58 protein-coding genes (2 of these 58 cut by a window edge) are annotated in these 55718 nt (G+C 69.1%); 20 read left to right on the top strand and 38 right to left on the bottom strand.

Going from position 1 to position 55718, the window contains the following annotated elements; all coding sequences use genetic code 11:
- Positions 1 to 41, bottom strand: the beginning of a protein-coding gene (locus FKR81_RS10335; RefSeq protein WP_146350743.1) for an alpha/beta fold hydrolase. The gene continues 1306 nt to the left of window position 1, outside the view; 41 of the gene's 1347 nt are visible here — the first part of the coding sequence; the start codon lies at positions 39 to 41; its stop codon lies off the left edge, out of view.
- 80 nt (positions 42 to 121) lie between these two features.
- Here FKR81_RS10335 and FKR81_RS10330 point away from each other — a divergent pair, with 80 nt between their 5' ends.
- Entirely contained in the window at positions 122 to 478 is a 357-nt protein-coding gene (locus tag FKR81_RS10330) for a VOC family protein (RefSeq protein WP_146350742.1), read from the top strand.
- 68 nt (positions 479 to 546) lie between these two features.
- Positions 547 to 1713, top strand: coding sequence for an FAD-dependent monooxygenase (locus FKR81_RS10325; RefSeq protein WP_146350741.1), 1167 nt, complete (start codon positions 547 to 549; stop codon positions 1711 to 1713).
- Here FKR81_RS10325 and FKR81_RS10320 read toward each other — a convergent pair.
- Positions 1695 to 3323, bottom strand: coding sequence for a DUF6461 domain-containing protein (locus FKR81_RS10320; protein WP_146350740.1), 1629 nt, complete (start codon positions 3321 to 3323; stop codon positions 1695 to 1697). The genes FKR81_RS10325 and FKR81_RS10320 overlap by 19 nt on opposite strands.
- 51 nt (positions 3324 to 3374) lie before the next feature.
- Between FKR81_RS10320 and FKR81_RS10315 the strand changes: the two genes are divergently transcribed.
- Positions 3375 to 4280, top strand: coding sequence for a phosphotransferase (locus FKR81_RS10315; RefSeq protein WP_146350739.1), 906 nt, complete (start codon positions 3375 to 3377; stop codon positions 4278 to 4280).
- Positions 4281 to 4346: 66 nt separating this feature from the next.
- Positions 4347 to 4859: a GAF domain-containing protein gene (locus FKR81_RS10310; protein WP_146350738.1), complete on the top strand. Its 513-nt coding sequence runs from the start codon at positions 4347 to 4349 to the stop codon at positions 4857 to 4859.
- Here FKR81_RS10310 and FKR81_RS10305 read toward each other — a convergent pair.
- Positions 4840 to 5205: a cupredoxin domain-containing protein gene (locus tag FKR81_RS10305; RefSeq protein ID WP_146350737.1), complete on the bottom strand. Its 366-nt coding sequence runs from the start codon at positions 5203 to 5205 to the stop codon at positions 4840 to 4842. The two genes, FKR81_RS10310 and FKR81_RS10305, sit on opposite strands and share 20 nt — an antisense overlap.
- A gap of 161 nt (positions 5206 to 5366) precedes the next feature.
- On the opposite strand from FKR81_RS10305, the gene FKR81_RS10300 reads away from it, so the two are divergent.
- Entirely contained in the window at positions 5367 to 7094 is a 1728-nt protein-coding gene (locus FKR81_RS10300) for a family 20 glycosylhydrolase (RefSeq protein WP_407936510.1), read from the top strand.
- 7 nt (positions 7095 to 7101) lie between these two features.
- On the opposite strand, the gene FKR81_RS10295 is transcribed toward FKR81_RS10300, so the two are convergent.
- The 10 genes from FKR81_RS10295 to FKR81_RS10250 form a co-directional block, all read right to left on the bottom strand.
- The gene (locus FKR81_RS10295; RefSeq protein WP_146350735.1) at positions 7102 to 7845 is read right to left on the bottom strand and encodes a hypothetical protein; all 744 of its coding nucleotides are present in this window, start codon (positions 7843 to 7845) and stop codon (positions 7102 to 7104) included.
- Complete coding sequence (locus tag FKR81_RS10290; RefSeq protein WP_146350734.1) at positions 7842 to 8651, bottom strand: ABC transporter ATP-binding protein; 810 nt, start codon at positions 8649 to 8651, stop codon at positions 7842 to 7844. Before FKR81_RS10290 ends, FKR81_RS10295 begins: the two co-directional genes overlap by 4 nt.
- A complete protein-coding gene (locus FKR81_RS10285) occupies positions 8648 to 9043 on the bottom strand; it encodes a GntR family transcriptional regulator (protein WP_146350733.1) in 396 nt (131 codons plus the stop codon). The genes FKR81_RS10290 and FKR81_RS10285 overlap by 4 nt, the downstream gene beginning before the upstream one ends.
- Positions 9044 to 9087: 44 nt before the next feature.
- Positions 9088 to 9474 carry a hypothetical protein gene (locus FKR81_RS10280; protein WP_146350732.1) on the bottom strand — a complete coding sequence of 129 codons (387 nt, stop codon included), beginning with the start codon at positions 9472 to 9474 and terminating at the stop codon, positions 9088 to 9090.
- A 116-nt stretch (positions 9475 to 9590) separates the two neighbouring features.
- Positions 9591 to 9917 (bottom strand): hypothetical protein, encoded by a 327-nt coding sequence (locus FKR81_RS10275; protein WP_146350731.1) that lies wholly within the window; start codon positions 9915 to 9917, stop codon positions 9591 to 9593.
- Between the two features lie 4 nt (positions 9918 to 9921).
- A complete protein-coding gene (locus FKR81_RS10270; RefSeq protein WP_186762891.1) occupies positions 9922 to 10335 on the bottom strand; it encodes a DUF5313 family protein in 414 nt (137 codons plus the stop codon).
- Positions 10332 to 10775 carry a MarR family winged helix-turn-helix transcriptional regulator gene (locus tag FKR81_RS10265; RefSeq protein WP_146350730.1) on the bottom strand — a complete coding sequence of 148 codons (444 nt, stop codon included), beginning with the start codon at positions 10773 to 10775 and terminating at the stop codon, positions 10332 to 10334. Before FKR81_RS10265 ends, FKR81_RS10270 begins: the two co-directional genes overlap by 4 nt.
- Positions 10776 to 11404: 629 nt before the next feature.
- Entirely contained in the window at positions 11405 to 12481 is a 1077-nt protein-coding gene (locus FKR81_RS10260) for an aminotransferase-like domain-containing protein (protein WP_146350729.1), read from the bottom strand.
- 30 nt (positions 12482 to 12511) lie between these two features.
- On the bottom strand, positions 12512 to 13711 hold the full coding sequence (locus tag FKR81_RS10255; protein WP_146350728.1) for a PI-PLC domain-containing protein: 1200 nt from the start codon (positions 13709 to 13711) through the stop codon (positions 12512 to 12514).
- Positions 13712 to 13947: 236 nt separating this feature from the next.
- Positions 13948 to 14151, bottom strand: a complete 204-nt coding sequence (locus tag FKR81_RS10250; protein WP_146350727.1) for a cold-shock protein — start codon at positions 14149 to 14151, stop codon at positions 13948 to 13950.
- Positions 14152 to 14337: 186 nt separating this feature from the next.
- On the opposite strand from FKR81_RS10250, the gene FKR81_RS10245 reads away from it, so the two are divergent.
- The 5 genes from FKR81_RS10245 to FKR81_RS10225 are packed head-to-tail and all read left to right on the top strand — an operon-like array spanning position 14338 to position 18251.
- Positions 14338 to 15444, top strand: coding sequence for an acyl-CoA dehydrogenase family protein (locus tag FKR81_RS10245; RefSeq protein ID WP_146350726.1), 1107 nt, complete (start codon positions 14338 to 14340; stop codon positions 15442 to 15444).
- On the top strand, positions 15444 to 16448 hold the full coding sequence (locus FKR81_RS10240) for a s-methyl-5-thioribose-1-phosphate isomerase (RefSeq protein WP_146350725.1): 1005 nt from the start codon (positions 15444 to 15446) through the stop codon (positions 16446 to 16448). Before FKR81_RS10245 ends, FKR81_RS10240 begins: the two co-directional genes overlap by 1 nt.
- Positions 16445 to 17095, top strand: coding sequence for an acireductone synthase (gene mtnC, locus FKR81_RS10235; protein WP_146350724.1), 651 nt, complete (start codon positions 16445 to 16447; stop codon positions 17093 to 17095). Before FKR81_RS10240 ends, mtnC begins: the two co-directional genes overlap by 4 nt.
- Positions 17092 to 17682, top strand: a complete 591-nt coding sequence (gene mtnB, locus FKR81_RS10230) for a methylthioribulose 1-phosphate dehydratase (RefSeq protein ID WP_146350723.1) — start codon at positions 17092 to 17094, stop codon at positions 17680 to 17682. Before mtnC ends, mtnB begins: the two co-directional genes overlap by 4 nt.
- On the top strand, positions 17679 to 18251 hold the full coding sequence (locus tag FKR81_RS10225; protein ID WP_146350722.1) for a 1,2-dihydroxy-3-keto-5-methylthiopentene dioxygenase: 573 nt from the start codon (positions 17679 to 17681) through the stop codon (positions 18249 to 18251). Before mtnB ends, FKR81_RS10225 begins: the two co-directional genes overlap by 4 nt.
- Here the strand turns inward: FKR81_RS10225 and FKR81_RS10220 are convergent.
- The gene (locus tag FKR81_RS10220; RefSeq protein WP_235921429.1) at positions 18226 to 19623 is read right to left on the bottom strand and encodes an MFS transporter; all 1398 of its coding nucleotides are present in this window, start codon (positions 19621 to 19623) and stop codon (positions 18226 to 18228) included. The genes FKR81_RS10225 and FKR81_RS10220 overlap by 26 nt on opposite strands.
- A complete protein-coding gene (locus tag FKR81_RS10215) occupies positions 19620 to 20930 on the bottom strand; it encodes an MFS transporter (protein ID WP_146350721.1) in 1311 nt (436 codons plus the stop codon). Before FKR81_RS10215 ends, FKR81_RS10220 begins: the two co-directional genes overlap by 4 nt.
- Before the next feature lie 72 nt (positions 20931 to 21002).
- On the opposite strand from FKR81_RS10215, the gene FKR81_RS10210 reads away from it, so the two are divergent.
- Together FKR81_RS10210 and FKR81_RS10205 are read left to right on the top strand one after the other, a co-directional pair.
- A complete protein-coding gene (locus FKR81_RS10210; RefSeq protein WP_456319411.1) occupies positions 21003 to 21938 on the top strand; it encodes an asparaginase in 936 nt (311 codons plus the stop codon).
- Positions 21935 to 22573 carry a GntR family transcriptional regulator gene (locus FKR81_RS10205; RefSeq protein ID WP_146350719.1) on the top strand — a complete coding sequence of 213 codons (639 nt, stop codon included), beginning with the start codon at positions 21935 to 21937 and terminating at the stop codon, positions 22571 to 22573. Before FKR81_RS10210 ends, FKR81_RS10205 begins: the two co-directional genes overlap by 4 nt.
- 34 nt (positions 22574 to 22607) lie before the next feature.
- Here FKR81_RS10205 and FKR81_RS10200 read toward each other — a convergent pair whose 3' ends face one another.
- The 18 genes from FKR81_RS10200 to FKR81_RS10115 form a co-directional block, all read right to left on the bottom strand.
- Positions 22608 to 23171: a radical SAM protein gene (locus FKR81_RS10200; protein WP_146350718.1), complete on the bottom strand. Its 564-nt coding sequence runs from the start codon at positions 23169 to 23171 to the stop codon at positions 22608 to 22610.
- Positions 23172 to 23249: 78 nt separating this feature from the next.
- Positions 23250 to 23894: a response regulator transcription factor gene (locus tag FKR81_RS10195; protein ID WP_146350717.1), complete on the bottom strand. Its 645-nt coding sequence runs from the start codon at positions 23892 to 23894 to the stop codon at positions 23250 to 23252.
- Entirely contained in the window at positions 23894 to 25834 is a 1941-nt protein-coding gene (locus FKR81_RS10190; RefSeq protein ID WP_186762890.1) for a sensor histidine kinase, read from the bottom strand. The genes FKR81_RS10195 and FKR81_RS10190 overlap by 1 nt, the downstream gene beginning before the upstream one ends.
- Complete coding sequence (locus tag FKR81_RS10185) at positions 25813 to 26067, bottom strand: hypothetical protein (RefSeq protein WP_146350715.1); 255 nt, start codon at positions 26065 to 26067, stop codon at positions 25813 to 25815. Before FKR81_RS10185 ends, FKR81_RS10190 begins: the two co-directional genes overlap by 22 nt.
- A gap of 81 nt (positions 26068 to 26148) precedes the next feature.
- On the bottom strand, positions 26149 to 27138 hold the full coding sequence (locus FKR81_RS10180; protein WP_146350714.1) for a zinc-dependent alcohol dehydrogenase family protein: 990 nt from the start codon (positions 27136 to 27138) through the stop codon (positions 26149 to 26151).
- A gap of 28 nt (positions 27139 to 27166) precedes the next feature.
- A complete protein-coding gene (locus tag FKR81_RS10175) occupies positions 27167 to 27976 on the bottom strand; it encodes a carbohydrate ABC transporter permease (RefSeq protein WP_146350713.1) in 810 nt (269 codons plus the stop codon).
- Entirely contained in the window at positions 27973 to 28902 is a 930-nt protein-coding gene (locus FKR81_RS10170) for a carbohydrate ABC transporter permease (RefSeq protein ID WP_146350712.1), read from the bottom strand. Before FKR81_RS10170 ends, FKR81_RS10175 begins: the two co-directional genes overlap by 4 nt.
- Before the next feature lies 1 nt (position 28903).
- Entirely contained in the window at positions 28904 to 30244 is a 1341-nt protein-coding gene (locus FKR81_RS10165; protein ID WP_146350711.1) for an ABC transporter substrate-binding protein, read from the bottom strand.
- 55 nt (positions 30245 to 30299) lie between these two features.
- Complete coding sequence (locus tag FKR81_RS10160) at positions 30300 to 31061, bottom strand: DeoR/GlpR family DNA-binding transcription regulator (protein WP_146350710.1); 762 nt, start codon at positions 31059 to 31061, stop codon at positions 30300 to 30302.
- Between the two features lie 226 nt (positions 31062 to 31287).
- The gene (locus FKR81_RS10155) at positions 31288 to 33477 is read right to left on the bottom strand and encodes a galactose-binding domain-containing protein (RefSeq protein ID WP_146350709.1); all 2190 of its coding nucleotides are present in this window, start codon (positions 33475 to 33477) and stop codon (positions 31288 to 31290) included.
- Positions 33474 to 35582: a discoidin domain-containing protein gene (locus FKR81_RS10150; RefSeq protein WP_235921428.1), complete on the bottom strand. Its 2109-nt coding sequence runs from the start codon at positions 35580 to 35582 to the stop codon at positions 33474 to 33476. Before FKR81_RS10150 ends, FKR81_RS10155 begins: the two co-directional genes overlap by 4 nt.
- 58 nt (positions 35583 to 35640) lie before the next feature.
- A complete protein-coding gene (locus tag FKR81_RS10145) occupies positions 35641 to 37134 on the bottom strand; it encodes a glycoside hydrolase family 13 protein (RefSeq protein WP_146350707.1) in 1494 nt (497 codons plus the stop codon).
- Positions 37135 to 37144: 10 nt separating this feature from the next.
- Complete coding sequence (locus FKR81_RS10140; protein WP_235921427.1) at positions 37145 to 37975, bottom strand: carbohydrate ABC transporter permease; 831 nt, start codon at positions 37973 to 37975, stop codon at positions 37145 to 37147.
- Entirely contained in the window at positions 37972 to 38829 is an 858-nt protein-coding gene (locus tag FKR81_RS10135; RefSeq protein WP_146350706.1) for a carbohydrate ABC transporter permease, read from the bottom strand. The genes FKR81_RS10140 and FKR81_RS10135 overlap by 4 nt, the downstream gene beginning before the upstream one ends.
- Positions 38829 to 40124, bottom strand: coding sequence for an ABC transporter substrate-binding protein (locus tag FKR81_RS10130; protein WP_146350705.1), 1296 nt, complete (start codon positions 40122 to 40124; stop codon positions 38829 to 38831). Before FKR81_RS10130 ends, FKR81_RS10135 begins: the two co-directional genes overlap by 1 nt.
- Positions 40125 to 40226: 102 nt before the next feature.
- Complete coding sequence (locus tag FKR81_RS10125) at positions 40227 to 41222, bottom strand: LacI family DNA-binding transcriptional regulator (RefSeq protein ID WP_146350704.1); 996 nt, start codon at positions 41220 to 41222, stop codon at positions 40227 to 40229.
- Positions 41223 to 41268: 46 nt separating this feature from the next.
- Positions 41269 to 42402 carry a hypothetical protein gene (locus FKR81_RS10120; protein WP_235921426.1) on the bottom strand — a complete coding sequence of 378 codons (1134 nt, stop codon included), beginning with the start codon at positions 42400 to 42402 and terminating at the stop codon, positions 41269 to 41271.
- A gap of 102 nt (positions 42403 to 42504) precedes the next feature.
- Entirely contained in the window at positions 42505 to 43287 is a 783-nt protein-coding gene (locus tag FKR81_RS10115; protein ID WP_146350703.1) for a FadR/GntR family transcriptional regulator, read from the bottom strand.
- 192 nt (positions 43288 to 43479) lie between these two features.
- Here FKR81_RS10115 and FKR81_RS43470 point away from each other — a divergent pair, with 192 nt between their 5' ends.
- Positions 43480 to 43635, top strand: a complete 156-nt coding sequence (locus FKR81_RS43470; RefSeq protein WP_186762889.1) for a hypothetical protein — start codon at positions 43480 to 43482, stop codon at positions 43633 to 43635.
- A gap of 313 nt (positions 43636 to 43948) precedes the next feature.
- On the opposite strand, the gene FKR81_RS10110 is transcribed toward FKR81_RS43470, so the two are convergent.
- The gene (locus tag FKR81_RS10110) at positions 43949 to 45181 is read right to left on the bottom strand and encodes an aKG-HExxH-type peptide beta-hydroxylase (protein ID WP_186762887.1); all 1233 of its coding nucleotides are present in this window, start codon (positions 45179 to 45181) and stop codon (positions 43949 to 43951) included.
- 234 nt (positions 45182 to 45415) lie between these two features.
- Between FKR81_RS10110 and FKR81_RS10105 the strand changes: the two genes are divergently transcribed.
- Positions 45416 to 46105 (top strand): LPXTG cell wall anchor domain-containing protein, encoded by a 690-nt coding sequence (locus FKR81_RS10105; protein ID WP_186762886.1) that lies wholly within the window; start codon positions 45416 to 45418, stop codon positions 46103 to 46105.
- A gap of 50 nt (positions 46106 to 46155) precedes the next feature.
- On the opposite strand, the gene FKR81_RS10100 is transcribed toward FKR81_RS10105, so the two are convergent.
- From FKR81_RS10100 to FKR81_RS10090, 3 genes are read right to left on the bottom strand one after another with little or no spacing between them, the layout of a single operon-like run.
- Positions 46156 to 46881, bottom strand: a complete 726-nt coding sequence (locus tag FKR81_RS10100) for a phosphotransferase family protein (RefSeq protein ID WP_146350700.1) — start codon at positions 46879 to 46881, stop codon at positions 46156 to 46158.
- Positions 46882 to 46896: 15 nt separating this feature from the next.
- Entirely contained in the window at positions 46897 to 47406 is a 510-nt protein-coding gene (locus FKR81_RS10095; protein ID WP_146350699.1) for a DUF305 domain-containing protein, read from the bottom strand.
- A 40-nt stretch (positions 47407 to 47446) separates the two neighbouring features.
- On the bottom strand, positions 47447 to 47725 hold the full coding sequence (locus FKR81_RS10090; protein ID WP_146350698.1) for a hypothetical protein: 279 nt from the start codon (positions 47723 to 47725) through the stop codon (positions 47447 to 47449).
- Positions 47726 to 47872: 147 nt separating this feature from the next.
- Here FKR81_RS10090 and ctaD point away from each other — a divergent pair, with 147 nt between their 5' ends.
- The 6 genes from ctaD to FKR81_RS10060 all read left to right on the top strand — a co-directional run bounded on the left by ctaD (position 47873) and on the right by FKR81_RS10060 (position 54383).
- Positions 47873 to 49660: an aa3-type cytochrome oxidase subunit I gene (gene ctaD, locus FKR81_RS10085; protein ID WP_146350697.1), complete on the top strand. Its 1788-nt coding sequence runs from the start codon at positions 47873 to 47875 to the stop codon at positions 49658 to 49660.
- A 76-nt stretch (positions 49661 to 49736) separates the two neighbouring features.
- Positions 49737 to 50951: a phosphoserine phosphatase SerB gene (serB, locus tag FKR81_RS10080; RefSeq protein WP_146350696.1), complete on the top strand. Its 1215-nt coding sequence runs from the start codon at positions 49737 to 49739 to the stop codon at positions 50949 to 50951.
- 53 nt (positions 50952 to 51004) lie between these two features.
- Positions 51005 to 51628 (top strand): peptidyl-tRNA hydrolase, encoded by a 624-nt coding sequence (locus tag FKR81_RS10075; protein ID WP_146350798.1) that lies wholly within the window; start codon positions 51005 to 51007, stop codon positions 51626 to 51628.
- Complete coding sequence (locus tag FKR81_RS10070) at positions 51621 to 52067, top strand: HIT family protein (protein ID WP_146350695.1); 447 nt, start codon at positions 51621 to 51623, stop codon at positions 52065 to 52067. Before FKR81_RS10075 ends, FKR81_RS10070 begins: the two co-directional genes overlap by 8 nt.
- Positions 52068 to 52105: 38 nt before the next feature.
- Positions 52106 to 52939 (top strand): NmrA family NAD(P)-binding protein, encoded by an 834-nt coding sequence (locus tag FKR81_RS10065; protein ID WP_146350694.1) that lies wholly within the window; start codon positions 52106 to 52108, stop codon positions 52937 to 52939.
- A 37-nt stretch (positions 52940 to 52976) separates the two neighbouring features.
- Positions 52977 to 54383, top strand: a complete 1407-nt coding sequence (locus tag FKR81_RS10060; protein WP_146350693.1) for a phospholipase D-like domain-containing protein — start codon at positions 52977 to 52979, stop codon at positions 54381 to 54383.
- Between the two features lie 119 nt (positions 54384 to 54502).
- On the opposite strand, the gene FKR81_RS10055 is transcribed toward FKR81_RS10060, so the two are convergent.
- Positions 54503 to 55718: the 3' portion of an ATP-dependent DNA helicase gene (locus FKR81_RS10055; protein ID WP_235921425.1), read on the bottom strand. Its footprint extends 788 nt past the window's final position; only the last 1216 of its 2004 coding nucleotides appear in the window; its start codon lies beyond the right edge, outside the window; it ends in the stop codon at positions 54503 to 54505.

Here is a 55718-nt window from a genome sequence, read left to right as displayed (position 1 = left end):
GTGACCAGCAACAACGCGATGGTGATGGCCTTGCGTGTCATCGCGGTTCCCCTTCGTCCGGTGAGCCCTCACGGAAACGTCGGACTCAGCGGGCCGCTTTCGACACGCGTACGGTGTGGCCGTGATCGAAGGTGTGCACGCGATCGTGTTCGGCCAGGACGCCGAGGCGGCCAGGGCCTTCTTCCGCGACGTGCTCGGCCTGTCCGGCGTGGACGCGGGCGGCGGCTGGCTGATCTTCGCGCTGCCGCCGGCCGAGGTCGCCGTGCACCCGACGGACGGCGAGCCGGTGCACGAGCTGTACCTGATGTGCAAGGACGTACATGCGACCCGAGCTGAGTTGCAGACGAAGGGCGTCGAGTTCGTCGAGCCGGTCACCGACCAGGGATGGGGCCTGGTCACCCGGCTGAAGGTGCCGGGCGGCGGCGACATCGGGCTGTACGAGCCGAGGCATCCCAGCCCGCTGCCGAACTTCGGCTGACCGGCCGGTCAGCGGCCCGGTCAGCAGGCGGTCAGTCCGCTGTCAGCCCTGCTCAGCACAGTGTCGGCATGACGAACATCCTGATCTCCGGCGCCAGCATCGGCGGCCCCGCACTCGCGTACTGGCTCAACCACCACGGCTTCGACGTCACGGTCGTCGAGCGCGCGCCGCACCTGCGTTTCGGCGGCCAGGCCGTCGACGTCCGCGGCCCGGCGCTCGACGTCGCTGACAAGATGGGCATCCTCGAGGACGTGCGCGCGCTCAGCACCGGGATGCGCGGCATGACCGTCGTCGACCCCGAGGGCAACGAGCTGTTCAGCACCACCGAGCGCACGCTCACCGGCGGCGACGTCGACAGCCCCGACATCGAGATCATGCGCGACGACCTCAGCGAGCTGATCTTCAAGCTGGCCGACGTCGAGTACCTCTTCGACGACTCGATCGCCGCGCTCGAGGACACCGGCGACGGCGTGCTCGTCACGTTCGAGCGCACCGCGCCCCGGAAGTTCGACCTCGTCGTCGGCGCGGACGGCCTGCACTCCAACGTGCGCAACCTCGTGTTCGGGCCGGAGCAGCAGTTCATCCGCCACCTCGGCACCTACCTGTCGGTGTTCACCACGCCCAACTTCCTCGACCTCGACCACTGGCAGGTGTTCTGCCAGGCCGGTGTCGTCGGCGGTGGCGTGATGAGCGCCCGCAAGAACACCGAGGCCCGCTTCTACCTCGGCTTCGAGTCGGTCGAGCCGATCACCTACGACTACCGCGACACCGAGGCGCAGCGGCAGTTGATCGCGGACGCGTTCGCCGGGTCGGGCTGGGAGTTCCAGCGCGCGCTGACGTTCATGTGGAACGCGCCGGACTTCCACTTCGACTCGATGAGCCAGATCCACATGGACACCTGGTCGCGCGGCCGGGTCACGCTGCTCGGCGACGCCGGGTACTGCGGTTCGCCGCTGTCCGGTCAGGGCACCAGCATGGCGCTCGTCGGCGCGTACGTCCTCGCGGGCGAGCTGAAGGCGGCCAACGGCGACCACACCGTCGCGTTCGCCCGCTACGAGGCCGAGATCCGCGACTACGTGCGGGCGAACCAGCAGCTAGCGCTGGACAACAAGGCCCGCCACGAGGCCGAGGCGCGACAGGCGCAGGGCGAGGAGATCGGTGAGCTGCCGACGATGGACGACTTCTACGAGGTCGTCAACTCGTTGCGGCTCAAGGACTACTCGGCGATCGGGTAGACGGTGAGGCGGTCGAGGTCGGCGGGGACGAGCTCCCCGCCGACGAACCGCAGCGCGGCCGTCACGCCCTTCGCGTACAGCTCCCGCCAGTCGTGGAAGTCGATGCCGTTCAGCGCCGCGCGCACCTCGGCGGCGCTGCCCCGGAACGGGTCCCAGTCGTCGTCGGCGTCGTAGCCGGGTTTCGCGGAGGCGAGGACCTTTCCCTTGCGCGCGAACGACAACCGGGTCACCGCGTTGACATTCCAGAACATGCTCGCCGCCCGGCCGTAGCGCGACAGCTCCTTCAGCGTCTCCGGCTGCGCGCCCCGGTAGTGGTTCTCCTCGACGACGACCACCAGGCCGCTGGGGAGTCCGGTCGCCGCGAACCACAGCTCGTGGTGGTCCGACAACGGCTCGCCCTCGCCGAGGTTCGCGCCGAACGCCCGGATGACGTGCGTGAACGGTGCCCCGACGACGAACGTGACGGTCGCGGCCACACCGAACCGCTCCGCGATCCACCGGTACCTGGCCTCCGGTGCGACGACCACGGGTGGTTCCGGCTCGCCGCGCAGCCGGTGCCCGAGCCGGTCCGACCTCTTGTGCACGACCTCCGGCGCGAGCGGCGCCTGCCACACCACCACGTCGTAGTGCTCGCGGAAGTCGCCGTCGCGGCCGGACGCGGACACCAGCGCCCGGTAGTCACCCGGCCACGGCGGTGTCTCGTTCTGCCTGTTCCACATCGACTTCCGCGTCCCGGACAACGTCGCGCCACCCGAGGCGGCGGTCCAGCTCAGCTCGACCACCTCGTCCCAGCCGCGCAGGTCGACCTCGGCCGGAGGTTGTTGCGACACCCGGAAGAACACCGGCGCCGCACCGTCCGCCATGCCCGTCCTGACCACCACGCCACCGGGCACCGCGGCGACGAGTCCGTTGCCGGAGAAGTCGACGTGCTCGGGTAACTCGCCGTCGGCCAGCGCGAACCGGTGGCCGGTCACGACCGCGTTCTCGGACGTGGCGCCGTACCCGTACTCGGCGCGCCGCTTGTCGAGTGCCGCCGCCGCGTGCGCGGGCGGCTTGGGGGAGTCCGGGAGCACGGCCGCGGTGACGCCGAGCGCGACGCCGATGATCGCGGCGGCCTTCGGCTTGCCCACCGCGCGCAGCACGGCCGCCGACACGGCCACCGCGAGCGCCAGGTGCGCGGCGCCGTGCCGGGCTGAGATCGACTCCTCGTCGCCTGCCGCGTCCGCGACAAAAGCCTTGTCCCGCAACGACTCGACGAGCTCGAGCACGAGATCGGCCGCGCCGGGGTGCAGCAGCTCGACGAACGACAGGCCGTCCTTGGCCTCGCTGTCCTGCCCGATGACGCTGAACGTCCCGGTCGGCGCCGGACCGACCCGTGCGACGAGCTCGGCGGGTGCGCGCAGCGCGAGCCGGTCGACGGCCAGCTCCAGCGCACCCAGCAGCCGCTCCACCACCATGCGGTCCAGCGCGTGCAGCCCCCGCCGGACCCGTGAGTCCGTTGCGTGCACCCAGCGCGGTTCGAAACGCCCCAGCGCCGCCGCCGGCGTGCTCGGGATCAGCTCCACGATCTGAGCCGCGGCCGCCGCGACGTCCCCCTCGAAGGTCCCCATGATCGCATCGTGCCGCAAAAACCTTTGCAGGCGCATGCAACGATCGGTCACATGTCAGATCTCTCCACCCGCACCGACCGCGCCGTCGCCGCCGCGGTCGCCGCCGGGCGCACCATCGGCGTCACGTCCACCGAGCCGAAGGTGCTGCACGACGTCTTCTCGGTCGTCGTGCACCTGGCGCCGGAACCGGTCGTGGTGCGCGTGCCGGTCGTGCTGCCGAGCTCACTCCAGTCGGATCTCGCGGCGCAGGCCGTCAGGCAGTCCGACGAGCTCGCCGTCGTCAGCTGGCTCGCGTCGAACGGCCACCCCGTCGTCCCACCCGCGCACGGCGAGCCGGTGCAGCTCGACGGTTTCTCGATGACGCTGTGGCAGCTGGTCGACGTGCCGGAAGGCGAGCCGGACTACGTCAAGAACGTCGGTCTGACGCCGTCGCTGCACGCCGCGCTGCGCGACTACCCCGGCTCGCTGCCGTTCCTGTCACCGCTCGGTGGCTACATCCCGGACAGCCTCGGCCTGCTGGAGAAGCAGCCCGAGCTGATCGGCGCCGAGGACCTGGCCCGCGCCCGCGCCGAGTGGGAGGTCGTCGCACCCGTCCTGACCTCGCACGATGCCTTCACGGCTGCATTTCCGGAGGTCACCGTGCAGCCGATCCACGGCGACTCACCGCCGTTCAACCTCATCGGCGAGCGCTTCTCGGACTTCGAGGACGCCACGCTCGGCCCCGTCGAGTGGGACCTGACGCTGGTCGGGCCCGACCTCGGCGCGGTGTACGACGCGGCGGCGGTCGAGCTCGGGCTGCGGCCGCTGGACGAGCGGGTCCTGCGCGTGCTCGACGTCGCCCGGATGTTGCAGGTCGTGTCGTGCCTCGCGCTCGTGCCGCAGCTGCCGATGCTCGCCGACGGCCTCCAGCAGCCGCTAGCCGCGTGGCGGGCGATGCCGCAGCTCACGGCTGTGTGACGTGGACTGGCATTTCGTCTGATGGCGTGCCTACGCTGAGTCGCTGCCTCACGCGAGGGGGTCGTCATGGACTACCGCACGAACAGCTCGATGTTCTCGCTGCTGACCGAGCACTGGGAAGAGCACGACGTGCTCAGCGTCGTGGTCGAGATCGCGCGCAAGATCAACGGTGCGGACCGCGGCAACCTCCAGCTGTTCGACCGCGGGCTCGGCGGGCTGCGGATCGCCGCGCAGCACGGATTCTCCCGGCCGTTCCTCGACTTCTTCGAGCTCGTCGCGGACGACGGCTCCGCGTGCGGTGAGGCGATGGCGCGCAACCGGGTCGTGGTCGTCCCCGACGTCCAGCGCAGTCCGATCTTCGACCTGAGGGCGAAGCGGATCATGCTGGACGCCGGGGCGCTGTCCGTGCAGTCGACCCCCGCTGGTCAACTCGAGCGGTCAGCTGATCGGGGTGCTGTCCACGCACTTCGACCAGCCGTGGGAGCCGACCCCTGGCGAGCAGTACCTCGTCCACACGCTCGCGGACGTGGTCGCCGACTGGTTCACGCTGCGGCGCTGATCACCCCTCGCCATCGATGATGATCTTGCCCATCATGCCCTTGTAGCAGTCGCCGTCGACGTCGGAGTGGTAGACGTAGTCGATCGGCCGCGTGAACTTGTACGTGAAGGTCTGGCCGGGCCGCTTCGGCCCGCTGTTGGGCTCGTTCATCGACTTGCACGGCTTGGACGGGTCGAGGCCCTTGCGCACGCTGTGCACGCCGGGGCCCTTGAACACCCATTTCACTTTGTCGCCCTGCTTGATGTGCAGGACCTCGGGTTTGAACTGCAGGCCGACGACATCGACGACGTGCGTCCTGACCGGATCGGCCTGCACGGGTGCGGCCAGCGCGGTCAGCAGTGCGGCGGCTAGCAGGAGAATGCGCATTGCGGCTCCTCTGATCGACGGGAGCGGCGGCGCGCACCCATCGTGGCAGTCCCGATCAATGCTGTCTTATTGGTTCAGACCATTGACAACGGGCGAATCGCCCATTCAGGCTGGACAACGGGCCGCCGCCCCTTTCTCGTGCTCGTGGAGGAGGACTCATCGTGAGAGCACGCGTTCTGGCTGTCGTCGCCGCGCTGGTCGCGGCAACGGCAGTCTCCGGCCAGTCGCAGGCCGCGGAACCGTTGCAGAGCCTCGTGCCCGTACCCGTCTCGGTGCAGGCGAAATCCGGTGTCACGCACACCCTGACCGCCTCGACCAAGATCTACACGGCGGCCGGCGCGGAGGGCGTCGGCACGTTCCTCGCCGACCTGCTGCGCCGCTCGACCGGTTACCCGTTCCCGGTCAGCGCCGCGTCGGGCACGCCGTCCGACGGCATCTCGCTGCTGCTGTCCGGTGCGCCGTCGTCGGTGGGGCAGCAGGGCTACCAGCTCGACGTCAACGCGGGGAACGTCGTGCTCCGCGCGAACACCGCGGCCGGGCTGTTCGGCGGCGTGCAGACGTTGCGCCAGCTGTTGCCCGCCAAGGTGGAGAGCGCCACCGTGCAGACCGGTCCGTGGACCGTGCCGGGTGCGACGATTGTCGACCACCCGCGCTTCACCCACCGGGGCGCGATGCTGGACGTGGCACGGCACTTCCACTCCGTGAGCGCGATCAAGAAGTACCTCGACCAGATGGCGCTGTACAAGATCAATTACTTCCACTGGCACCTGACCGACGACCAGGGCTGGCGGATCGCGATCGACAGCTGGCCGCGCCTGGCCACGTACGGCGGCAGCACGCAGGTCGGCGGCGGCGCCGGTGGCTACTACACCAAGGCGCAGTACCAGGAGGTCGTCGCGTACGCGGCCGCCCGGCACATCACGGTGATCCCCGAGGTCGACATGCCCGGCCACACCAACGCGGCACTGGCGTCCTACGCGGAGCTGAACTGCAACGGCGTCGCGCCGGGACTGCGCACGGACATCGAGGTCGGCTACTCGTCGTTGTGCGTCAGCAAGGACATCACCTACAAGTTCATCGACGACGTGGTGCGCGAGATCTCGGCGATCACGCCCGGACCGTACTTCCACCTCGGCGGTGACGAGGCCAACGCGACGTCCGACGCGGACTACCAGGCTTTCATGAACCGCGCGCTGCCGATCGTGAAGAAGTACGGCAAGACCGTGCTCGGCTGGCACGAGTTCGTGAAGACCACGACGGACACCGCGGCGATCCCGCAGTACTGGGGCACCACGACGTCCAACGCGACCGTGCAGGCGGCGGTGCAGCGCGGCAACAAGGTGCTGATGTCACCGGCCAACAAGGCGTACCTGGACATGAAGTACAACTCCAGCACGCCGCTCGGGCTCTCGTGGGCCGGCTTCATCGAGGTGCAGGACGCGTACAACTGGAACCCCGGCACGCACCTCAGCGGCGTGCCCGAGTCCGCGGTGCGCGGCGTCGAGGCTCCACTGTGGACGGAGACCATCGTGACGTCGGCCGACCTGGAGTTCATGGCGTTCCCCAGGTTGTCCGTGCACGCCGAGCTCGGCTGGTCGCCGTGGTCGACGCACAACTGGGAGTCCTTCAAGCTGCGGCTGGGCGCGCAGGCGCCGCGCTGGGCCACGATGGGCATCAACTACTACAAGTCGACGCAGGTGCCGTGGGAGACCGGAGGCCCGCCGCCCGGTCCGTGCACGCAGCCGACGTGGGACCGCACCAAGGTCTACGTCGGCGGGAACGTCGTGCAGCACAAGGCGCACAAGTGGACCGCGAAGTGGTGGACGCAGGGCGAGGAGCCCGGCACCACCGGCCAGTGGGGCGTCTGGCGAGACGACGGTCCCTGCTAGGCCGTGACTACGCCGTGACGAGGCGGGAACGCAGCCACCACAGCATGGTCGCGATGATCGCGGCCGCTGCGAGCACCAGCGTTCCCGCCTCGACCCACGGTGACGGCCAGAGCGTCTGCCAGCGGCCGCCGCCCCAGCCGGGGTCGTGGCCGACGTTCACGCGCAACAGCGCGCGGTCCGCGTAGGACAGCCCGAGCACCACACCGAACGTCAGCACGACCGCGCTCAGCGCGTTGCCGAGCAGCAGGCCGAGCGCGGCGCCGAGCACGACCGCGAACAACGTCCACGCCAGCGGAACCGGGCCGGTGGCGTCGAGGAACGAGCGCGCGTCGGTGGTGAAGTCGCGTGGTTCCAGCGGGCGCAGCGAGAACGCCCACCACAGGTAGAGCGCCTGGTACAGCCCGGTCGCGGCGAGCGCGGATCCGGCGGCCATCGCCGTTTTCGTGGTGAGCCACCGGGTTCGGCTGACCGACTGGGTCAGCGCGAGCACGTGCGTGCGCTGCTCGCGTTCCCGCGCGAAGAGCGGTGCGCCGACGAACGCGCCCAGCAGCACGGGGAGCACGAAGATCAGCCCGTTCGCCGCCCCGAAAGCGTCGCGGTAGCCGGCGAAGAACTCGGGCTCGCCCTGCGTCGCTTCGACCAGCCCGCTCGTGCGGATCTCGAGGATCAGCACGGTGATGGCGCAGAGCATCAGCAGTGCCGCGATGGTCACGACCGTCGCGCGCTGCTGCCGCCAGGCGAGCCAGGTCATGACGCGTCCTCCGTCCGCAGGTAGGCCAGCACGAGCTCCTCTAGGTTCGGCGCGGTTCCCGCCGCCGGATCCTCGGTGCGCACCAGCCGGATCGAGCCGCGCGCCTCGACGACGTGGTGCGCGCCCGCCGGTTCGTGCACCAGGACGCGGTGGCTTCGCAGCAGCTCGTCGACGTCGCCCGCGAGCCGGACCCGGCCGGAGCCGAGCAGCAGCAGGTGGTCGCAGACGTTGCCCAGCTCGGACAGCGCGTGCGACGAGAGCACGACGGTCGTGCCGGTGTCCGCGACCTCGGCCATGAGCATCCGCAGCACCTCGTCGCGGGCGACCGGGTCGAGGTCCGCGATCGGCTCGTCGAGCAGCAGCAGCTCGGGGCGCTTGCCGAGCGCGACGGCCAGCGCGACGCGGGTGCGTTGCCCGCCGGACAGGGTGCGGATCTTCGCGTCCAGCCCGACGCCTGCCTCGTCGACGAGCCGCCGGGCGTACTCGTCGTCCCACGTCGGGTTGAGCTCGCGGCCGAACCGGAGCATCTCGGCGACCGTGAACCCGCGGTGGGTCGGCTTGTCCTGCGCCAGGAACGACACCCGCGGGTGAATGCCCCGGCTGCCGGGCGCCGTGCCGAGCACGCGGACCGCGCCTTCGGTCGGGGCGAGCAGGCCGGTCGCGAGCGTGAGCAGCGTGCTCTTGCCCGCGCCGTTCACGCCGACCAGCGCGGTGACGCTGCCGTCGGGGATCTCGAACGAGCAGTCGCGCAACGCCCACGTGCGCCCGAAGCGCCTGCCGACTCGGTCGGCTGCCAGTGCGATCATTCGGCGTCCTTCACGGGGTGGTTCTCGTTGAGCACCGCGGTGAACAAGGCGATCACGTCGTCGCGGTCCATGCCCGCGAGGCGGGCGCGGTTCATCCAGTTGGTCAGCTCGGTCCGCAGCGGCGAGTTCTCGCCCGCACCCGGACTCGCGAGCGACTTGCGGACGAACGTGCCCCTGCCCGGCTGCGGCGCGACGAGGCCTTCGCGTTCGAGCTCGCGATACGCCTTGAGCACGGTGTTCGGGTTGATCGCGGTCGCCGCCACGACGTCCTTCGCGGTCGGCAGCCGGTCGCCGGGGGACAGGACGCCGAGCCGCAGCGCCTGCTTCACCTGGTCGACGATCTGGAGGTAGGTGGGTACGCCGGACTGGCGGTCGATCCGGAACTCCAGCACTCCGGCGCACCCTTCCACTAAGGCATTAGTGGTGGCAGCCTAGATCAGCCGACGCCGATGACGCAGCCGAACTGCAGCGGGCCGTAGTCGTCCGACGCGAAGCAGTCCCAGCCCTCCTCGGTCCCGCCGGGCACCGTCACGTCACCGATCTCGGTGCTGTCCGCCGTCGTCGCGGTGAGCGTGTACTTCGCACCGCCGGTGCTCGGCACCTTGGTGACCTGACCAGCGGCGACCTGCACCTCGCGGTCGCCTTCGGGACCGCCGGTGACCTTGACGGTGATGGCGTTCTTGTCGTCGGCGCTGATGCTCAGGTCGGACACGCGGCCCGTCTTCGCGGTGGCCGCGACGACCTCCGACTGTCCCAGCGCGAGCCACCCGCCGCCGGCCGCCAGCGCACCGACGACAGCAGCCGCGATCGCGAACTTCTTCATGGTTCCTCCCGTGGATTCCCTCATTCCACTAACCCCTTAGTGGAATGGTGCGAGCATGCCGACGGGACGAGGGGGCGTCAAGGACGGTGACCGGGGCCACCGGAGGGGGACATCGGCTATTCGGCCGACCTGCCAGGCCGCACGAGAGTGATCACCGCGCCGACCACGGCGGTGCGGACCTCGAGGAACCCTTCGGCGTTGACTTCGTTGAGCCCCAACGACATCCAGCCGAAGAAGAGCAGCAGCGCGAGCCCGTACATGCGGGCGAGATCGTGCCGGATCGACATCACGACACCCAGCGCGCCCACGCCGAGCTGCAGCACGTGGTACTCCGGGCTGAGGGGAAAAACGTCCAAAAGGCCGAGGGCCAGCTGCAGCACTCCGGCCACAAGGGTGAGGAGCTGAGGCCGGGTGAATTCCGCTTCGGTGTCCACCCAAGCCATGTCATTACTCCTCGCTGCTGCGCCAGGCCGCGTCGTACCTCGCTTGTCGCTCGGACTCACGCTCAGCGTTTCGCTCCCGGCGCCCTTCCGTGGCGGATCCCCTGGGGTACCTGTACTTGGTGAGGCGGTAATCCACGCTTTCGGGTGCGTAGGACAGTGCGAAGTACAACCCGACGATCAGGCCGAGCGCGCCGCAGGCTATCGCCAGTGGCCACGGGGAGTCGAGTCCTAACACGAGCGTGAGCGTGATGGCCGCGGTGAGCGGGAAGACCTGCGTGAGGGACCGGAAGGTGAAGCGCAGCAACCAGTTCGTGCCCGTCACGTCGTCTTTGACCCACTCGCGGTGACGCATCGGCAGCCGTCCGCCCGCGATGTACCACAGGCGCAGCGCGATGTTCGGTGCGGTTGACGTGCTCACGTCGCTGCCTCGATCACGCGGTGCAGCACCTTGTTCAGCACCATGAGCTCCTCGAATGTCATGCCCAGCCGGTCGACGACCTTGAACGGGATTTTCAAGGCTTCTTCTCGCAGTTTTTGGCCCTCGGGGGTGAGTTTGAGGGCGAGGGATCGCTCGTCTCGGGGGTCTCGGTCCTTCTTGACGTAGCCGATCGCCTCCAGGCGCTTCACGAGCGGGGAGAGAGTGCCTGGGTCCAGCTGCAGCAGGCCGCTCAGGTCCTTGATCGAGAGTGGGGACTTCTCCCAGAGGGCCAGCATCACCAGGTACTGGGGGTGGGTCAGGCCCATCGGTTCCAGCAGGGGGCGGTAGACGGCTACGACGCTGCGCGACGCCACGGACAGGGCGAAGCAGACCTGTCGTTCCAGCGCCAGGGGGTCCGGGATGCTTGGTGTACTAATCATTTGTGTACAAGGTATCACGTTGTGCCTGGTTGGGGGTGTGAGCTTCGTTGCGGTGTGGGGTGGGGAGGGGCTCGCGGATCACCAGAGGTGGCAAGGCTGCGCCTGATCCGCGAGCCCCTCCCCGCCCCCGGCCCTTCGGATGCTTGGGATTGTTCGGCCGCCGGTTTGTGCTCGGGGGCCGCGCCCGGTTGGCAGTGCGGGGGTTGGCAGTGCGGCGGCCGCTCTTTCCTTTGGTATCTGCCGGTTTCGGCGCTGCTCGCTTGGTACCTGCCGGTTTCGTGGCTGAGGTGGCTGCGCCGCCGGGGATTGTCGGTGCTGGCTGCGAGCATGGATCGGGGGGTTCTCATGCGCGGGGGACGCCTGCGTGAGCATGGCCGCATGGCACGCCCGCCAGGCTCTTGCCCGCTGGGCAGGCAGGTGCTCGCCTCGTGCGGCCCGTTGGTGTGTGGGTCGCCGTGGTTTCTGCCGGGTCGTGGTCGGGGCGCTTGGTGTGCTGGCTTCGCTTCGCTCGCGGGGTGTCTGCCGCGCCGCGGAAGTTGCGGGCTTCCGCACCTCGGTTTCGCGGGCCCAGCAACGACAACGGCGCGGGTGCATGTCTGCAGCCCGCGCCGTCGTACAGGGTCAAACGTCTACAGCGAGCGAACCGCCGTCGCGAGGCGGGTGATGCCCTCGTCGATCTGCTCGGGGGTTACGCCGGAGAACGCCATGCGCATGGCGTTGTCGCCGCCCTCGAGCAGGAAGTCGGAGCCCTTCACGAACTCGACGCCGTGCTCCTTGGCCACGGGGAACAGCTTCTCGATGCTCACGCCCGGCAGCTCGACCCACATGAAGTAGCCGCCCTGCGGTGCCGTGTAGACAGCGTCCGGCAGTTCGCGCTTGAGCGCGTTCACCAACGCGTCCTTGCGCTCGCGCAGGGCGACGCGGACGGTGGCGACGGACTGGTCGATGCGGCCCGAGCGGCAGAACTCGTTGACGATCGACTGCGCCACCATGTTCGGCGAGATGTAGGTGTTGGTCGCGATCTTCTGGACCTTCGCGATGACGTCCGCCGGGCCGACCAGGTAGCCGCAGCGGATGCCGGGGCACATGGTCTTCGAGAACGACGACGCGTACACGACGCGGTTGTTCTCGTCCTGCGACAGCATCGTCGGCAGCGGCGTGCCCTCGAAGCGGACCTCGTAGTACGGGTCGTCCTCGAACAGCACGAAGTCGTGCTGGGCGGCGAGCGCCAGCAGGCGGGCGCGCTTCTCGGCCGAAAGCGTGTAGCCGGCCGGGTTCTGGAAGTTCGGGATGATGTGCGCGAGCGACGGGCGGGTGCCGCTCTCGAGGAGCGTCTGGAACGCGTCGACGTCGATGCCGTCGGTCTGCAGGTCGATGGCGGTGACCTTCGCGCCGCGCTGGCGCAGGTTCAGCAGCGTGCGGTCGTACGTCGGCGCCTCGACCACCACGTCGTCGCCGGGGGAGACGAGCAGCTCGAACAGGAACGCGTCCGCCTGCATCGACCCGTTGGTGACGAGCACCTGGTTCACGTCGACCCCGTGCTTCTCCGCGATCCACTCGCGCAGCGGTACGTAGCCGACGGACGTGCCGTAGGCGAACGTCCCGCCGGGGTCCTTCGTGAAGGCCTGCTGCGCCGCGTCGCGCAGACCCTCCTGGTCGATGATGTCGAGAGAGGGCGCTCCGCGCGTGAACAGAATCGGGGCCATGCGCGGAGCGTACCGCTCTCAGAATCTGGGTTATGGCCGGTATGCGTAGGTGTTGAGCAGGGACGCAGCCGATGCGGCGTTGCCGAGGTTGTAGTGGTCGACGGCCAGGTACGTGGGCTTCTTGCGGGCCGCGGGCTGGCAGAACCGCTGCGCGCGGTCGGCCAGTTTCGAGTTGTCCGTCGTGGCCGTGCCCGTGAACGGGACGTCCCGGAAGTGGTTCATCACGAACAGCGGCTGGAACCGGGCGGTCGTGGACAGCGGGCGGTCGTCCCACCGGCTGTAGCAGGACCAGTCGGAGCTGCCCATGCCGCCGCCCATCGACCAGTAGTTCTCGACGGTCCAGTCGCGCTGGTACATCACGCCGTGCGCGTCACGTCCGTCCGGCGAGTGGTCGGTGAAGATCAGCAGCCGCTTGCCGGACGCGCGCATCTGGGACAGCTTCGGCCAGCCGTTCTCGCGCACACCGGACTGGTCCGGCCGGAACAGCACCGACGACAGGCCGTTCACCCGCGCCAGCTCCGCGCCGAGCACCTGGGACGACACGTAGTCCTCCAGGAAGATCGTCACGATCTCGGACGGGTTGGCGCGCAGGAAGTCCACGACCCGCTGCACGTCCACCCACAGCGCCACCGGCTTCGAGACCCACGTGCAGCTGTTGTGGCACAGGATCGCGCCGTCCGAGGTCTGGTGGATGTCCAGCATCAGGCCGCGCACGCCGTCGTTCAGCTGCTGCGCGACACCGCGGGTCTGGTTCTTGGCGAGGTTGGCGAACGGCGGCGCGAACCCGCCGTCGACGCCGTTGGCGTAGGCGTTGTGGGACGTCAGGAACGTGGCCTCGTCGAGGCGCGGGTCCGCCGGGAACGGTTGCGTCCCACCGGACACCGGCGTCAGGTACCACCGGCTGGCGAGCGTGAGGCCGGGGATGTCCCACTGGTCGCCGGTCTGGTTGAACGTCCAGGTGGTGTCACCCGAGCAGGTGACGACGGTCAGCGACTTGCCGAGGCACGAGCCGGGGGTGTCGGTGTTCTCGATCCGACCGCCCCTGAGCGACCACTGCTGGTGGTCCTCATTGCCTTTAGGGCGATGCATAGCGACGCCCGTGCCACTCTGGGAGAGGTTCAGTCCGGTGCTCACGCTCTGCAGGTAGTAGATGCCCTCGGGAGCCGCGTGAGCAGGCGCCGGGACCAGGAAAGCGATGATCAGGAAAGCGACGGCAGGGAGGTATCGCACGTGACCAGAGTCACCTAAACGGGTGAAACATGAAACGTTCTCAGCCGTTTAGACGTTTAACACAGTGGGAACACTGAGTCCAGGCAGCCGTCGCTTCGCCAAGGGGTGAGGCCGGTAACGAGCACCGCCTTCATAAGCCGTGCAGGGTTCGAGTCCCTCGGTTGCCGCCTTGTTCGTGCATGCAGAAGGGCCCGCTCCTGCCGTCAGGTCGGAGCGGGCCCTTCGTCGTGAAGCACTCAGATGGCGCGGACAGCCTGCGCCTGTGGTCCCTTCTGACCCTGGCCGATGTCGAACTCCACGCGCTGCTTCTCCTCCAGCGAGCGGAACCCGTTGCCCGTGATCTGCGAGTAGTGCACGAAGACGTCAGGTCCGCCGCCGTCCTGCGCGATGAACCCGAAGCCCTTCTCGCCGTTGAACCACTTCACAGTGCCCTGCGCCATGCTTCTTGCTCCCTCAGCCGAGCCGTGCCCCTTCGCGGGGTGCGGGCAGTCTGCCAGTGATCAAGGCGTTCGACACTCCGGTTAACCCTGTCGGGCGTAGGTACCAACCTGTGGACAACGGTCATGACCGGTCGGTGTCACGGGCTAAATTGGAGCCGTTGCCGCAGGAGATACGGGGTGTGAAGCATGACCGACTGGCTGGCCGTTGCGCGTGAGCTCGCCACCCGGCTGTCGTCCGACGCCGCCGACCGCGACCGCGCGAACCAAGCCCCGGTCAAGGAGGTCGAGCTGCTCCGCCAGTCCGGCCTGCTCGGCGTCGCGGACTGGACGACGCAGCTCGCCGTCGGGCGGATCATCGGCGCCGCCGACGCCAACATCGGCCACCTCCTCGGCTACCACTACCTGCAGATCTGGCGCTCCGGGCTGTTCGACAAGCCCGTGCGCACCCAGCCGGACTGGTTCTGGGCCGGCGTCAGCAACCCGCTCGACGCCGCGTTGGAGCTGATGCCCACCGAGTCGGGGTTCGTCGTCAACGGGCGCAAGACGTTCGCGACCGGCGCGGCGGTCGCGGACCGGCTCGTGGTCAGCGCGACGCGCACGGACAACGGCGAAAAGATCACGTTCCTCGTGGACGGCAAGGCGTCCGGCCTCTCGTTCCCCGGCGACTGGGACAACATCGGGCAGCGGCTCACCGCGTCCGGCGGCGTCCTGTTCGAGAACGTCGAGGTGCCCGCCGAGGCGGTGCTGGGTGTGCAGCCGACCGGCGAGCACCCGAGGCTTTCCCTTGCCGCACTGGGCTTCCAGCTCGTGCTGGCCCAGCTGTACGTGGCGATGGCCGAGGGCGCGCTCGCCGAGGCCGCCGAGTACACCAGGTCCAAGACGCGCCCGTGGTTCGTCAGCGGCGTCGACGCGGCCGTCGAGGACCCGCACATCCTGGTCAGCTACGGCGAGATGGTCGCCCAGGTGCGCGCGGCCGGGCTGCTCGCGGACCAGGCCGGCGCCGAGCTGCTGGAGGCGTCCGAGGCGGGAACCGCGCTCACCAAGGAGAAGCGCGGCGAGGTGGCGGTCACGATCTCGGCCGCCAAGGTCGTGTCCACGAAGGTCGCGAACGAGGTGACGTCGCGGATCTTCGAGCAGGTCGGCGCGCGCGGCACCGCGGCCGGCTACGGCCTGGACCGGTTCTGGCGCAACGCCCGCACCCTCACCCTGCACGACCCGGTCGTCTACAAGGCGCGCGAGGTCGGCGAGAACTACCTGACCGGCGCGCGGCCCGCGTGCACGGGGTACAGCTGATGCAGCCGGTGCTCGCGGACAGCGTGCGCCTCGTCGAGGACGGCGTGCTCATCCTCGACCGGCGCACCTTCCCGTTCGAGCGCTCGTGGGTGCGTTGCGCGACGGTCGACGAGGTCGCGAAGGCCATCGAGGACATGGTCACGCAGTCCTCGGGCCCGTACTTCGCGACGCTGTACGGCATGGTGCTGGCCGCGCGTGCGCTGGAGGGCAGGCCGTTCACCGAGGCGCGGGCCGAGCTGGCGCGGGCCGGTGAGCTGCTGGAGGCCACCAGGCGCACGAACAACGCGCTGCGCAAGGCCGTCGCGATCGTGCTGGAGGCGGTCGACGCGGCGCAGGACGTGGCCGCTGCTGTTGAGGGCGCGCGGACCGGTGACGAGCGGTACCGCTCCCGCAGCCGCGCGCTGGGCACTCACACGGCAGCGCTGCTGCCCGATGACGGCTGCGTGCTCACGCACTGCTGGGCGGACCTGTACCTGACCGAGACCGTTTTCGCTGCTCAGCGGGCAGGCAAGCGGTTGCGCTTCGTCTGCACCGAGACCCGTCCGTACCTGCAGGGCGCGCGGCTCACCGCGGAGACGCTGGCGGAGATGGGTGTCGACACGACGGTGATCACGGACGGCATGGGTGCCGCCGTGCTGCAGTCGGGGGAGGTGCACGCCTTGGTGACGGCGGCTGACCGCGTCACCATGGACGGGCACGTGGTGAACAAGGTGGGCACGCTCGGCCTGGCCGTGGCGGCGTCCGCGTTCGGCGTGCCGTTCCTGGCGCTGGTGCAGGCGCCGGACCGGCAGGCGCTGACGGCGGCGGACGTGCCGATCGAGTTCCGCGACGGTGCCGAGGTGCTGTCCACTTTGGGCAGGCGCACGGCGTCGGCGCGCGTGCGCGGGCACTACCCCGCGTTCGACGTGACACCGCCGCGGTTCGTCACGTCGGTGGTGACCGACCGGGGCGTGTTCGCGCCGGACCGGTTGCCGGACTACTACTCAGGAGGGGAACAACAGTGAGCTGGGTCGTACTCGACATCGAGGGCACCCTGAGCGCGACCGACCAGGTGCTCGTGGTGCTGTACGACTACGCGCGGCCGCGCCTCGGCCCGTGGATCGAAGAGCACGCCGACGACCCGGTGGTCGTCGAGGCCGTGCGCCAGATCAAGGAGCTCAGCGGGCACGACGACGTGGTGGGCGCGCTGCACGCGTGGATGGCCGCCGACCAGAAGGTCACGCCGCTGAAGACGTTGCAGGGCCTCATCTGGCAGCGCGGCTACGAGCGGGGCGACCTGGTGGCGTCGTTCTTCCCGGACGTGGTGCCCGCGATCCGCGCGTGGCACGAGGCCGGGACCCGGCTGGCGATCTTCTCGTCCGGCTCGGTCGCGGGCCAGGTCGCGTTCTTCAAGCACACCGTCGACGGCGACCTGACCCCGTTGTTCGAGCACCACTTCGACACGGTGAACGCGGGCCCGAAGCGCGAAGCCGCTTCGTACAAGGCGATCGCGGCAGTGCTGGACTCCGACGACATCACGTTCTACTCGGACGTCCCCGCCGAGCTCGACGCGGCGGCCGAGGCGGGCTGGAAGACCGTCGGCGTCGCACGGGACGGCGAACCGTACGGCGACGCCGACTTCGGTCCACACAGGACGGTCCACTCGCTGTGACGCCGGGCGAGGCACTGGCGCGGGAGTGCGGGCGCTACACCGAGATGGGCTGGATGCGCGGCACGTCCGGCAACCTGTCCGTGGTGCTCGGCCGCGATCCGTTGCGGCTCGCGGTGACCGTGAGCGGTCTCGACAAGGGCGAGATGACCCCGGACGACCACGTCGTGATCGACGCGTCCGGTGCGGCCGTGGACTCGGACAAGGTCCCGTCCGCCGAGGCGGGCTTGCACGCGCGGATCGCCGCGGTCGCCGGTGCGGGTGCCGTGGTGCACGTGCACGCGCTGGCCCCGGTCGTGGCGGCCGAGCACTGGCCGGACGGCGTCGTGCTGCGCGACCTGGAGATGCTGAAGGGCTTCGGCCGCCAGGCGGACGACGAGGTCGTGATCCCGGTCGTCCCGAACTCGCAGGACATGGCCGAGCTGGGCGACGCGTTCGAGAAGGGCTGGTCGGCCGACGTGCCGGCGTTGCTCGTCGCCCGGCACGGGGTGTACGTGTGGGGTGAGGACCTGTACCAGGCCAGGCACCGTCTTGAGTGCCTGGAGTGGCTGCTGCGCTTCAAGGTCGAGACGAGGAGGAGCCGATCATGACACTGCTGACGGTCTGGCCGGACACCGATCCGGGCACCGTGCTCGTGCGCACGACGGATGCCGCGGAGATCGAGGCCGCGCTGAAGGAACACGGCGTCCGCTTCGAGCGCTGGCCGGTGCTGGACGGCGTGACGGCGGCCAACGCGGTGGAGGCGTACGCCGGTCCGGTCGCCCGCGTCACCGAGACGGAGGGCTACATCCTCGTCGACGCGATGGAGATGACGCCCGCGGACACCGACGAGTACCGCGCGAAAGCGGTCGAGTTCCGGCAGAAGTTCCTCGCCGAGCACACCCACGACGATGATGAGGACCGCTACTTCGCGCGTGGCGCGGGCGTGTTCTACCTGCACGTCGGCGGTCGCGTCTACGGCGTGCTGTGCGAGGCGGGCGACCTGCTGAGCGTGCCTGCCAACACCACCCACTGGTTCGACATGGGCACCACCCCGGACTACGTGTCCATCCGCTTCTTCCACGACGACGACGGCTGGGTCGGCAACTTCACCGGCAGCGACATCGCGCAGTCGTTCCCCACGTTCGACCAGCTCATGGCCGGTCACCGGCAGGGATGAGCTCGTCCTCGGCATCGACGTCGTAACCGACCGGCTCCCACCTGATCAGCAGCAGCGCCAGCAACCCGAGTGCGGGCGCCGCTGCGATCACCCAGAACACGCGGGGCCCCAGCGACGCCGCGAGGATCGGGAACAGGAACAGCGACAGCGTCGACCCCACCCGCAGCACGCCCTGGTTGAACCCGACCCCCACGCCGCGCAGCGACGTCGGGTAGCTCAGCGACGCGAACGTCATGTAGTGCGCACCCGGCCCCCAGGCCTGCGCGAACAGGAACGCGCCCAGCGACAGCAGCGCCGCGAGCGCCAGCACCGACGACGGCTTGCCGATCAACGCCAGCGCCACCAGCGAGACGAGCTGCACGGCGAAGCCGAGCACGGTCATCCGCCACGCGCCCGAACGCGCCCAGCGGATGCCGAGCAGGCCGCCCGTCACGGCGAACCCGAGGTTCAGCACCAGCGAAGCCGTGATCGTGGTCAGCGGACCCTGCGCCAGGAACGACGCGATGATCACCGGCAGGCCGTACGCGACCGCGTTGTAGGCGAACGTCTGCGCCAGCGCCACGGCCAGCGCCAGCGCGGTCCGCAGGCGGTACGTCCGGTTGAACAGCGGCCGGAACGACCCGCGCGGTGGCGTCGGGACCGGAGCGGAGGAGACGGCCACCGCGTCCACCCCGTACGAGTCCCGCAGGATCGCGGCCGCTCGTTCCAGGTCGCCCCGCTGCGCGGCCCACGCCGGGGACTCGTTCATGTACTTCTTGCGCACCAGCAGGATCACGACGGCCGGAACCGCGCCGAAGCCGACGGTGTAGCGCCACAGGTCGGCGTGCGGAACCACCTGGTACAGGCCGAGGATGATCAGGTAGCAGGCGCTCGTCGCGGTGAACCACGCCGGCGCCCACGCGGCGGTGCGCGACGCTTTGCTGCCCTTGCCGGTCAGCCGGGAGAACTCGGCGAGGAACGCCATCGCGACCGGCAGGTCCATGCCGACGCCGATGCCCATCAGGAACCGGAAGAACACGAGCACGTACTCGTTCGGCGCGAACGCGCAGCCGAGCGCGGCGACCACGAAGAACAGCATGTCCGCCATGAACACGCGGTAGCGGCCGATCCGGTCGACCAGCACCCCGCCGAAGAGCGCTCCGACGACGGCGCCGACCATGATCGACACGTTCACGACGCCCGCCCACACCGGGGACAGCCCGAACTCGGCCGTGATGTCCTTCATGCCGTAGGCCAGTGACGTGAAGTCGTAGGCGTCGAGGAAGATGCCGCCCAGCGCGAGGAAGACGATCATGCGGGCGTTGCTGCCCGCGGCCGCGCCGGAGTTCACCAGGTCGTTGACGTCACGGGCGTTGCGGATCTGGATGGTCACGCTCCCATGTTCGCCGGACGTTCCACAGGGGACAATTCGTCCCGCGCATTGAGACGGCCGGGTCGGATGAGTGCCATGGCGCACATCCCGAGCACCGTCGCGGCGCCGGCCGCGACGAACATCGACGAGTAGCCGTACGACGTCGCGAGGTACCCGGCGAGCGTGGGGGCGAGGATCGTGGCGATGTTCGCGATGAAGTGGGTGAAGCCGCCGAACGTTCCTGCGCGGGACGGCGCCGTGTCGATGATGACGCTCCAGAACACCGCGTTGGGCAACGAGTTCAGCGCGTTCCCCAGCGCCATCAGTGAGAGCACGGCGACCGGTCCGGACACGAAGGGGATGAGCAGGAAGCAGGTGGCCGTGAGCGCCATCGACGCCACCGCCAGCGCGTTGCGGGCGATGCGCAGGTTGCCGGTGCGGCGGCGCAGCCAGTCCGAGATCCGTCCACCCAGGACGATCGTCACGCACGCGCCGACCCACGGGACCATGCCCAGGTACCACAGCGATCCCAGTGAGAAGCCGAACTCGTCCTGCAGGTACTTCGGCACCCACGTCAGGATGGTGAAGTTGACGAACATGAAGGCGAAGTAGCCCACCGCGTTCAGCAGCAGCGTGCGGCTGCGGAAGAACGCCGCGGCGGGCAGCGGCCGGGCGACCGCCTCGGGGCCCGCCGACGAGCGGATCAGCGCGAGCTCGTCGGGGGAGACGCTCGGGTGCTCCTCCGGCCTGTTCCGGAACAACCGGTAGAACGCCACGAGCAGCAACAACCCGGCGGCTCCGAGGACGATGAAGGTGACCCGCCAGTTGCCGGTCAGCGTCAGCAGCCCGACGGACACGGGTGCGGTGAGCAGTGCGCCCAGGGGAGTGCTGAGCAGGCCGAGCGACACCGCGAAGCCGCGTTCCTTCGGGGCGGCCCAGTCCGCCATCGTGCGGTTGATCGTCGAGTACGCGGGCCCCTCGGCGAAGCCGAACAGCACGCGCACCACCGCGAAGCCCCACAGCGCGGAGCCGAGCAGCAGGCCGAGCTCACCCGCGAAGGCCGACGCGATCTCCAGCACCGACCACGCCGCACCCGCCCACAGCCACACCCGGCGCGGGCCGAGCCGGTCGGCGAACCAGCCGCCGACGAGCGCGCCGAACATGTAGCCGTAGCCGAAGAACCCGAGCACCTCACCCCAGGACTTCTTGTCGAAGCCGAACTCCGCGGTGATCGATCCCGCCGCGTACGAGATGGCGCCGCGGTCGATGTAGTTGATCAACGCGACCACGACCAGGAGGCCGAAGATCACGTACCGGTACCTGCTCACTTCGCTCTCCCTTGCTCGGGGGAGGGCAGACTTTATAAAGTGCACAGTATGGATTGCAATACCTTGGTGGCCGTGGCCTCACTGGGTGGAACGATCGCGATGACGCCGACGGGCCAGGGCGTGGTGCCGACCAAGAGCGCCGCTGACCTCGTCGAAGGCCTGGCTGTCGGCGAAGTCGTCACACTGGCGACCACTCCGGGCGCGTCGCTGACGTTCGACACGCTGCTGACGGCGCTCGACTGGGCTAAGACGCAGGTCGAGCGGGGTGCCAGGGGAGTCGTGATCGTGCAGGGCACGGACACGCTGGAAGAGACCGCGTACTTCTTCGACTGCCTGTGGCCGTTCGACGCGCCCGTCGTGGTGACCGGGGCGATGCGGCACCCCGCGTTGCCCGGCGCGGACGGGCCCGCGAACCTCGCCGCCGCCGTCACCGTCGCCGGTTCACCGAACAGCAGCGGCCGCGGCTGCCTGCTCGTCCTCAACGACGAGGTGCACGCGGCGCGCTGGGTGCGCAAGACGCACTCCAGCAGGTTGGACGCGTTCCAGTCCGCACCGGCAGGCCCGCTCGGCCTCGTCGCCGAGCAGGAGGTCCACTACTTCCACCCCGTCGCGGAACGCTTTGGGGCGTTGTCCCGTCCATCGGCGGTGCCGAGCGTCGCGCTGCTGGAAGCCACGCTCGGCGATGACGGAAGCCTGGTCCGCGCACTGCGGGTCGACGGCGCCGTGGTGGCGGCGACAGGCGTCGGCCACGTGTCCACGGGCATGGCGGACGCGATCGCCGCCGCGCCGTTCCCGGTGGTGGTCGCCAGCCGGACGGGGGCGGGCACCACGTTCCGCCGCACCTACGGTTTCCAGGGCTCGGAGTCCGACCTGATCGCGCGGGGTGTTTTGATGGCCGGGTGGCTGTGCCCGCGCAAGGCGCGGATCCTGCTGGCCCTGCTGCTCGGGGCGAACGCGAGCCAGGAGCAGCTGGCCGATGAGTTCGAGAAGCGCGGGAGCATCTGGTGAGACCGAAGACCAACTACGAATTCGTCCGGCAGACGCTGCGGTCGGAGATCATCGAGGGCGTCATCGAACCCGGCGCGCGACTCGTGCAGACCGAGCTGGCGAAACGCCTCGACGTCTCCACGACGCCGGTGCGCGAGGCGTTGCAGGACCTGGCTCGCGAGGGACTCGTGCTGCTCGACCCGCACCGGGGCGCCGTCGTGCGGTCGCTGAGCCTCGACGAGGTGCGGGAGATCTACGAGCTGCGCATGGTGCTGGAACCCATGCTGCTCAGGAAAGCCGTGTCCGAACTGGACGGCAAGGAACTCGACCACGCGCGGCGGTTGTACGAGCGGATGGAGACCGAGCAGGACGTCTCCCGGTGGGCCGAGCTGAACCGCGAGTTCCACCACACGCTCTTCGCCCCCGCCGACGGCACGCGGCTCGGCGACATCGTGGCTTCGTTGCGGGACAGCGCGATCCCCTACGTCGCGCTGTCACTCGCCAAGCCCGACCAGCGCGCGGACAGCAACGCCGAGCACGCCGAGCTGCTCGCGCACCTGCGCGATGGAGACCTCGACGCCGCGGAGCGCCTCACCCGCGACCACCTCGCCGCGACGCTTCGTGCCATCGAGGAGTCTCGCTCGACGCTGTCGTGACGCGGTCTGAGCACAGCTTCGGTGGTGCACGCGGTCAGCAGTGGCGTGACCTGAGCACCGCGTCGGTGGTGCAGGCGGTCGTCACGCACACGCGGATCCGGTGCGGCGCAAGGGCCTGCAGGTACTGGGCGTGGTCCGCGGCGACCGCGTCTCCGAGCATCACGAACGACAGCTCGGACAGCTCCGAGGCGGCCGACGAGCAGAACTCCTCGAGCCGGTCGAACCCGTGCCGCACGGCCGTCGCGTCGAGCCCGAAGTCGGCGACCGGTGTGCCCCTCAGCTTCACCGCGCCGACGTTGAGCATGTGCAGCGCCTGCAACGCGTGTGCGAACGACTCGACGGTCACCTCGATCCGGCGGCACAGGCCGAGCAGCGTGGCGACCATCGACGGGTGCAGGCCGATGCCGCCGGTGCGCAGCACGATGTCGATGCCCGCCGCGCGGAAGCGTTCGGCCACCTCGAACAGGCCCGGCACGGACAGCGGCTCACCGCCGGTGAGCGTGACCGAGTCCGGCCGCATCGAGATGAGTGCGTCGGCGGTGCGCAGCATGCGGTCGTGGCTCAGCCGTGCGTAGGCGACTTCCCAAGTGATGTCCATCGTTCTCCCCCTGATCACCAGTGGGGTCGATGGTGGTGGGGGACGTGTCCCCGGCACAGGTGACCGGTGTCCCCACTTTCAGGGACCGCCCAGTCCCGCCGACCGGGCCCGGACGATCGCCTGCGCGCGGTCGGCCACCTGCAGCTTGGTGAAGATGCTGGAGATGCGGTTGCGGACGGTCTTGGGGCTCAGCGACAACCGGTGCGCGATCTCGGCGTTGCCGATCCCGGAGGCGAGCAACGTCAGCACGTCGCGTTCGCGTTCGGTCAGGGACGGGAAGGCGAGCTCGGCCGCGCTGGGGCCGGAGATCGCGGTGAAGTAACCCATCATGCGTTGCGCGATGGTGGGGCTGAAGATCGCCTCGCCCGCGCCGATGACGTGGACCGCGCGGACGATCTCGTCGTCGTCCACGGTCTTCACCAGGTAGCCGCGGGCGCCCGCGCGCATGGCCGCGAACACGAGCTCGTCGTCCTCGTGCATGGTCAGCACCAGCACGCCGGTGCCCGGACGGGCGTCGAGGATCCGCTGGGCCGCCTCCACACCGGTGCCGTCCGGCATGTGCAGGTCCAGCACCACCACGTCCGGCGACAGCTCCGACACGAGAGCGACGGCCTCGTTGCCGGTCGACGCCTCGGCCACGACCTCGAGGCCCGGTGTGCTGTCCAGCAACGCCCGCAGCCCGCGCCGGAACACGGGGTGGTCGTCCGCGATCACGACGCGCATCACTGGGCCTCCAGGGGAATCAGGGCTACGACGCGCGTGCCGCGGGGTGACGCGGCACCGACGGTGCACGAGCCGCCCAGCTCCGCGCACCGTTCGCGCATCGAGCCGAGACCGACGCCGGGCGTGGCGTCCGCGGCGACACCGCTGCCGTCGTCGACGATCTCCAGCTCCAGGTTCGAGTTGCGGCGCACCGTGATCCGGCACGACGCCGCGCCGGAGTGGCGGGCCGTGTTGGTCAGCGCCTCGGCGGCGATCCGGTACGCGGCCACCTCGACGGCGGCGGGCAGGCCGGTCAGCTCGTCGGCGTCGACGACGACGGAGAGGCCGGGACCGGTGAACCGGGCCGCCTCCTGGCGCAACGCCAGCACCAGGCCCTGGTCGAGGATCGGCGGGCGCAGGCCGTCGACGAGCGCGCGCACCTCCGCGGCCGTGGTGTCGACGTCGGTGAGCACGGCGTCGAGCACCTCGGCGTCGGACGGGCTCAACGCGCGCCGCGCGGCGCGCAGCTGCAGGCGGATGCCGACGAGGCTCGGGCCGACGCCGTCGTGCAGGTCCCTGCGCAGCCGCAGGCGTTCCTCCTCCCGCGCGCGGACCAGGCGTTCGCGCGCCAGCTGGAGGTCGGCGGTCAGGCGCAGCGACTGGGCGGCGGGCGCGGTCGAGCGGGCCAGGTCCGCGAGCAGGCTCAGCTCGCGGTCGGTCAGGCGCTCGTCCGGCGCGCGCGGTTCGACGACCAGGTCGCCGATCGTCTTGCCGCGGTAGGTCATCGGGAACCGCAGCTGCGGCCAGCCGTGCGACGAGCCGTGCTCGGCGAGTGCGAGCGCACCGCCCCCGCGGATCGCGACGTACGGCAGCTTCAGCGACTCGGCGATCGTCGCGGCCACCGCGGGCAGCACCTCGTTGGGCGCCAGCGAGTGTTCGAGCCGCCCGCCCAGCGTCGACAGCGCGGCGTAGGGATCCGCGCGGGTGCCGTAGAGCCAGCGGTCGAGGCGGCGCTGCACGGTGTGCCGCAACGGGTTGATCGCGAGCACCGCGGCCGCCGTGCCGAACACCGCCGCCTGGCCGGAGAACACCGAGCCCGCCGCGAGCGCGACGAGCGTGTACAGCGCGAGCAACGCGACCGTCAGCGTGCCGTACAGCAGTGAGCGGTGGATGATCAGGCTGATGTCGTACAGCCCGTAGCGCACGATGGCGATCACCGCGGCCGCCGGGAACGCGATGGCGCCCGCGAACCACGACCAGTCGCCGAACGGGATCTCCAGCAGGAACGCGAGCACCGCGATCGCGAGCAGGCTCGTCGCCCACACGAACAGCCGCCGCTGGTCACCGGCCGAACGACGCCAGCGCAACGCGAGCGCCACCACCGCGGCGAGCAGGCTGAGCACCACACCGGCCAGACCGATCATGGTGATGTGCTTGGGAAAACCGTGCACCGGCTCACCGCTCACCGCGTCGTCCCAGAACGTCCCCGGCGACGACCACGACGCCCAGCCGAGCCCGACGGTGCCGAGCAGGATGCTGACCAGGCTCGCGACCAGCACCGGGCGCCACCGCCGCGACACGGGGCTCCCGGTGGGGAACACGAGTGCCACGGCGGGCAGCAGCGCGTACGTCGGCCACCACACCCAGGCGTCGACCCACGCGGCGGCGGGCACGTCGCGCCAGCCGGCCACCGCCACGGCGACGGCGCCGAACGCGCCCATCGCGAGCAGCATCCAGCCGACCGAGTTGCGCTGGACGTGTGCGACGACGCGCAGGCCGAGCAGGGTGCAGCCGATCGCGACGAGCCAGTTGCGGGGGTGTGAGACCCCGATGGTGCCCGCGATCGTCGCGTGCACGGCGGCGAACAGCACGCACGCCGCGACCGCGACGCCCAACGCGCGCGCCGCGACGATCTCCCCGCGCAGAGCGGCCGGCTCCACTACCGGCGCATCCAGTGCCACAGGTTGTGCCATGGAGAACCGGGATTCGAGGTGTGCACATCCCGGTTCTCCGCGATCTTGACCAGTATCGCCCGCAGGTCGTCGACCGAGTACTTCAACGGCTCGTGCTCGTGATCGAAGTCCGCGTCATCGGCCTCAGGCGCCGTGGCCCGCCCCTCGAACGCGTCGTACCAGGCCAGCAACTCGTCGTCCGGTAAGTCCTGAACCGAGTCCAGGAACTCGTCCAACGTCATCGTTGATCCTCCCCCCGGAGCGCCTGGCGGCGCGTCCAGTATGGCAAGAGGGGAGTGCGTGCGGCCTGGATACGAGATGTCCTACGGCAGCACCTGGATCTTGCGCCCCTTCCCGGACTTGAACGCGTCCAGCGCGGCGGCGTACTCGTCGAGCGGCAGCCGGTCGCTGATGAACACCTCCGCGTCGAGCACACCGTTCGCGAACAGGTCAGACGCGCGTTCGAACGAGTGCAGCACGGCCATCGAACCGGTGATCGTGATCTCCTGGTTGTAGATCTTGTACGGCTCGATCGTCGCCCGCGCCGAGTAGTCCGAGACGCCGAACTGCAGGAACGTTCCGCCGCGCGCGACCCGGCCGAGCCCGTCCTGGATCGCCTTCTCGTTGCCGGTCGCGTCGATCACGACGTCCCAGCCGTCCGGCCGGTCCAGTTCGTCGGCGGACGTCGCGGCCGCCGAGACGCCGAGCAGACGGGCGGTCTCCAGCCGTTCGGAGTTCACGTCGACCACCTCGATCGACGCCGCACCGGTCAGCTTGCCGAGCTGGAGCATCATCAGGCCCATCGTGCCCGACCCGTAGATCAGCACGCGGGTCGCGAGCTGCGACCGCAGCACGTCGTACCCGCGCACCGCGCACGACAGCGGCTCGATCAGCGCGGCGTCCTCCAGCCGCACGTGGTCCGGCAGCTTCACGCAGTTCGCGACCGGCGCGACCGCGAACTCGGCCGCGCCGCCGCTCGTCGTCACCCCGATCGCGGCCCAGCGCTCGCACAGGTTGTTGCGCCCGGACCGGCAGAACCGGCACTCGTAGCAGTACAGCGACGGGTCGACGGCCACCCGGTCGCCGACGCGCAGCTCGGTGACCTCCGTTCCGACCTCGGCGACCACGCCCGCGAACTCGTGCCCCGGCACGACCGGCAGCGTCGGCGCGAACTCGCCCTGCAGGATGTGCAGGTCCGTTCCGCACAGCCCGCACGCGGCGACGTCCACGACGACCTCGCGCCTGCCGGGCGCCGGATCGTCCACAGTGGTCACCTCGACCACGTCGGGTGCGCTGATGACGGCCGCTTTCACCTGGCACGTCCGATCGGGGTCGGGTTGTTCACTTGACCGCTCCTAGAGACAGGCCCTGGACCAGCTTGTCCTGGGCGGCGAACCCGGCGATGAGCACCGGGAGGGACACGACGGTCGCGGCGGCGCAGACCTTCGCGAGGAAGAGTCCTTGGGACGTCACGAACCCGGTCAGGTAGACGGGCGCGGTCGTGGCGACGACACCGGTCAGCACGCGGGCGAACAGCAGCTCGTTCCAGCTGAAGATGAAGCAGATCAACGCGGTCGCCGCGATGCCGGGCATCGCGATCGGTGCCACCACGCGGCGCAGGATCGTGATCAGCCCGGCGCCGTCGATGGACGCCGCCTCGAGGATCTCCTTCGGCACCTCGGAGAGGAACGACCGCATGAGCCACACCGCGATCGGCAGGTTCATCGACGTGTAGAGCACCATCAGGAACGAGATGTTGTCGAGCAGCCCGGTGTACTGCGCCACCAGGTAGATCGGCAGCAAGGCCGCGACGACCGGCATCATCTTGGTGGACAGGAAGAAGAACAACACGTCCGTCCACTTGTCGACCTTCTTGATGGACAACGCGTACGCGGCCGGGATCGCCAGCAGCAGCACGATGATCGTCGAGCCGATGGACGCGCTGAACGAGTTGATCAGCGGCGGCCAGGCGTCGGAGTTGAAGAACTCGGTGTAGCCGTCGAAGGTCAGTCCGGCGGCGAGCGACGGCGGGTTGGTCGCGGCGTCGGCCTCGCTGTGCAACGAGGTCAGCACCATCCACGCCACCGGCAGGAAGAAGAACACCGCGGCGACCCAGCCGATCATGCCCCAGACGCGCGACTGCTTGATCATGACTTCGCCTCGTCCCTGAAGAGGGAGGACACCACGCGCAGCGCGAACGTCGCGATGATGATCGAACCCGCGACCACGATCACGCCCGCCGCGGACGCCTCGCCGTACTCGTGCGCCTGGTAGAAGGTCTGGTAGATCATGTAGGGCAGGTTCGCGGTGCCGAGACCGCCGGACGTGATCGTGAACACCGCGTCGAAGTTCTGCACGATGTAGATCGACCCGAGCAGGCCGCCGAGCTCCAGGTACTGCCGCAGGTGCGGGAACGTGAGGTAGCGGAAGATCTGGAACGGCGACGCACCGTCGATCCTGGCCGCCTCGACGGGTTCCACCGGGCGGCTCTGCAGGCCCGCCAGCAGGATCAGCATCATGAACGGCGTCCACTGCCACACCAGCGACGCGACGACCGCGGTCATCGGCATGGAGCTGATCCAGTCCGGCTGCGGACCGCCCAGCCAGTTCAGGATTCCGTTCAGCAGCCCGTACTCCGGGTTGTAGAGCGCGTGCTTCCAGATCAGCGCCGCCGCGACCGGGACCACGAGGAACGGCGCGATCAGCATCGTGCGCACCAGGCCGCGGCCGCGGAACTTCTTGTCCAGCACCAGCGCGAGACCCAGGCCGAGCACCAGGCTGATCAGCACCACGGACGCCGTGAGGACGACCGTGTTGACGACGGACGACCGCAGGTCCGGGTCGGTGAACACGTTGACGTAGTTGTCGAATCCGGCGAACCCGCGGCCGCCGGGGTCCAGCGAGTTCCACTTCATGAACGAGATCACCAGCGTCGCGATGAACGGCAGCTGCGTGATGATGATCAGGAACAGCAGTGCGGGGAGCAGAGGTGCCCGCCGCGCCCACCTGTCCGTCGCCTTCCTGGGGACGGGAGGCGGCCGATCCGTCGTCGGCCGCTCCCGCGTCAAGACCGCCATCTCACTGCCCCTTGTACTTCGCTGCGACCTTCTCGGCCAGTGCCTGGCCGGCGTTCAAGGCGGCGTCCACGCTGGTGGCACCAGCGATCGCGGAACTGATCTGCTGCGACACCTGCGTGCCGAGGTCGGTGAACTCGGGGATGCCGACGAACTGGATGCCAGGCGCCGGACGTGCCTGCACGCCGGGGTCGAGCGGCTTCGCACCCTTGATCGCGGCCTCGGCCTGCGCGGAGAACGTGCCGCTGGACTGCTTGTACTCGGCGCGCTGGTAGGTCGAGGAACGCTTGCCGTCCGGCACCTTCGACCAGCCGAGCGTCTTGCCGGCCAGCTCCTCGTAGCCCTTGCCGGACGCCCACGAGATGAACTTCCACGCCGCGTCCTGCTTCTTGCTGGCCTTCTGCACGCCGAACGCCCACGTGTAGAGCCAGCCGGAGGACTCCGTCTTCACGACCGGCGCCTGCGCGAAGCCGAGCTTGCCCTTCACCGGTGAGTCGGTGGCCTCGAGCAGACCGGCGGCGACCGTGGCGTCGTACCACATGGCCGTCTTGCCCTGCGTCATGTTGTTCAGGCACTCCGCGAAACCCGCCTGCGGCGCACCGGCTTCACCGTGCGTGCGGACCAGGTTGACGTAGAAGTCGGTGGCCTCCTTGAACTCCGGCGCGTTGACCTGCGCCTGCCAGTCCTTGGTGAACCAGGTGCCGCCGAACGTGTTGACGACCGTGGTGAGCGGAGCCATCACCTGACCCCAGCCGGGCTGGCCGCGCAGGCAGATGCCGCGCATCTCCGGAGTGTCCACTTTGGCCGCGATGTCGGCGACCTGCTGCCAGGTCGGCTTCTCGGGCATCGTGACGCCCTTGGCGTCCAGCACGTCCTTGCGGTACATGAGGAACGACGACTCGCCGTAGAACGGCTCCGCGTACACCTTGCCGTCCGCGGCGGTCAGCGACTGCCGGATCGGCTCCAGGATGTCGCCCTGGTCGAAGCCCGAGTCCTTCGTGATCTGGTCGTCGAGCGGCGCGAGCCAGCCGTTCTTGGCGTACATCGGCGTCTCGTAGTTGGAGATCGTCGCGACGTCGTACTGCCCGGCCTGGCTGGAGAAGTCCTGGCTGATCTTGTCGCGGACGTCGTTCTCCGGCAGCACCGTGTAGTTGACCTTGATGCCGGTGTCCTTCGTGAAGTTGTCCGCGGTCAGCTTCACCAGGTCCTGCATCTGCGGGTTGTTGACCATCAGGACGTTGACCGAGTTCGAGTCGGAGGAGCCCCCACCACCTCCCGCTCCCGCGCAGGCGGTGGTCGCCAGCAGCACTGCGGCGGTGATGCTGAGATACCGGAACGACGACATCGTCTTTCCTTTCTGAGGGCATGCGGAAATAGGCCCTACCTGGGGCGTGGCTGTCCTAGGTTCTGATCACTTTGGGGCCGAGCAGCGAGTACCGGTGGGCCTCGCCTGCGGGCAGGTTGGTGTCGGTGACGATCGCCTCGAGGTCACCGATGCCCGCGAACCGGGTGAAGCTGTGCACGCCGAACTTCGTGTGCACGCCGATGAAGATCCTCCGCTTCGACACCTCGACGGCTTTCGCCTTGACCGCGCCGACCGCCGGGTCCGGCGTCGTGAGCCCGTGCTCGCGCGAGATCCCGTTCGCGCCGACGTAGGCGAGGTCGATGACCATCTCGCCCAGCATGCGGATGGTCCAGTGGTCCACTGTGGCCAGTGTGCGGCCGCGGACCCTGCCGCCGAGCAGCAGCACCGTGCACGCCGGGTGCTCGGACAACGCGGCCGCCGTCGGCAGGCTGGCCGTGATGACCGTCAGCGGGCGGGTGAGCGGCAGCGCTTCGGCGACCAGCTGCGGGGTGAAGCCCTCGTCGACGAACACCGTCTCGGCGTCGTCGATGCGGTCGGCGGCGGCCTTCGCGATGCGCCGCTTCTCCGGCACGTGCGACGCGGAGCGGAACTTGAGGCCGGTCTCGAACCCGGCGCTCTCGACCGGGATGGCGCCGCCGTGCGTGCGGCGGACGAGACCGTGCTCGTCGAGCAGGCGCAGGTCGCGGCGCACCGTCTCGGGAGCGACGTCCAGCTCGACCGCCATGTCGGCGACGTCGACCTTGCCGTCCGCACGCGCCCTGGCGAGGATGCGGCGCTTGCGCTCGTCCGACCGCATGCTCACCTCCTGCCCTGCCCGCTCGGACTCCGTCTGCCCGATCGGGCTGGTATTAGGTGTAACACCGCTCTCACGGTGTGGCCACCGCCACACTCGGGTGAATCTCCGCCCGCTTCCTGCCCGCTTGAAGGTTGATGAAGGGAGCTTTCATCAAGCTGAGGTTGATGAAAGCTCCCTTCATCAAGAACGGGCGTGCCCGGATGGGGGTGGATTTGTGCCCGAGTGGCTACTGGGCGTAGATCTCGAGCTCCGAGAGTTGGCCCGCCGGCCATCCGGTGTTGGTCGTGATGGTGAGCCGGATGTAGCGCTGGTCGGTGGCTGGGAAGGCGACGGTGGCGTTGGGGGAGAAGGTGTACGGCGCCGAGGGTTTGAGCGTGGTGTAGGCGCCGCCGTTGCTGCCCTCGACCGAGATCGTCTGGGTGCGGGCTCCCCAGTGCGCGGGGAGTGTGAGCACCAACCGGGAAGTGGACCGGGACTCGCCGAGGTCGACCGTGATCGACTGCGGGAACGCGTGGTTCGTGCTCTCCCAGTAGGTGTTCGGGTCGCCGTCGACCGCGTTGGCTGGCTGGTAGATCTCCACGTGGCTGCCCGTCACCGGCTTGCCGCGGGCCAGGTTGCCCGTGGGTGGCGAGGTGGTCGTCGTGGTTGTTGTCGTGGGTGGGGGAGCGTTGTAGATCGGATCCGGCCACGGGCCGCAGTACGTCGTGTCCCAGCCGGAGTTGCCGCCACCGTCGGCGATCGCGAACGCGTTGTCTCCCATGCAGTTGTACCTGCCCTGCCTGCCGAGACCCGTCGCCGTGACGTTGCGGAACGACGCACCGCCCGGTGCCTGCAGCTGCAGCCCGAACGTGCCCGCGCCGGTGATCCGCACACCGTCGAAGTGGATGTTCGAGATCGTGCCGCTGATGAACCCGATCGCCTGGTAGTTCGAGTCGACCAGGTCCGTGTCGGTCACCTCCACCCGCCCGGTCATGGCCTGGTCCCGCGCGTCGAACCACAGCGCGCCGACGCCGAACTGCCAATTCGAGTCGAGCGATCCGGCTCGCAGCGTGGTGTTGCGGTGCAAGCGGATCGTGTCCGCGACCGGTACCGACTGGAACCGGTTGCCCACGTGCAGGCCGCCGCCCTGGTCCTGGGTGTCGGCGACGACGTTGTCGGACACCGTGATGTTCCGGCCGCCGTAGATCGCGATGCCGTTGGCCTTCATCGGCACGACGATCGTGTTGTACCGGAACGTGTTGCTGTGGTCGGCGTTGTGCTCCGACCACATGGCCAGGCCGTCGTCGCTGATGTTGCGCACCAGGTTGTGCTCCACCAGCACGTTGCTGATCCCGTCGTGCAGATTCAGCCCGTCCGCCAGTTGGTCGACGATCCGGTTGTTCCGCACGGTCAGCCCGTCGAACGGCCCGTCGAGCCAGAGGCCGACCTTGGTGTGCTGCAGGAACATGCCCGAGACGACCGAGCCACCGCCGAGCGCACCGCCGATGGCGTTGACCTGGTCGCAGTCGACCCGATCGGTGACCTCACCGATGATCGCGAAGTCGTGGACGCCGACGCGGCTGCTGCGGCCGGTGTTCCCGCCCTGGCCGCAGCTGTTCGGCTCACCGAGCCCGTAGAACCCGACCCGGTTTCCGCGCACCACGCTGTGCCAGTGCCCGGCGCCGCGGATCGTCACCTGGTCCAGCGTGACGTGCCGGTGCACGGTGAACGTGCCCGCCGGGATCCACACCTCCTTGCCCTGCGCGCGAGCCGCCGCGACCGCCGCGTCGAACGCGTTCGCGTCGTCCGTGCCGTCGCCGGAGGTGGCGCCGTGCTCCACCACCGACACCGAGTTCGCCGGACGTGCGGCCACTGGTGCGACCTCCTCGAAGTCGGCCAGGTCGATGGTGACCTGGCTGCCCTCGTTCTGCAGCCGCACCTTCGCGCCCGCTGGGAGGGTCTGCCCGAACAGCGTGCGCGTCGAGTCGTACAGGTGGTGCGGACGACCCTGGCCAGGGTCGTTGCTGTACGGGTACCAGCCGTAGCGCCACGCGTACTTCGACTGCAGCGGCAGGCTCGTCGCGCGGACACCGTTGAGCAGCACCGCGACCGACGACGTCGAGCCGTCCGGCACGCTGAACCGGAAGTCCACCGCGTTGGCAGGCCTGGTCAGCGTGAACTCCACGTGCTGCCCGGAGCCGAGTGTGACGGCCTGCCTGCCGGAGGCCTCGCCGGCGAGCGTGCCCTTCGTGCGGTCCGGTCCGATGCGGGTGCCGCTGGTCTGCGCGGACTCCGCTTCCTGTTCCACGAAGGGAACCGCCGCGCCACGACCCGGCACGTCGAACGGCGAGCCCGACGCGGGTGCGGCTGCCGCGGGCCAGACGATCACGATTCCGGCCGCCGCGAGCGCGACCGCAGTCAGAGGTGCCGCCCTCATGACGAGTACACCTCGAACTCGGACACCTGGCCCGCGGGCCATCCGGTGTTGGCCGTGACGGTCAGCCGGACGTACCGCTGGTTGCTGGCCGGGAAGGTGACCGTGGTGTTGGGGGAGAAGTTGTACTGCGCCGACGACTTGAGCGTCGTGTACGCACCGCCGGTGCTGCCTTCGACGGCGATCGTCTGCGTGCGGGCACCCCAGTGCGCGGGGAGCTTGAGCACGAGCCTGGACACCGAGCGGGGCTGCCCGAGGTCGACCGTGATCGACTGCGGGAACGCGTGGTTCGTGCTCTCCCAGTACGTGTTCGGGTCACCGTCGACCGCGTTGGACGGCTGGTAGACCTGCACGTACCCGGTGGACGACGTGGCGCGGCCGCGCGCGAGGTTGCCGTCGGTCGGCGGCGTGCCCCCGTTCACCGGCGGCCACGAGCCGCAGTCGGTCCACTGCGTGTCCCAGCCGGAGTTGCCCGCACCGGCGTTGATCGTGAACGGTGGACGCCCGGCCGGGTAGGGGCAGTTGTAACTTCCCGCGGTGCCCACGCGGGTGGCGACCAGGTTGGAGAAGTCGCCTACTCCCGTGGTCTCTATCTGCACGACCACGGTGCCGACTCCGTCGACCCGGTTGTTGTCGACCCGCAGGTTGCGGACCTGCCTGCCCTGCCCGCCGCCGTCGACGACCTGGATCGCGCTGTACGGGCTGTCCTGGAACAGGTTGCCGGTGACGGTGACCGGGCTCGTGATCTCCGTGTCGTAGGAGTCGATCCGGATCGCGCTCATCGGGTGGTTCCAGTTCGGGTTCATCGCACCCGTGCGGATCAGCGTGTTGTCCGCGACCGTGGTCGTACCCGCGAGCGGCGAGAACGTGCCGTCGTAGATGAACGCCTGGTTGGAGATCGCGATGCCGGACCCGAGCGCGTTGGTGTCGAGGATCCTGTTGCCGCGCACGGTGATGTCCTGGCCGCCGTAGATCGCGATGCCGTTGGCGAGGTTCGGCTGGACGATCGTGTTGTTCTCGAACCGGCACCGCACGTCCGCGCCCCTGAGCGACCACATGGCGAGCGCGTCGTCACCGGTGTTGCGCAGGAAGTTGTTGCGCACCACCGAGTCGCTGACCCGGCCGTTGAAGTTCAGCCCGTCCGCGGTGAGGTCGAGGAACCGGTTGTTCTCGATGACGGCGTTCGTGGTGGTGCCGCTCATCGTCCAGACGCCGACCTTGAGGTGCTGCATCCACAGCCCGGAGATCACCGAGTTGGTGCCGAGCGGGCCGTGGTAGGCGTTGTCGGCCTGGCCGTCGTTGCGCTCGGTGATCTCGCCCACGACCGCGAAGTCGTGCAGGCGGATGTTGCCCTGCACCTGGCCGCCGTTGTTGAACGGGTTGTTGCTGTGCAGCACCGAGTGCCACATGCCCGCGCCGCGGATCGTGACCTGGTCGATCGCGAGCGGCCGGTTCACCTCGAACGTGCCCGCCGGGATCCACACCTCGCGGCCCTGCGACCTGGCCGCGAGCACGGTCTGCCAGATGGCCTCGGCGTCGTCGGAGCCGTTGTTCGGGGTGGCGCCGTAGTCCGTGATGGACAACGAGTTCGCCGGCCTGGTGCTCGGCCCCGCCACCTGTTCGAAGTCGGCGAGATCGACCGTGATGTTGCTGATCCCGCCGTCCAGCTGGACCTTGACGCGGTCACCGGTCTGCAGGTCGCGGCCGAGCAGCAGGCGCGACTCGTCGAAGAAGTGGTGGATCTTCTGGCCGGGGATCCAGCCGGTGTTGAGCCAGCTGTACTTCGACGTGACGGGCAGGTTGTTCACCTTGCCGCCGTTGAGGTAGACGCCGATGGTGCCCTGGCTGCCGTCCGGAACGCTGTAGCGCAGGACGATCGAGTTGGCCGGGCGGGTGAGCGTGAACTCCACGTACTCGCCGCCGCCGTCGAGTGTGACGGCCTGCCGGTTCGACGCCTCGCTCGCGAGGCTCGCCTGCGTGTAGTCCGGTCCGATCTTGGTTCCGTTGTGGGCAGCGGATTCCGCTTCCTGCTCGACGAACGGAACGGTCGCGCCGTTGCCACCAACGGCGGACGCGGCCGGAGCGGCCTGAATGCTCGCTCCCACCACCAATGCAACTGTTGTTGCCCTCCAGGAAAACATCGTTGTCTCCTTGCTGGTGCAGGGTTCACACACGGATCCAAGCGGCGGAGTCGGTGGGCAGCTGCTCGTCGACGAGCGGCGTGCTGGTGAGGAAAGGCTTGCCGGGCAGGGAGATCGGGCCGTCCGAGAGGTTCAGGACGCACGTGAAGCCGTCGTCGCGCTGGAACGCGAGCACGTTCGGTGCGCTGTCGACCCAGGTGAGGTCACCGCTGATGTCCCTGCGGTGCCGGAAGACCTGCTGGTACAGGCTGAGCATCGATTCAGGGTCGCCGGACTGCGCCGCGACCGAGCACCGCTCCCACTCCGGGGGCCGGGGGAGCCACGACGGGCCGTCGTCCCCCCAGGGGAGAGGCACGCGGCAGCCGTCCCGGCCGCGGTCGGTGAAGCCGGAGCGGTGCCACACCGGGTCCTCGCGCAGCTCGTCCGGCAGGTCCTCGACCTCCCACAGGCCCAGTTCCTCGCCCTGGTAGACGTACACGCCGCCGGGCAGTCCGGCGGTGAGCAGGATCGCGGCCCTGGCCCGCCGGGTGCCCGTCGCGCGGTCGGTCGGGGCGGCGTGTTGCCTGTCCGCGAAGGAGAAGCTGGTGTCGTCGCGGCCGTAGCGCGTGACGTGCCGCGTGACGTCGTGGTTGGAGAGCACCCAGGTCGGTGGCGCGCCAACGGGTTCGTGCGCGGCGAGCGTGGCGTCGATGACCTTCCTGAACTCGGTCGCGTCCCACGGGCAGCAGAGGAAGTCGAAGTTGAAAGCCGAGTGCAGCTCGTCCGGCCGCAGGTAGCGGGCGAACCGCACCGGGTCCGGCAACCACATCTCGCCGACGAAGATCCGCTCACCGTCGTACTCGTCGGCGATCCGGCGCCACTGCCGGTAGATCTCGTGAACGCCGTCCTGGTCGGAGTACGGCTGTTCGGCATCGGGCCTGCTGAAGTCCTTGACCAGCCCGTCGGCCACGTCGATGCGGAACCCGTCGACGCCGCGGTCGAGCCAGAACCGCAGGATGTCCTCGAACTCCCGGCGCACCACCGGGTTCTCCCAGTTGAGGTCCGGCTGTTCGGCGGCGTAGAGGTGCAGGTACCAGGAGCCGTCGGTGAGCCGGCTCCACGCGGACCCGCCGAACCTCGACTTCCAGTCGTTCGGCGGTGCGTCGCCACCGTCGTCGTCACGGAAGTGAAAGCGGTCCCTGAGGCCTCGGGTGAACCAGGGGTGCTGGTCGCTGCAGTGGTTCGGGACGATGTCGATGATGATCCTGATGCCGAGCGCGTGCGCCTCGTCGATCAGCTTCTCGGCCTCGACGAGCGTGCCGAACACCGGCTCGACGTCGCGGTAGTCGGCGACGTCGTAGCCACCGTCGGCCAGTGGTGAGGGGTACCAGGGGTTGAGCCAGATCGCGTCGGCGCCGAGCCCCGCGATGTGCGGGAGCTTCGCGCGCAGCCCCGCGAGATCGCCGATGCCGTCACCGTTGCCGTCCGCGAAACTGCGCAGGTACACCTGGTAGATCGCGGCACTGCGCCACCAGTTCATGCGGTTCCTTTCAGCCCTTGATGCCGCCCGCGGTGAGGCCCGCGAGGATGTGCCGCTGGAACGCCAGGAACAGCGCGACCATCGGCAGGCTGGCGAGCACGAGTCCGGCCAGCAGGAGGTTGATCGGGGTGTCGGGTGCGAAGCGCTGCAACGCGACGCTGAGCGTCTGCTCCGCTGGGTCGGAGAAGACGAGCAGCGGCCAGATGAAGTCCTTCCACGCGGCCACGACCGCGAAGATCGACACCACGGCGAGCACCGGCCGTGAGATCGGGACGACGATTCTCACGAGCGTCGTGACCGGTCCCGCCCCGTCCATGCGGGCGGCTTCCAGCAGCTCGTCGGGGATCTGGTCGAAGAAGCGCTTGAGCAGGTAGATGTTGAACGCGTTGGCGGCGGCGGGGAACCAGATCGCGGTGGGGGAGTTGAGCAGACCCAGGTCGGAGATCGTCAGGTACATCGGGACGAGCAGCGCGGCAGCCGGCAGCATGAGCGTCGCGAGCATCAGCCCGAGGACCACGTTGCCCAGCAACGGCCTCAGCTTCGACAACGCGTACGCCGCGGGCACCGCGACCGCGAGCTGCACGGCCCACGAGCCGACCGCCACGACCAGGGTGTTGAGGAAGTAGCGACCGAGGTCCATGAAGTTCCACGCGTCCGCGTACGTTTCAGGAACCCAGGTCTCAGGCAGCACGGTCGGCGGGATCCGCGCGAGCTCGGCAGGCGGCTTCATCGCGCCGACCAGGACCCATGCCAGCGGGAGGAGGAAGGTCGCGGTGAAAACGACCATGGTCGCAGTGAAGACGAACCAGTAGGACCGTCCCGGCTTGACGAGCGTCCTCACGCGTCGGCCCTCCGCGTGGTCCTGAGGTACAGCGCGGAGAACACGCCGAGCACGGCGAACAGCAGCAGGCTGAGCGCGCTGGCGCTGCCGAAGTCGTTGTAGACGAAGGCGTACCGGTAGAGCAGCAGCAGGACCGTGATCGTCGAGTCCTCCGGCCCGCCGCCGGTCATGATGAACGGCTCCGTGAACACCTGCATCGTCGCCACGACCTGCAGCAGAGCCAGCATCACCAGCACGAACTTCGTCTGCGGGATCGTGACGTGCCGGATCCGCTGCACGACGTTCGCACCGTCCAGCTCGGCCGCCTCGTACAGCTCACCGGGGATCGTCTGCAGCGCGGCCAGGTAGATCAGCGTGGCCGAGCCCATGTTCGCCCAGGTCGTGACGATGACCAGGCTCACGAGTGCGGTGCTACTGGAGTCGAGCCAGGTCCCGGTCGGCAGACCGAGCTCCCGGAGCACGCTGTTGAACAGACCGGGACCTGGGTCGTAGAACCACTTCCACAGCAGTGCCGTCACCACGGGCGGCAACATCACCGGCAGGTACACGACCAGCCGGAAGTACGCCCTGGCGTGCCGCAGCTCGTTGAGCACCACCGCCGTCGCGAACGGCACCCCGAACCCGAGCACCAGCGCCAGCAGGGTGAAGACCAGCGTGTTGCGCCACGCCGTGCCGAACTGCGGATCTCGCAGCAGCTTCGCGAAGTTGTCCCAGCCGACCCAGTCCGGCGCGGTGACGAAGTTGACCTGCTGGAAGCTCAACGTCACACCGCGGACGATCGGGTACCAGGAGAACAACGCGAACGCCACGAGCGCACCGCTCAGCAGGCCGTACGCGGTGAGGTTGCGCCGCACTACTTCACCAGCACCGCGTTGACCTTGGCTTCGGCGTCCTTCAACAGCTGGGCGTGATCCGCCTGCTCGTTGGTGAGCACCGCCTGCATGACGCCGTCGAGGATCGCGTACACCTGCTGGGCGTTGGGCGGCTCGATGCTGCCCTTCACCTTGGTAGCACCGTCCATGTAGGACTGGAAGTTCTCCGTCGGGACGGTGGAGTACTTGGCCTTCAGCTCTTCCTGCTTGACCCGCGTGTCACCGGTCCAGACGTCCGCGACCGGCGGGGTCGGCATGCCGATCGGCTGTCCCTTTTCCTTGTACCGCTGCAGGTTCTTCTCGATGCGGTCCGGGTTGAGGAACTTCCACTGCACCCAGGTGAGTCCGGCCTTGATCTCGTCCTTGGTCGCCTTGGGGTTGATCATGTACCCCTCGCCACCGATGAGCGTGCCCCTGCCGTCCGGGATCGTGGTGAGCCCGTAGTCGGCGTAGTCGCCCTTGAACTGGTTGACGATCGTCGGCACGTTGTCCGGCGCGGCGAGGTACATGCCGAGCTGGCCGGAGCCCATCATGGTCTGCACGTCCGCGATCTCGAGCAACTGCTTGTCGCCCATGGTGTTGTCGGTCCAGCGCATGTTCTTCAGGTGCTCCAGCACCTTGCGGCCCTTGTCGTTGTTGAACGCGGCCTTGCCGTTCTCGACGACGTCCCCGCCCATCGACTTCATCCACGTCGTGAAGTGCCAGCCGCCCTGGTTGCTCTTGCTGTACTCGGCGAACCCGGTCGCACCCTGCGCCTTGACCTTCTTGGCCGCTTCGCGGACCTCGTCCCACGTCTTCGGCGGCTGCACGCCTGCCTTCGCGAGGAGCTTCTTGCTGTACAGCAACCCCATCGAGTAGTTGGCGGTCGGGATGCCGTACACCTTGCCGCCGGAGGAGAAGATGCTCCTCAGGTCCTGCTGGATCTCCCCGTAGTGCGGCACGTCCTTCACGTACTCGGTGATGTCCGCCGCCTGGTTGCGCGCGATCAGCTGCGCCGGGTCGCTGAAGTAGACGTAGAAGACGTCCTCCAGCTGCCCGCCAGCGAGCTTGGCCGAGAACGTCTTGGGGTCCATGAACCCCTCGTGCGGCCGGACGTCGATGTCCGGGTGCGTCTGCTCGAACTCCGCGACGTCCTCGTCGAAGATCTTGCGGTCGAAGGCCTGGGTCTGCGGCGGCTGCCCGTTGATGTCGATCACGGTCTTGCCCGCGGGTTGCTCGGGGCCGCTGCTGCAGGCGGCGACCACCAGGCAGGCCAGTAAGCCAGCGGTCTTCTTCATGAGGAGGGGACCCTTCTCGCGACACTGCGATGAGAGCGCGACCATAGAACCGCCGCGCTTCTGAACGCAATATCTGAACCGAATCCCGCAAAAACTCGACTACTAGCGCGGCGCTGGCGCCGTGGAGGCCCTCACCACCAGTTCAGGCTCGAAGAGCAGCTCGTCGTTGAGCACCGCACGACCGGAGATCTGGCTGGCCAGCAGCTCGACAGCGGCCCGCCCCATCGCCTCGATCGGCTGCCGCACGGTCGTCAGCGGCGGGTCGGTGCAGTTCATGAACGCCGAGTCGTCGTAGCCCACCACCGAGACGTCCTCGGGCACGCGGAGCCCGTGCCGCCGCACCGCCCGCACCGCCCCGAGCGCCAGCGGATCGCTCGCGCAGATGATCGCCGTGACCCCGTTCCGCACCAGCCTGCTCGCCGCCGCCTGCCCGCCTTCCAGCGAGAACATCGTGTGCTCGACCTCGAGGCGCAAGCCGCCCGCAAGCCGTTGCAAGGCCGCGAGCTTCCGCCGCGACGGCACGTGGTCGGGCGGCCCGAGCACGGCGCCGATCCGGGTGTGCCCGAGCGACGTCAGATGTCCGAACGCCTGCTCGACGGCCACCGCGTCGTCACACGACACACGCGGGAACGCGAGGTCGTCGATCGCCGCGTTGACCAGCACCGCGGGCAACCTGCGGGTGATCATCTGGTGGTAGTGCGCATGCGTCGCGTCGGCCTGCGCGTACAGCCCGCCCGCGAACACGATCCCCGACACGTGCTGTTCCAGCAGCAGCTCGAGGTAGTCGGCCTCGCTCACGCCACCCGCGGTCCGCGTGCACAGCACCGGCGTGAAGCCCTGCTGCGCCAGCGCGTTCCCGACCACGTCGGCGAACGCCGGGAAGATCGGGTTCTGCAACTCGGGCAGCACGAGCCCGACCAGCCGGGCCCGCTCGCCGCGCAGCTGGGTGGGACGCTCGTAGCCGAGCACGTCCAACGCGGTCAGCACGGCCTTGCGCGTCGCCTCCGAGACGCCCGGCTTGCCGTTGAGCACCCGGCTCACCGTGGCCTCGCTGACCCCGACCTTGGCCGCGACTTCGGCCAGCCTGCGTTGCGTCATCGCGCAAGTGTACGACAGCCGCTTGCGCTGGCTTGCGTAACCGGATCTACCGGGCTTCCCGCCACACCAGCACGACCCCGTGCCCCGGCAACAACCAGGACCGCACGTCCAGGTCGTCCAGCTGGTCCGCGGGCAGCCAGCGCACGGACTCGGTGTTGGAGCGGAACGTGAACGGCATGATCCGGTACTCGAACACCCGGTCGTGCACGCTCAGATCGGTGACCTTGAGCGAGATCGTGTCGACGTAGCAGGGGTAGGGCGACTGCCAGTACAGGAAGCCCTCGTCGACGGGTTGAAGCGTGGTGACCTGCACGGTCAGCCGCTCGATGGTGCTGACGATGTGGTCGGCGTAGGCGAGGCCGCTCAGGTCGCACTCGAAGATGCGCAGCGTGTTCAGGTGCCTGCGCGGGTTCTGCCGGGGCATCGGGCCCATCGGCTCGCGGAAGAACGTCAGGTAGTCGGCCCACCGCTCGAACTTCACGTCGGTGGGCTTGACCCGTTCCAGCGCGGCGGTGTGCAGCCGGTTGCTCTCGTCCGTGTAGCTCATGCCGATGTTGACCGACGGCAGCATGTCCTCGATCGACTCGTGGAACAGGTCGGGATCACCCACGTACCAGAGGTCGCAGAGCGGTAGCCGGCATCCCGCGATGATCGAGTCGCGCAACAGCGGGTCGCAGGTCGCGAAGATGACGAACTTGTCGTTCGCCACCGGGGTCTTGAAGCTGTAGCTGACCGTCGACATCAGGTGGTAGGTGTCGTGGTCGATCGCGCTGGCCTCCAGCTCGACCGTGGTGTGCGTGCTGATCGTCAGTCCCTCGCCGCCCGGCCGCACGCCCTCGCCGCCGAGCACGCCGGACACCACGTCGTGGTTGGCCGCGTTCTCGCCGTAGATCGAGTCGAGGAACGTGCGCAGCACGTCCTGAGGCAGCATGTTGCCGACCATGCCGGGCCCCGCGATCCGGGCGATCTCGTGTACCAGCCAACGGTGCAGCACCAGCTCGTAGACCAGCAGGACGACGCCGGCGAGCGTCAGCAGCGGGAAGATCTCGAGCAGCAGGACGTGCGCCCAGTAGGGCGGGTCGGCGACCACCGCGACGATGAGAAGTGCCACGCCCGTGCCGAGCAGCCCGCACGCCGTGGCCAGCACCCTCCGTCGCGGGCGCGGACGGCGGGCCCCCATCCTCGCCCACCTGTCCACGCGCCTCCCGCAGTCCCCTCGCACCACCCGTGCACACATGGTGAAAGCGCATACAGGGTGATGGACAGGGCCGATCGGGGGATGTCAGTCCGCTGAAGTCCACATCGGCTCGTCGTCGACGCTGACGAAGTTCGTCATCGTCGCCTCGCGCTCGGCGGCCTCCGCGAAGTCCTGGTAGAGCCCGAGAAGGTGAGTGGTCATCGCAATTCGCGCGCCCACCTCGTCCCTGCGCCGCAACCACATCACGACCTGCTGGTGGTCGTTCGCGGACCGGTTGTGCACCGGACGGGTCGCCGTCGACCGGCGATAAGCGCGCAGCTGCGGAACCAGGGCCAGGTAGAGCTTCTCCAGCAGCCGGTTGTGGCTCGCCCGGACGATCGCGAGGTGGAACGCCTCGTCGGCCTCGATCGTGTCGGCGAGCTCGGTCGCACGCTGGTACATCGTGCTGAGCTTGGCGATCTCGTCGAGCTCGCCGTCGGTGGCGCGGGTCGCGGCGAGGCTCGTCGCGGCCGTCTCCAGCGCGATGCGCGTCTCCAGCAGATCCGCGTCGGAGAAGTGGTTGCCGGTGAACTGCCGGTCGACGAACTCGTCCTCGTCGAGGTTCGTGGTGCGCACGTACCAGCCGAGCCCGCGCCGCACCTCGACGATTCCCCGGTGCTGCAGGCTCTGCAACGCGGTGCGCAGCGAGCTGCGGGCCACGTTCAGCTGACGTGCCAGCTCCGGCTCGGTCGGCAGGCGATCGCCTGCCTCGAGCGACCCGTCCGCGATCTTCGCTCGGAGTTGTTCCTCGATCAGTTCCGGCAGCGGGCGTCGGGAGTCGAGCGGAAGTGCCCAATTCCCGGCGTCGGGTGAGTTCTCGTCGTTCATGACTGTCGCCCGCCTGTGCTGACGCTGGGGTATTCAGACCAGCGTAGGCCTGCAGGACAACAGATGCAACTTGTCTGTCAGGGGGAAGACGGTTGACAGACAACCTACTAGCCCGGCACACTTGGAACAGCCGAAGAGGCACTCAAACAGGACCGCCCACCCTGGTGACCGCTTCGGCGCGCGGAGGTAGCCATGCCTGTGTCGGGAAACGCCCTGGGAATCGCTTTCTGCACCGCCGTCGCCGTCTCGATGATCGGATGGCGGACGGTGGTGACCATCCTCGGTCTCAGCGTGGTGGTGCTGGTCGTCATCGGCTTCACCAACGTCGTCAACATCATGTCCAGCTGAATCGAGGGGGAGACGACCCCCCGGTTGCGGGGCCGGGGGGTCGTCTGTTGTCAGACAACTTAAGCTCAAGGAAAAGGGACGCTGCGGGGCGTCCCTTTTCCTCGTTACTTGCTGTCGGCTTCGTTCGGACGAACGAAGACCGTGCTCCCCGTCGGCATCCGGCGGAACCACTCGACGCGGTTCACGGGCTGGCCGACCGGGCCCGCACCGGGGTGCTGGGACGCGGGGTGCTGAGAGGGCGGTACGGACTCGCTCAAGGTCGTAGGTCCTTTTATGCGGAACCGTCCAATGCGGACGATCAAGTGGGAGGAACTTAGTGAATCAACGCGGCGTCGAGCAACGCTTGTAGCCCGGTTGAGACCCGCGGCCTGGCAAACTCCGGCACAACACCCCACTGCGCCGCCAAACGGTCCACGAGGTCGTCGACTTCGAGTCCATCGGCCTCGTCCTTTATCAACTGAAGGCTGTCGGCCGCGTCGGGATCAACCCAGTACAGCTCGGGTGGAATGGAAGCGGTGGCGACCACTATCCGCTGACCTCGCTGTTTCCGCGCGGCGACACGCACGTCCGGGGCGAGCCGCAGGCGGCCGGTGATCGCCTGCGTGCTCCTGGTGCTGGAGAAACCGAGAGGTTCGACGGTCTCCAGCAGTCCGGCGAGCAGCGTCCGCGCGTCGTTCTCGAGGTACTCCGCGTGGGCCACCAGCCAGTTCCCGATCTCGGCCGCGCGTTCGCCCGCCTTCGGCAACAGCGAGGCCGCGCTGACCTCGCAGTGCCCTTCAGCGACGCCGGCGTCCATCGCGAACCGGTACATCAGGGAGTACGCATGCCACGCCGCGACGGTTTGCTCCATCGGCCATGATTTTTTCGACCACGACGTGACAAATTGTTCGGCGGTATCGGATTTCGCCCCAAGAAACTGTCGCGTGATGGCGAAATCGAAGAACTTTTGGTGCGCTGCCTCGTGAACGAGTCCCTCGGCGACCTCGATCGGGGTCGCCGGTGCGTCGATGAGCACGATGCCCGGGAACCAGCGGGACGACGCGGACGCGAGCCCGTGCGACGTGTCCGGATCCAGCACCGCGAACAGGTTGACGTGCGCCAGCAGGTCCTCGATGAGACCGGGACTCACCTTCAGTGCGAGCAGAACGCCCTGCTCCACGATCGAGTACGCCTGCTCGAACCGCGGCCCGTCGGTCAGCAGCCGCAGCCCCGGCTGGGTCTCGATGGTCCGCAGCAGCGGGGCGAGCGGTTCGTGTGCGCGCGCGTCCGCGATGACGGGCAGTCCGTGCGCCGAGCGGGTCGTCCCCGGTGCTTCGAGGCACGCGGTCAGCTCGCCCAGCGTGATGTCCGCGCGCCCGGCCAGCGCCTCGCCGATGTGGAAGCGCACGAGCGGACTGTCCAGCACCTCGTCCGCGACCTCGCTGTCCCCCATGTCAGGACAGAGCAGCTCGACCGCGAGCGAATACAACGCACGTCGCTCCGCGAGCAACGTGTCGGCGGGCGCGATCGACGCGTGGATCGACTCGACAGCCGGAGGTTTGACCATGCTGATGGGGTTCCCGTCGTGCGTCCCCGACCCAACCAAAGTGGCGAGCGTACGGCACATCATCGTGACCGTAAGGGGCAACGGGCTGGCTGATTCCTAGACGTTGTCACCGCTGGTAGCTCACGGGGGCGTAACAACTCGGTCTTGGTTCGTATCGCCACCCCCTTCTTCACCCGTTAGGGGGACGTCGATGGTCTTAGATCCCGGCATCCCGCCGAACTGATGGAGATACGAATGGCCCTGCCCAGACTGGTCGCCGCGCTGGCCGCAACGTCGTTCGCCCTCGCCGCGCTCGCCACCACCGCCTCTGCCGCGCCGAACAAGCCACTCGTCTCGGGTGACGCGCGTGCCGCCGTGCACGCGGGCAACGTGGCGATCGACCACGACGACGCGTGCACCGTCGGGAACCTGACCGGCAAGCCGATCGCCGGTGCGGAGTTCACCTTCACCGGTGGGGACAACCAGGCCGAGGTCACCATCACCGGCGTTCCGGACGGCGTGACCGTCACGGGTGTCGTCGTCAAGGGCGGGCCCGCCTACAACGTCTACCTCGCGGGTGCGCTGGGTGCGTTGCCGTGGACCGGCCTGCACGCTCCGATCAACGACAGCGGCAAGCCCGCCGCCATCAGCCACTGGTACGCGTGCGGCGTGAAGTCCGCCGAGCAGCCTCCCGGTGAGGAGCAGCCTCCTGGTGAGGAGCAGCCTCCCGGCGAGGAGAAGCCGCGCGAGGAGCAGCCGAAGTCCAGTGAGCGGCCCGTGCCGACCACGGCCACGTCGACCAGCACCGCCGTGGCTCCCGCCGGTGCGCAGGAGGCCGAGCTCGCCTCCACCGGTTTCGGTTCGCCGTGGCTCGTCGGCATGGGTGCGGCACTGGTCGCCGCCGGCGCCGGCGTTCTGTTCTTCCTGCGTCGCCGCAAGGCTTGACCGGTGCCGTTGAGGCCACTTCGACCGACCTCACGTCGGTCGAAGTGGCCTCAACGGCTCAACACCTCGGTCCAGCACGCGGCGTGCGCGCGCCGGACGGTGAGCCACGCCGAGACGGCGGCCGGCGAGTAAGCGCCCGGATAGGCGGCCACCGCGGCGGCCCCGTCGAGCCGCTGGGTGTGCAGCAGGCACGCGAGATCCCACTCGACCGGCCCCAGCCAGGTGTCCTCGAAGTCGTTCCACACCGGACCGGCGGGCGTCCACAGCAGGTTCCCCGGATGCGCGTCCCCGTGCAGCGGCCGAGCCGCGCCACCAGCGGGCCGATCGGGCGCAGCACACCCAAGAGCAGCCATGTCGTCGAACGGCATGGCCACCGGCAACGGTCCCGGATACCGAGCCAGCTCGGCGTGCAACGAGGCCAGCAGGGAGGCGAACGAAGCAGGTGACGGCACCACCGACAGGTCGTGCGGCACGTGCTGCGTGAACGTCATCGTGAACCCGGAGTGCGCGTGCGGACCGGGCGGCAGCTCGCCGGACGCGGGAACCACCGGCACGCCCCGAGCGGCCAGGTAGGCCGACACGGCGAGGTCGCGTTCGAGGAACGCGGCCGGTGACCGCACCAGGGCGGTCGCCGTGGCCACGCGTGCCACGACCGGAGCCGGCCGCAGCCAGATCAGGGTGTTCGACAGGTGTCGCAGCACGAGCGGAGAAGAAACGGTGAGGCCGTGCGCGCGAGCCACTGAGACGGCTGCGCGCACGGCTGCTGAAGCACTCACCGGAAGAGAGTCACATCAGCCCTGGGGCAGCAGCGACTCCATTTCGGCGATCTCCTTCTCCTGTGCGGTGATGATGTCGCCCGCGAGCTTCTTGGTGTCCGGGTCGGTGCCCTTCGCCTGCTGGTCGCGCGCCGACTGCACGGCACCGCGGTGGTGCGTGATCATCAGCGCCAGCCACTGCCGGTCGAACTCGGTGCCCTTCAGCGCGGTCAGGGTCGACGTGTCGACCATGCCGTGACCGCCGTGGTCAGAGTGGGACGCGGGCGAGCCCCATTCCTTCAGCTTGCCGTTGAGCTTGTCGATCTCCGGCTGCTGGCCCTTCTCGATCCGCGAGGCCAGTTCGATGACGTGGGTGTTCTCGGTGCGGCTCTCCACGAGCTTCGCCATGGTCAGCGCCTGCTCGTGGTGCGGGACCATCTCCTGGGCGAACTTCACGTCCGCCGAGTTGTGCGTCGCGGGTGAGCCGCACGCCGTGAGCGCAGCGAGTACCGCCACGCCGATGAGCGCGGTGCGCAAGATCTTCATTCCTTTGTTCGTGCTGATGGGAGACGGGGGCCTGGTCTCCTCACAACCGCAGCACGACCAGCCGGGTGGGCACGTCGGCCACCACGGGCGCCGCGCGCGGCAGCAGCACCGCCGCGGCACGCGCCGGAGGCGGCGGGAAAGTGGTACCGGATGTGCCGGCCTTCCGCAGCGCGACGAGGCCGACGGCCGTCACGACCAGACCAATGCACAGGTGGAGGCTCGGGTCGTGGTCGCCGTGGGCTTCGGAAGGTTGCGCGACCTGGTGCATGGCGAAGACGCCGAAGAGCAGCGTGAGCACCAGGAGAGCACGGGTCGGCACGCCGCCAGAATAGGACACCCCGAGCAGGTGTGACTTGCGCTACGTCGCTGGCCACCGGCCCCAGCCCACTCGCGAACGGCTGATCGCCTCCGTCTACGATCCGGGGAGTTTTCCGAACGACTGGTCCCACCAAGGCCTGGAGGAACCGTGACGGCCGTAGCCCCGCAGCCGATCGCAACGCGTCCGTTCCCGACGCGCAAGGCGGTCAAGGGTTCGTTCCTGCTGCGGATGTTCCGCACCACGGACCACAAACAGATCGGCATCCTGTACCTGGTCACGAGCTTCGCCTTCTTCATGGTCGGCGGCGCCATGGCCATGCTGATGAGGACCGAGCTGGCCCGGCCCGGTATGCAGTTCTTGTCGCAGGAGCAGTTCAACCAGCTGTTCACCATGCACGGCACGATCATGCTGCTGCTGTACGCGACGCCGATCGTGTTCGGGTTCGCGAACTTCGTGATGCCGCTGCAGATCGGTTCGCCTGACGTGGCGTTCCCGCGGCTCAACGCGTTCTCGTACTGGCTGTACCTGTTCGGCGGCCTGATCGTGATGTCGGGCTTCATCACCCCCGGTGGCGCCGCCGACTTCGGCTGGTTCGCCTACACGCCGCTGAGCAACGCCATCCACTCGCCCGGCGTCGGCGCCGACCTGTGGATCGTCGGCCTGATCATCGGTGGTCTCGGCACCATTCTCGGTGCCGTCAACATGATCACCACGGTGGTCTGCCTGCGCGCGCCCGGCATGACGATGTTCCGGATGCCGATCTTCACCTGGAACATCCTGGTGACGTCGATCCTCGTGCTGCTGGCGTTCCCGATCCTGACCGCCGCGCTGTTCGGCCTGCTGGCCGACCGCCACCTCGGTGCGCACGTGTTCGACCCGGCCAACGGCGGCGTGATCCTCTGGCAGCACCTCTTCTGGTTCTTCGGTCACCCCGAGGTCTACATCGTCGCCCTGCCGTTCTTCGGCATCGTGTCGGAGATCTTCCCGGTGTTCAGCCGCAAGCCGATCTTCGGTTACAACGGCCTGGTCTACGCGACGCTCGGCATCGCGGCCCTGTCCGTGGCCGTGTGGGCGCACCACATGTACGCCACCGGCGCCGTGCTGCTGCCGTTCTTCGCGTTCATGACGTTCCTCATCGCGGTCCCGACCGGTGTGAAGTTCTTCAACTGGATCGGCACGATGTGGAAGGGGCAGCTGACGTTCGAGACCCCGATGCTGTTCAGCGTCGGCTTCATCGTCACGTTCCTCTTCGGTGGTCTGTCGGGCATCCTGCTGGCCGCCCCGGCCATCGACTTCCACGTGTCGGACACGTACTTCGTCGTCGCGCACTTCCACTACGTGCTCTACGGCACGATCGTGTTCGCGACGTTCGCCGGCATCTACTTCTGGTTCCCGAAGATCACCGGCCGGATGCTCGACGAGCCGCTCGGCAAGCTGCACTTCTGGACCACGTTCCTCGGCTTCCACGGCACGTTCCTCGTCCAGCACTGGCTGGGCAACGAGGGCATGCCGCGCCGGTACGCGGACTACCTCGCGTCGGACGGCTTCACGGCGCTCAACACGGTCTCCACGATCGGCGCCTACGTCCTCGGCGCGTCGACGCTGCCGTTCATCTGGAACATCTTCAAGTCGTACCGGTACGGCGAGGTCGTGACGGTGGACGACCCGTGGGGCTTCGGCAACTCGCTGGAGTGGGCGACCTCCTGCCCGCCGCCGCGGCACAACTTCACCGAGCTGCCCCGGATCCGCTCCGAGCGGCCCGCGTTCGAGCTGCACTACCCGCACATGATCGAGCGCATCCGCAACGAGGGCCACGTGACCTTCACGGGCAAGGCGATCGCGCACGAGGACGCCAAGGCTGCTCCTTCTGAGCTGGCAACTGCAGCGATCCAGTCGGGCACGGCTTCGGAGAAGTCCCAGTCCGATCACCAGTAACCTCATACGCAGTGGTTCAACGGCGAGCCCCGGCCATCCTCGGCCGGGGCTCGTCGCGTTCACGGAGGAGTGCGAAGTGAAAACACCCGTACTGATCACCGTCACCGGGCCGGACAAGCCCGGTGTCTCCTCCGTGCTCTTCGCGGTTCTGACCAGGCACGGCGTCGACGTGCTCGACGTCGAGCAGGTCGTCATCCGCGGCAGGCTGGTGCTCGGCGCACTGGTCTCGACCGACCACGACCCCGAGGGCCTGCAGGACTCCGTCGAGCAGGCCATGGCGACCGTCTCGATGCACGTCGAGGTCGAGATCGGCGCCGACTCCAAGCGCACGTCCCGGCTCGAGTCGAGCCACGTGATCATCGTGCTGGGCCGGCCGGTGACCGCGCGCGCGTTCACCGAGGTCGCCCGCAAGCTCGCGTCGAGCGGCGTGAACATCGACGCCATCCGCGGCGTCGCCGACTACCCGGTCACCGGACTCGAACTGCGCGTCTCGGTCGCCGACGACACCATGGACAGCGACGTCGAACTGCGGGCCGCGCTGGCCGAGGTGTCCGTCCGGGTCGGGCTGGACATCGCCGTCGAACGCGCCGGCCTCACCAGGCGGGCCAAGCGGCTCGTCGTGTTCGACGTCGACTCCACGCTCATCCAGGGTGAGGTGATCGAGATGCTGGCCGCGCACGTCGGGTGCGAGGAACAGGTCAAGGAGATCACCGACGCCGCGATGCGCGGCGAGCTGGACTTCTCCGAGTCGCTGCGCCGCCGCGTCGCGCTGCTCGAGGGTCTCGACGAGAAGGCGCTGGACGAGGTCGCCGCGAACCTGGAGCTCACGGCGGGCGCGCGCACCACGATCCGCACGCTGAAGCGGCTCGGGTTCCGCTGCGGCGTCGTGTCCGGCGGGTTCACCAAGGTCATCGAGGGCCTGGTCGAGGAGCTCGGCCTCGACTTCTGCGCGGCCAACCAGCTGGAGATCGTGGACGGCAAGCTGACCGGCAAGGTCGTCGGCGACATCGTCGACCGCGCGGGCAAGGCCGTCATGCTGCGCCGGTTCGCCGAGGAGGCGGGCGTGCCGCTGGCGCAGACCGTCGCGGTCGGCGACGGCGCCAACGACATCGACATGCTCGGCGCGGCGGGCCTCGGCGTGGCGTTCAACGCGAAGCCCGCGCTGCGCGAGGTCGCGGACACCGCGCTGTCGCACCCGTTCCTCGACGCCGTGCTGTTCGTGCTCGGCGTGACGCGGGCGGAGGTGGAGGCCGCCGACGCGGCCGACGGACTGGAGCTGACCCGGCTGTGATCCTGGAGCTCATCGCGTCGCGGAACTACGCGACCGAGACGGAGGTCCGCGCGATGCCGATGGTGCTGCGGATCGAGAAGTCCCGCCTGCCGTCGCGCACCGCGCTGCTGGAGGCGTCGGCCGCCGCCGCGGTCGCCGTCTGCCTCGACCCGCGCTCCGCGCAGGACGGGGAGTGGTTTCCCGAGGTCAGCGCCTGGGTGAGCGGCCGGATCCGCAAGGTGTCGCGCCGTGCGCGCGGCTCGCACTGGGAGGCCGTGCAGGCCCTGCCCGGCGTGACGATCACCGTGGACGACGCGTCCGTGCGCGCGCTCGTGCCGTCGCTGGTGTCCGAGACGCCGAAGGAGGTCGCACGGCTGCAGATCTCCGGCTCCGAGCTGCCGTTCGACACCCCTGGCCCGGTGCCGGACGGTGCGCGCGTGCTGTACCTGAACCCGCGCGTCGAGATGACCGCGGGCAAGGCGGCCGCGCAGGTGGGGCACGCGTCGATGCTGCTGGCACCGCATCTGTCGGAGGCGGAGCTGGCCGCGTGGGCTGCTCTGGACTACCGGTGCGCGGTGCGGACGCCTTCGCCCGCCGAGTGGGACGAGATGCTGCGCCGCGATCACGTGGTCGCCGTGCGCGACGCCGGGTTCACCGAGGTGGAGCCGGGAACGGTGACGGTGCTGACCCTTGGCTGAGCGTGTTGAGCTGCCCGCGACCGTCGACGGCGAGTGCGTGTTCTGCGCGATCGTCGGTGGCCGTTCGCCCGCGAGCGTCGTCTACGAGGATGCTGAGCTGCTGGGCTTCGCCGACCTGCGTCCGGTGACGACCGGGCACCTGCTGGTGATCCCGAAGGCGCACAGCACCGACCTGGCCGGCCTGCCCGCCGAGGTCGGTGGACGGATGTTCCAGGCCGGCCAGCGGTTGGCCGCGGCGTTGCGGCGCACCGACCTGCGGTGCGAGGGCGTGAACATGTTCCTGGCGGATGGCGTCGCCGCCGGGCAGGAGGTCTTCCACGTGCACCTGCACGTGATCCCGCGGTTCGCCGGTGACGGGTTCGTGCTGCGCGCGGACTGGCGGATCCGTTCGCGTGCCGAGCTGGACGAGGTGGCCGCCGCGGTGCGCGTCGCGATCTAGGCCCTGACCTGACCTACATCGCTCGTAGCGTCGGTGCCATGACGATTCTGGTGACCGGCGCGACCGGCGTGGTGGGGCGGAACGTGGTGCGGCAGCTCGTCGAGGCGGGCGAGGACGTGCGGGTGATGAGCCGCCGTCCGGCGGACGGAGCCGTGTACGGGGACCTGCTGAAGCCGGAGACCGTGCCTTTCGACGGCGTGGACCGCGTGTACCTGTTCCCGGTCGACGAGACCGCCCGCGAGGTCGTCGCACGGGCTCGGGAGGCCGGGGTGCGGCGGATCGTCGACCTGTCGGCCGCGTCGGTCACCATCGGCCTGCACGTGAACCCGGTGGAGCAGGCCGTCGAGGAGTCCGGTCTCGAGTGGACGCACGTGCGCCCGGCGGGCTTCATGGCGAACCTGCTGCCGCTGTGGGCGCCGTCGGTCCGCGCGGACCGCGTGGTGCGCTACCCGTTCCCGGACGAGGTGGGCGTGCCGGTCCACGAGGCGGACATCGCGGCCGTCGCGGTGGCGGCGCTGCTGGAGGACAGGCATGCGGGCCGGGAGTACACGCTCACCGGTCCCGAGCTCGTCACCGTGCGCGAGCAGGTCGCGGCGATCGGTGCGGCACTGGGGGAGGACGTCCGCTTCGAGGAGGTCACGCGCTCGCGGGCCCGCGAACTCTGGCTCGCTGAAGGACATCCGGCGGAGTTCGTCGACTTCATGCTCGGGTTCGTCAACTACGACGGCAGCGAATCCGGTGACAGCAAGGGCTTTTCCGACGACGACTACTCCGCGTTGATGAAGCCGTGGCCGGGTGTGCAGGACGCGACCGGTCGCTCCGCGCGCACCTGCGCAGAATGGGCACGGGACCACGTCGAAGACTTCCGCTGACGTTTGAAACCCCTCGAAACCGGGCAAAGCACCTGCTGTGGGCGTACTCGACGTGCTCGACGAACGGCTCGGTGACGGGCTGGAGAGCCTCCTGTGCGCCCACCACACGCGCCGCCTGCGCAAGCTCGGGTGGGAGGACGCGCTCGAAGGCCACAGCTGGTTCTCCCCGCGCAGGCCGGTGCGCCAGGGCAACCGGGTGCAGGTGCTGGTCGACGGGCACGAGGCGTTGCCGCAGATCGCCGACGCCATCGAGGGAGCCAGGAAGCTCGTGCACCTCGCGAACTGGCACGCCAGCCCGGACTTCCGGCTCACCCGCGAACCCGGCGCACCGCAGTTGCGCGAGCTGCTGTCCGCGGCGGCGGAACGGGTGCCGGTGCGGGTGCTGCTGTGGGCGGGGCCGCCGATGCCGTTCTTCGAACCGACGCGCACACGTGCCAGGAACGCGCAGCGCGCCTTCACGGAGAACAGCAGCGTGCGGTGCGAGCTGGACGCGCGGGAACGCACTTTGCACTGTCACCACGAGAAGATCGTCGTCGTGGACGACGAGATCGCGTTCGTCGGCGGACTCGACCTGACCGCCGTCGAGGGAGACCGGCACGACAGCACCGACCACCCGCCGACGCGCCCGCTCGGCTGGCACGACGTGGTCGTGCGCCTCGAAGGCCCGATCGTCGCCGACGTCGCCGAGCACTTCCGCCTGCGGTGGACCGAGATCGCCCGCGAGCAACCACCACCGCCCGAGGTGCCGGAACCCGTTGGCACGTCAGCGGTTCAGCTCGTGCGCACGGTTCCGGAGCACACCTACGACTTCGCGCCGAAGGGCGAGTTCAGTCTGCTCGACGCCTACGTCGGCGCGCTGAAGTCGGCGCAACGCCTGGTGTACCTGGAGAACCAGTTCCTCTGGTCGCCGGAGATCACCGAGATCCTGATCGACAAGCTGCGCGACCCGCCCGACGACCGTTTCCGCGTGGTGCTCGTGCTGCCGCGCAAACCCAGCAACGGCGCCGACACCACGCGCGGCCAGCTGGGCAGGCTGCTCGACGCCGACGACGGCGGCGGCAGACTGCTGGCGGCCACGCTCACGTCCCACGACGGCTCCACCGCCACCCCGGTGTACGTGCACGCCAAGATCGGCATCGTCGACGACCGCTGGCTCACCGTCGGCAGCGCGAACCTCAACGAGCACTCGCTGTTCAACGACACCGAGGTCAACATCGTCACCGACGACGCCGCGCTGGCCCGTGACACCCGGCTGCGGCTGTGGTCCGAGCACCTGCAGCGACCGCGCGACGAGGTCGACGGCGATCCCACGGACGTCGTCGACCGGTTGTGGCGCGGCACGATCGAGAGCGGCGCCCGGCACCGGCTGTCCGCACTCCCCGACGTGTCACGGCGCGCGGGGAGGTTGCAGGGACCGCTGCGCGGACTGCTCGTCGACGGCTAGCAGGACTTTGCCGGGTCGTGCTGACCAGGGGACGAGCGGGAGGTCGACGCGCCCGCGGAGGATCGTGCGGCGGCACTGGAGTTCGGGGCCGAGCTGGCCCTTCGGCTGGGGGAGCCTGCTCAGGGCGTGACGGACGCGTCCAGGCGTTGAAGGGCCGCGCGCACCACGGTGGGGTCGTAGGTCGTCCAGAACGGGGGGAGTGAGGCGCGCAGGAAGCCGCCGTAGCGGGCGGTGGCCAGCCTCGGGTCGAGGATCGCGACGACGCCCTTGTCGTTCATCGACCTGAGCAGGCGGCCCGCGCCCTGGGCGAGCAGCAGGGCGGCGTGGGTGGCGGCGACCGTGAGGAAGCCGTTGCCACCACGTGCTGACACGGCCTTCTGGCGGGCGGACGCCAGCGGGTCGTCCGGCCGCGGGAACGGGATGCGGTCCATGATCACGAGCTGGAGCGCGGGGCCCGGCACGTCGACGCCCTGCCACAGCGACAGGGTGCCGAACAGGCAGCTGCGCTCGTCCTCGGCGAACTTCTTCACCAGCAGGCCGGTCGCGTCGTCGCCCTGGCACAGCACCGGGTAGGACAGCCGGTCGCGCAGGGCCTCGGTGGCGGCCTTCGCGGCGCGCATGGACGAGAACAGGCCGAGTGCGCGGCCGCCTGCCGCGTTGACCAGTTCCTCGATCTCATCGAGGTAGGCGGGCGGCAGGCCGTCGCGGCCCGGTGGGGGCAGATGCCGTGCCACGTAGAGGATGCCGGACGTGCCGTGCTCGAACGGGGAGCCCACGTCGAGGCCTGTCCACTTCGGACCGTCGATGCCCTTGTCGGTGGCGGCGCCCTCGATCTTGCGGACCTGGTCGGACGGCGGCAGGCCCCATTGGCGGGCCATGGTGTCGAACGCGCCGCCGAGGGTGAGGGTCGCCGACGTCAGGATGGTGGTGCGCTTGCCGAACAGGCGCTCGCGCAGCAGTCCGCCCACGCCGAGCGGGGCGACGCGCAGGGAGGGGTTGCGGTTGTTGAAGTCGCCGGACACCCACACCACGTCGTGCTCTTCGTCGAACGCCTCCAGGATGCGCACCGCGCAGTCGTGGATCTCCTCCAGCGACGACAGGGCCAGCTTGCGGGCCGTCGCGCCCTCGACGTCCTCCTTGCGGTCCGGGCCCAGCGCGCTGATGCACATGTGCGCGGCATCGCGGGTCGCCGCCAGAGCGCCGGCCAACGCCTTGGGCAGTGCGTCGAGCCTGCCGATCGGCATGTCCTCGAGGATCATCGCCAGGCCGTCGCTGGCCTCGGCCACCCGGTCCGCCACGTCCTGGTCGATCAGGCGGCCGCAGCGGCGGGCGGCC

This window comes from Lentzea tibetensis (assembly GCF_007845675.1).
GTDB lineage: Bacteria > Actinomycetota > Actinomycetes > Mycobacteriales > Pseudonocardiaceae > Lentzea > Lentzea tibetensis.
The sequence above is the reverse complement of the archived record's forward strand: the minus strand, read 5'-3'. Positions and strand labels throughout refer to the sequence as shown.

What these genes read in the sequence shown, in the direction of transcription:
- FKR81_RS10325 (WP_146350741.1), top strand. Translation starts at nt 547, where the DNA reads ATGACGAACATCCTGATCTCCGGCGCCAGCATCGGCGGCCCCGCACTC.
- FKR81_RS10320 (WP_146350740.1), bottom strand. Translation starts at nt 3,323, where the DNA reads ATGGGGACCTTCGAGGGGGACGTCGCGGCGGCCGCGGCTCAGATCGTG.
- FKR81_RS10315 (WP_146350739.1), top strand. Translation starts at nt 3,375, where the DNA reads ATGTCAGATCTCTCCACCCGCACCGACCGCGCCGTCGCCGCCGCGGTC.
- FKR81_RS10310 (WP_146350738.1), top strand. Translation starts at nt 4,347, where the DNA reads ATGGACTACCGCACGAACAGCTCGATGTTCTCGCTGCTGACCGAGCAC.
- FKR81_RS10305 (WP_146350737.1), bottom strand. Translation starts at nt 5,205, where the DNA reads ATGCGCATTCTCCTGCTAGCCGCCGCACTGCTGACCGCGCTGGCCGCA.
- FKR81_RS10295 (WP_146350735.1), bottom strand. Translation starts at nt 7,845, where the DNA reads ATGACCTGGCTCGCCTGGCGGCAGCAGCGCGCGACGGTCGTGACCATC.
- FKR81_RS10290 (WP_146350734.1), bottom strand. Translation starts at nt 8,651, where the DNA reads ATGATCGCACTGGCAGCCGACCGAGTCGGCAGGCGCTTCGGGCGCACG.
- FKR81_RS10280 (WP_146350732.1), bottom strand. Translation starts at nt 9,474, where the DNA reads ATGAAGAAGTTCGCGATCGCGGCTGCTGTCGTCGGTGCGCTGGCGGCC.
- FKR81_RS10275 (WP_146350731.1), bottom strand. Translation starts at nt 9,917, where the DNA reads ATGGCTTGGGTGGACACCGAAGCGGAATTCACCCGGCCTCAGCTCCTC.
- FKR81_RS10265 (WP_146350730.1), bottom strand. Translation starts at nt 10,775, where the DNA reads ATGATTAGTACACCAAGCATCCCGGACCCCCTGGCGCTGGAACGACAG.
- FKR81_RS10260 (WP_146350729.1), bottom strand. Translation starts at nt 12,481, where the DNA reads ATGGCCCCGATTCTGTTCACGCGCGGAGCGCCCTCTCTCGACATCATC.
- FKR81_RS10250 (WP_146350727.1), bottom strand. Translation starts at nt 14,151, where the DNA reads ATGGCGCAGGGCACTGTGAAGTGGTTCAACGGCGAGAAGGGCTTCGGG.
- FKR81_RS10245 (WP_146350726.1), top strand. Translation starts at nt 14,338, where the DNA reads ATGACCGACTGGCTGGCCGTTGCGCGTGAGCTCGCCACCCGGCTGTCG.
- FKR81_RS10240 (WP_146350725.1), top strand. Translation starts at nt 15,444, where the DNA reads ATGCAGCCGGTGCTCGCGGACAGCGTGCGCCTCGTCGAGGACGGCGTG.
- FKR81_RS10225 (WP_146350722.1), top strand. Translation starts at nt 17,679, where the DNA reads ATGACACTGCTGACGGTCTGGCCGGACACCGATCCGGGCACCGTGCTC.
- FKR81_RS10200 (WP_146350718.1), bottom strand. Translation starts at nt 23,171, where the DNA reads ATGGACATCACTTGGGAAGTCGCCTACGCACGGCTGAGCCACGACCGC.
- FKR81_RS10195 (WP_146350717.1), bottom strand. Translation starts at nt 23,894, where the DNA reads ATGCGCGTCGTGATCGCGGACGACCACCCCGTGTTCCGGCGCGGGCTG.
- FKR81_RS10185 (WP_146350715.1), bottom strand. Translation starts at nt 26,067, where the DNA reads ATGACGTTGGACGAGTTCCTGGACTCGGTTCAGGACTTACCGGACGAC.
- FKR81_RS10175 (WP_146350713.1), bottom strand. Translation starts at nt 27,976, where the DNA reads ATGATCAAGCAGTCGCGCGTCTGGGGCATGATCGGCTGGGTCGCCGCG.
- FKR81_RS10170 (WP_146350712.1), bottom strand. Translation starts at nt 28,902, where the DNA reads ATGGCGGTCTTGACGCGGGAGCGGCCGACGACGGATCGGCCGCCTCCC.
- FKR81_RS10165 (WP_146350711.1), bottom strand. Translation starts at nt 30,244, where the DNA reads ATGTCGTCGTTCCGGTATCTCAGCATCACCGCCGCAGTGCTGCTGGCG.
- FKR81_RS10160 (WP_146350710.1), bottom strand. Translation starts at nt 31,061, where the DNA reads ATGCGGTCGGACGAGCGCAAGCGCCGCATCCTCGCCAGGGCGCGTGCG.
- FKR81_RS10155 (WP_146350709.1), bottom strand. Translation starts at nt 33,477, where the DNA reads ATGAGGGCGGCACCTCTGACTGCGGTCGCGCTCGCGGCGGCCGGAATC.
- FKR81_RS10145 (WP_146350707.1), bottom strand. Translation starts at nt 37,134, where the DNA reads ATGAACTGGTGGCGCAGTGCCGCGATCTACCAGGTGTACCTGCGCAGT.
- FKR81_RS10130 (WP_146350705.1), bottom strand. Translation starts at nt 40,124, where the DNA reads ATGAAGAAGACCGCTGGCTTACTGGCCTGCCTGGTGGTCGCCGCCTGC.
- FKR81_RS10125 (WP_146350704.1), bottom strand. Translation starts at nt 41,222, where the DNA reads ATGACGCAACGCAGGCTGGCCGAAGTCGCGGCCAAGGTCGGGGTCAGC.
- FKR81_RS10120 (WP_235921426.1), bottom strand. Translation starts at nt 42,402, where the DNA reads ATGGGGGCCCGCCGTCCGCGCCCGCGACGGAGGGTGCTGGCCACGGCG.
- FKR81_RS10115 (WP_146350703.1), bottom strand. Translation starts at nt 43,287, where the DNA reads ATGAACGACGAGAACTCACCCGACGCCGGGAATTGGGCACTTCCGCTC.
- FKR81_RS43470 (WP_186762889.1), top strand. Translation starts at nt 43,480, where the DNA reads ATGCCTGTGTCGGGAAACGCCCTGGGAATCGCTTTCTGCACCGCCGTC.
- FKR81_RS10110 (WP_186762887.1), bottom strand. Translation starts at nt 45,181, where the DNA reads ATGGTCAAACCTCCGGCTGTCGAGTCGATCCACGCGTCGATCGCGCCC.
- FKR81_RS10105 (WP_186762886.1), top strand. Translation starts at nt 45,416, where the DNA reads ATGGCCCTGCCCAGACTGGTCGCCGCGCTGGCCGCAACGTCGTTCGCC.
- FKR81_RS10095 (WP_146350699.1), bottom strand. Translation starts at nt 47,406, where the DNA reads ATGAAGATCTTGCGCACCGCGCTCATCGGCGTGGCGGTACTCGCTGCG.
- FKR81_RS10075 (WP_146350798.1), top strand. Translation starts at nt 51,005, where the DNA reads ATGCCGATGGTGCTGCGGATCGAGAAGTCCCGCCTGCCGTCGCGCACC.
- FKR81_RS10065 (WP_146350694.1), top strand. Translation starts at nt 52,106, where the DNA reads ATGACGATTCTGGTGACCGGCGCGACCGGCGTGGTGGGGCGGAACGTG.